At 72.2% G+C, this 57,671-nt stretch carries 47 protein-coding genes and 1 tRNA gene (2 of these 48 only partly in view); 15 read left to right on the top strand and 33 right to left on the bottom strand.

Annotated features, from left to right (window positions below):
• Positions 1–1,387: the 3' portion of a GGDEF domain-containing protein gene (locus tag LJB74_RS09160; protein WP_259308243.1), read on the top strand. Its footprint begins 233 nt before the window's first position; only the last 1,387 of its 1,620 coding nucleotides appear in the window; its start codon lies beyond the left edge, outside the window; its stop codon occupies positions 1,385–1,387.
• Positions 1,388–1,424: 37 nt separating this feature from the next.
• Here LJB74_RS09160 and LJB74_RS09165 read toward each other — a convergent pair whose 3' ends face one another.
• Positions 1,425–1,910 (bottom strand): MarR family winged helix-turn-helix transcriptional regulator, encoded by a 486-nt coding sequence (locus LJB74_RS09165; RefSeq protein WP_259308244.1) that lies wholly within the window; start codon positions 1,908–1,910, stop codon positions 1,425–1,427.
• A gap of 73 nt (positions 1,911–1,983) precedes the next feature.
• On the opposite strand from LJB74_RS09165, the gene LJB74_RS09170 reads away from it, so the two are divergent.
• Entirely contained in the window at positions 1,984–3,813 is a 1,830-nt protein-coding gene (locus LJB74_RS09170) for a chloride channel protein (RefSeq protein WP_259308245.1), read from the top strand.
• A 19-nt stretch (positions 3,814–3,832) separates the two neighbouring features.
• Here LJB74_RS09170 and LJB74_RS09175 read toward each other — a convergent pair whose 3' ends face one another.
• The 13 genes from LJB74_RS09175 to LJB74_RS09240 all read right to left on the bottom strand — a co-directional run bounded on the left by LJB74_RS09175 (position 3,833) and on the right by LJB74_RS09240 (position 24,060).
• Positions 3,833–4,519 (bottom strand): DUF2807 domain-containing protein, encoded by a 687-nt coding sequence (locus tag LJB74_RS09175; protein ID WP_259308246.1) that lies wholly within the window; start codon positions 4,517–4,519, stop codon positions 3,833–3,835.
• 327 nt (positions 4,520–4,846) lie between these two features.
• Positions 4,847–7,120 carry an EAL domain-containing protein gene (locus LJB74_RS20630; RefSeq protein WP_310650835.1) on the bottom strand — a complete coding sequence of 758 codons (2,274 nt, stop codon included), beginning with the start codon at positions 7,118–7,120 and terminating at the stop codon, positions 4,847–4,849.
• 153 nt (positions 7,121–7,273) lie between these two features.
• The gene (locus LJB74_RS09190) at positions 7,274–7,960 is read right to left on the bottom strand and encodes a response regulator (RefSeq protein WP_259308247.1); all 687 of its coding nucleotides are present in this window, start codon (positions 7,958–7,960) and stop codon (positions 7,274–7,276) included.
• Positions 7,957–10,575, bottom strand: a complete 2,619-nt coding sequence (locus LJB74_RS09195) for a sensor histidine kinase KdpD (protein WP_259308248.1) — start codon at positions 10,573–10,575, stop codon at positions 7,957–7,959. The genes LJB74_RS09190 and LJB74_RS09195 overlap by 4 nt, the downstream gene beginning before the upstream one ends.
• Positions 10,572–11,261, bottom strand: coding sequence for a potassium-transporting ATPase subunit KdpC (kdpC, locus tag LJB74_RS09200; protein ID WP_259308249.1), 690 nt, complete (start codon positions 11,259–11,261; stop codon positions 10,572–10,574). Before kdpC ends, LJB74_RS09195 begins: the two co-directional genes overlap by 4 nt.
• 1 nt (position 11,262) lies before the next feature.
• On the bottom strand, positions 11,263–13,440 hold the full coding sequence (kdpB, locus tag LJB74_RS09205) for a potassium-transporting ATPase subunit KdpB (protein ID WP_259308250.1): 2,178 nt from the start codon (positions 13,438–13,440) through the stop codon (positions 11,263–11,265).
• Positions 13,437–15,101: a potassium-transporting ATPase subunit KdpA gene (gene kdpA, locus LJB74_RS09210; protein WP_259308251.1), complete on the bottom strand. Its 1,665-nt coding sequence runs from the start codon at positions 15,099–15,101 to the stop codon at positions 13,437–13,439. The genes kdpB and kdpA overlap by 4 nt, the downstream gene beginning before the upstream one ends.
• A complete protein-coding gene (gene kdpF, locus LJB74_RS09215) occupies positions 15,098–15,190 on the bottom strand; it encodes a K(+)-transporting ATPase subunit F (protein ID WP_259308252.1) in 93 nt (30 codons plus the stop codon). The genes kdpA and kdpF overlap by 4 nt, the downstream gene beginning before the upstream one ends.
• Positions 15,187–15,330: a hypothetical protein gene (locus LJB74_RS09220; protein WP_259308253.1), complete on the bottom strand. Its 144-nt coding sequence runs from the start codon at positions 15,328–15,330 to the stop codon at positions 15,187–15,189. The genes kdpF and LJB74_RS09220 overlap by 4 nt, the downstream gene beginning before the upstream one ends.
• Before the next feature lie 170 nt (positions 15,331–15,500).
• Entirely contained in the window at positions 15,501–20,339 is a 4,839-nt protein-coding gene (locus tag LJB74_RS09225; RefSeq protein ID WP_259308254.1) for a DUF4157 domain-containing protein, read from the bottom strand.
• The gene (locus LJB74_RS09230; RefSeq protein ID WP_259308255.1) at positions 20,336–22,279 is read right to left on the bottom strand and encodes an ATP-binding protein; all 1,944 of its coding nucleotides are present in this window, start codon (positions 22,277–22,279) and stop codon (positions 20,336–20,338) included. Before LJB74_RS09230 ends, LJB74_RS09225 begins: the two co-directional genes overlap by 4 nt.
• 45 nt (positions 22,280–22,324) lie before the next feature.
• On the bottom strand, positions 22,325–23,635 hold the full coding sequence (locus LJB74_RS09235) for a DUF4255 domain-containing protein (RefSeq protein WP_259308256.1): 1,311 nt from the start codon (positions 23,633–23,635) through the stop codon (positions 22,325–22,327).
• A complete protein-coding gene (locus LJB74_RS09240; RefSeq protein ID WP_259308257.1) occupies positions 23,632–24,060 on the bottom strand; it encodes a hypothetical protein in 429 nt (142 codons plus the stop codon). The genes LJB74_RS09235 and LJB74_RS09240 overlap by 4 nt, the downstream gene beginning before the upstream one ends.
• Positions 24,061–24,432: 372 nt before the next feature.
• Here LJB74_RS09240 and LJB74_RS09245 point away from each other — a divergent pair, with 372 nt between their 5' ends.
• Positions 24,433–24,873, top strand: coding sequence for a hypothetical protein (locus LJB74_RS09245; RefSeq protein ID WP_259308258.1), 441 nt, complete (start codon positions 24,433–24,435; stop codon positions 24,871–24,873).
• Positions 24,874–25,016: 143 nt separating this feature from the next.
• Here the strand turns inward: LJB74_RS09245 and LJB74_RS09250 are convergent, their stop codons facing one another.
• From LJB74_RS09250 to LJB74_RS09260, 3 genes are read right to left on the bottom strand one after another with little or no spacing between them, the layout of a single operon-like run.
• Positions 25,017–25,847, bottom strand: a complete 831-nt coding sequence (locus tag LJB74_RS09250) for a hypothetical protein (protein ID WP_259308259.1) — start codon at positions 25,845–25,847, stop codon at positions 25,017–25,019.
• Entirely contained in the window at positions 25,844–26,365 is a 522-nt protein-coding gene (locus tag LJB74_RS09255; RefSeq protein ID WP_259308260.1) for a phage tail protein, read from the bottom strand. Before LJB74_RS09255 ends, LJB74_RS09250 begins: the two co-directional genes overlap by 4 nt.
• 14 nt (positions 26,366–26,379) lie before the next feature.
• Entirely contained in the window at positions 26,380–27,936 is a 1,557-nt protein-coding gene (locus tag LJB74_RS09260; RefSeq protein ID WP_259308261.1) for a phage tail sheath C-terminal domain-containing protein, read from the bottom strand.
• Positions 27,937–28,162: 226 nt separating this feature from the next.
• Here LJB74_RS09260 and LJB74_RS09265 point away from each other — a divergent pair, with 226 nt between their 5' ends.
• Genes LJB74_RS09265 through LJB74_RS09275 form a run of 3 tightly spaced genes read left to right on the top strand, consistent with a single transcriptional unit; the run spans position 28,163 to position 29,591 of the window.
• On the top strand, positions 28,163–28,567 hold the full coding sequence (locus LJB74_RS09265) for a hypothetical protein (protein WP_259308262.1): 405 nt from the start codon (positions 28,163–28,165) through the stop codon (positions 28,565–28,567).
• A 60-nt stretch (positions 28,568–28,627) separates the two neighbouring features.
• Positions 28,628–28,924 carry a type II toxin-antitoxin system VapB family antitoxin gene (locus LJB74_RS09270; protein ID WP_259308263.1) on the top strand — a complete coding sequence of 99 codons (297 nt, stop codon included), beginning with the start codon at positions 28,628–28,630 and terminating at the stop codon, positions 28,922–28,924.
• Between the two features lies 1 nt (position 28,925).
• Entirely contained in the window at positions 28,926–29,591 is a 666-nt protein-coding gene (locus LJB74_RS09275; protein ID WP_259308264.1) for a LytR C-terminal domain-containing protein, read from the top strand.
• A 72-nt stretch (positions 29,592–29,663) separates the two neighbouring features.
• Here the strand turns inward: LJB74_RS09275 and LJB74_RS09280 are convergent, their stop codons facing one another.
• A complete protein-coding gene (locus LJB74_RS09280; RefSeq protein WP_259308265.1) occupies positions 29,664–31,028 on the bottom strand; it encodes a uracil-xanthine permease family protein in 1,365 nt (454 codons plus the stop codon).
• Positions 31,029–31,207: 179 nt separating this feature from the next.
• Here LJB74_RS09280 and LJB74_RS09285 point away from each other — a divergent pair, with 179 nt between their 5' ends.
• Genes LJB74_RS09285 through LJB74_RS09300 form a run of 4 tightly spaced genes read left to right on the top strand, consistent with a single transcriptional unit; the run spans position 31,208 to position 34,169 of the window.
• Entirely contained in the window at positions 31,208–31,549 is a 342-nt protein-coding gene (locus tag LJB74_RS09285) for a DUF4190 domain-containing protein (RefSeq protein ID WP_259308266.1), read from the top strand.
• A 4-nt stretch (positions 31,550–31,553) separates the two neighbouring features.
• Positions 31,554–32,897 carry a glycosyltransferase 87 family protein gene (locus tag LJB74_RS09290; protein ID WP_259308267.1) on the top strand — a complete coding sequence of 448 codons (1,344 nt, stop codon included), beginning with the start codon at positions 31,554–31,556 and terminating at the stop codon, positions 32,895–32,897.
• Positions 32,894–33,730, top strand: coding sequence for a DUF1684 domain-containing protein (locus LJB74_RS09295; RefSeq protein ID WP_259308268.1), 837 nt, complete (start codon positions 32,894–32,896; stop codon positions 33,728–33,730). Before LJB74_RS09290 ends, LJB74_RS09295 begins: the two co-directional genes overlap by 4 nt.
• A gap of 10 nt (positions 33,731–33,740) precedes the next feature.
• Entirely contained in the window at positions 33,741–34,169 is a 429-nt protein-coding gene (locus tag LJB74_RS09300; RefSeq protein ID WP_259308269.1) for a VOC family protein, read from the top strand.
• Here the strand turns inward: LJB74_RS09300 and LJB74_RS09305 are convergent.
• The 8 genes from LJB74_RS09305 to LJB74_RS09340 form a co-directional block, all read right to left on the bottom strand.
• On the bottom strand, positions 34,156–34,992 hold the full coding sequence (locus LJB74_RS09305) for an undecaprenyl-diphosphate phosphatase (RefSeq protein ID WP_259308270.1): 837 nt from the start codon (positions 34,990–34,992) through the stop codon (positions 34,156–34,158). The genes LJB74_RS09300 and LJB74_RS09305 overlap by 14 nt on opposite strands.
• 248 nt (positions 34,993–35,240) lie before the next feature.
• The gene (locus LJB74_RS09310) at positions 35,241–36,143 is read right to left on the bottom strand and encodes a diguanylate cyclase (protein WP_259308271.1); all 903 of its coding nucleotides are present in this window, start codon (positions 36,141–36,143) and stop codon (positions 35,241–35,243) included.
• A gap of 457 nt (positions 36,144–36,600) precedes the next feature.
• The gene (locus tag LJB74_RS09315) at positions 36,601–37,671 is read right to left on the bottom strand and encodes an SIS domain-containing protein (RefSeq protein ID WP_259308272.1); all 1,071 of its coding nucleotides are present in this window, start codon (positions 37,669–37,671) and stop codon (positions 36,601–36,603) included.
• A gap of 47 nt (positions 37,672–37,718) precedes the next feature.
• Positions 37,719–38,567 carry a carbohydrate ABC transporter permease gene (locus tag LJB74_RS09320; protein ID WP_259308273.1) on the bottom strand — a complete coding sequence of 283 codons (849 nt, stop codon included), beginning with the start codon at positions 38,565–38,567 and terminating at the stop codon, positions 37,719–37,721.
• Positions 38,564–39,514, bottom strand: coding sequence for a carbohydrate ABC transporter permease (locus LJB74_RS09325; protein WP_259308274.1), 951 nt, complete (start codon positions 39,512–39,514; stop codon positions 38,564–38,566). Before LJB74_RS09325 ends, LJB74_RS09320 begins: the two co-directional genes overlap by 4 nt.
• 4 nt (positions 39,515–39,518) lie before the next feature.
• Positions 39,519–40,814, bottom strand: a complete 1,296-nt coding sequence (locus LJB74_RS09330) for an extracellular solute-binding protein (RefSeq protein WP_259308275.1) — start codon at positions 40,812–40,814, stop codon at positions 39,519–39,521.
• Between the two features lie 14 nt (positions 40,815–40,828).
• On the bottom strand, positions 40,829–41,728 hold the full coding sequence (locus LJB74_RS09335; RefSeq protein WP_259308276.1) for a BadF/BadG/BcrA/BcrD ATPase family protein: 900 nt from the start codon (positions 41,726–41,728) through the stop codon (positions 40,829–40,831).
• Between the two features lie 148 nt (positions 41,729–41,876).
• Positions 41,877–43,142, bottom strand: a complete 1,266-nt coding sequence (locus LJB74_RS09340; RefSeq protein WP_259308277.1) for an ROK family transcriptional regulator — start codon at positions 43,140–43,142, stop codon at positions 41,877–41,879.
• Positions 43,143–43,362: 220 nt separating this feature from the next.
• Between LJB74_RS09340 and LJB74_RS09345 the strand changes: the two genes are divergently transcribed.
• The gene (locus LJB74_RS09345) at positions 43,363–45,954 is read left to right on the top strand and encodes an EAL domain-containing protein (RefSeq protein WP_259308278.1); all 2,592 of its coding nucleotides are present in this window, start codon (positions 43,363–43,365) and stop codon (positions 45,952–45,954) included.
• A gap of 321 nt (positions 45,955–46,275) precedes the next feature.
• Here LJB74_RS09345 and LJB74_RS09350 read toward each other — a convergent pair whose 3' ends face one another.
• Positions 46,276–48,264 (bottom strand): hypothetical protein, encoded by a 1,989-nt coding sequence (locus tag LJB74_RS09350; RefSeq protein ID WP_259308279.1) that lies wholly within the window; start codon positions 48,262–48,264, stop codon positions 46,276–46,278.
• 378 nt (positions 48,265–48,642) lie between these two features.
• Positions 48,643–49,887, bottom strand: a complete 1,245-nt coding sequence (locus LJB74_RS09355; protein ID WP_259308280.1) for an MFS transporter — start codon at positions 49,885–49,887, stop codon at positions 48,643–48,645.
• Between the two features lie 114 nt (positions 49,888–50,001).
• Between LJB74_RS09355 and LJB74_RS09360 the strand changes: the two genes are divergently transcribed.
• Entirely contained in the window at positions 50,002–50,553 is a 552-nt protein-coding gene (locus LJB74_RS09360; RefSeq protein ID WP_259308281.1) for a TetR/AcrR family transcriptional regulator, read from the top strand.
• A 62-nt stretch (positions 50,554–50,615) separates the two neighbouring features.
• Here the strand turns inward: LJB74_RS09360 and LJB74_RS09365 are convergent, their stop codons facing one another.
• The 4 genes from LJB74_RS09365 to LJB74_RS09380 form a co-directional block, all read right to left on the bottom strand.
• Complete coding sequence (locus LJB74_RS09365; protein ID WP_259308282.1) at positions 50,616–51,503, bottom strand: HNH endonuclease; 888 nt, start codon at positions 51,501–51,503, stop codon at positions 50,616–50,618.
• Between the two features lie 168 nt (positions 51,504–51,671).
• Positions 51,672–52,043, bottom strand: a complete 372-nt coding sequence (locus LJB74_RS09370; protein ID WP_259308283.1) for a VOC family protein — start codon at positions 52,041–52,043, stop codon at positions 51,672–51,674.
• A gap of 478 nt (positions 52,044–52,521) precedes the next feature.
• Positions 52,522–52,752 carry a hypothetical protein gene (locus LJB74_RS09375; RefSeq protein WP_259308284.1) on the bottom strand — a complete coding sequence of 77 codons (231 nt, stop codon included), beginning with the start codon at positions 52,750–52,752 and terminating at the stop codon, positions 52,522–52,524.
• Positions 52,753–52,877: 125 nt separating this feature from the next.
• A tRNA-Ser gene (locus LJB74_RS09380) sits at positions 52,878–52,967 on the bottom strand.
• A gap of 177 nt (positions 52,968–53,144) precedes the next feature.
• Here LJB74_RS09380 and LJB74_RS09385 point away from each other — a divergent pair.
• Positions 53,145–54,017 (top strand): NAD-dependent protein deacetylase, encoded by an 873-nt coding sequence (locus LJB74_RS09385; RefSeq protein WP_396125222.1) that lies wholly within the window; start codon positions 53,145–53,147, stop codon positions 54,015–54,017.
• 124 nt (positions 54,018–54,141) lie between these two features.
• Here LJB74_RS09385 and LJB74_RS09390 read toward each other — a convergent pair whose 3' ends face one another.
• A complete protein-coding gene (locus tag LJB74_RS09390) occupies positions 54,142–54,606 on the bottom strand; it encodes a nucleoside deaminase (RefSeq protein ID WP_259308285.1) in 465 nt (154 codons plus the stop codon).
• Positions 54,607–54,669: 63 nt separating this feature from the next.
• On the opposite strand from LJB74_RS09390, the gene upp reads away from it, so the two are divergent.
• The gene (upp, locus tag LJB74_RS09395; protein WP_259308286.1) at positions 54,670–55,305 is read left to right on the top strand and encodes a uracil phosphoribosyltransferase; all 636 of its coding nucleotides are present in this window, start codon (positions 54,670–54,672) and stop codon (positions 55,303–55,305) included.
• Positions 55,306–55,984: 679 nt separating this feature from the next.
• Positions 55,985–57,671 carry the 5' portion of a ribonucleoside-diphosphate reductase subunit alpha gene (locus tag LJB74_RS09400; protein WP_259308287.1) on the top strand. The gene runs 1,268 nt beyond the window's last position, so 1,687 of the gene's 2,955 nt are visible here — the first part of the coding sequence; the start codon lies at positions 55,985–55,987; its stop codon lies beyond the right edge, outside the window.

Consider the following 57,671-nt stretch of genomic DNA (forward strand, 5'->3'; position numbering starts at 1 on the left):
CGCCACCCGATGGATCTGGTCGGCGATCGCCGTCGCCGGCGGCTCCTACGCGGTCGGGGACACCGCCCAGCTCATGACGATCGCCAGCTCACCGATGAGCCTGCCGGTGGCCCTCGGCGGGACGGTCCAGTCGTTCTCGGTGCTGCTCGGCACGTGCGTCCCGATCCTCGTCGCCCTGCTCGTGACGGCGCCGATCGGGAACGGGTCGCGCCAGGACGCCACGAGCTTCTGGCTGGACGTCGGCATCGTCATGGCGGCGGCGGCGACGTTCGGCGGCTACGTGTACGTCCCGGACGGCTCGAGGGCGACCGAGGTGCTGCTCTCGGTGCTGATCGGTCCCGGGCTGTTCCTCGTCGGGGTGTTCGCGGTCGTCAAGCTGTTCCTCAGCTCGCAACCCCCGTTCTCCCGGCGCGCCGGCCTGGTGCTCGGGGCGGCGGCGACCCTGGAGGGCGCGGCACAGGCGGCGACGTCGCTGCTGGTCGACGCCTCCGGACTGTCGTGGCTGCTCGGGCTCACGGTCGTGGCGAGCGCCGTGCTGATGGCCTCGGCACGGATCCAGTACCTGCAGGTGAGTCTCGACCCCCGCGTTCTCGACCCTCGGCCGCGCCGCCGGTTCAGCACGCTCCCGTACGCGGCGATCGCGGCGACGTACGTCCTGCTCGTCTGGGTCCTCGTGCACGACGGCCTCACCGGGCACACGTGGATCGTCATCACCGGGGCGATCACGAGCACGGCCCTCGTCCTCGGGCGGCAGCTGGCGGCGTTCGCCGACAACTCCCGGCTCCTCGACGAGCTCGACGCGAAGGTCCAGGAGCTGCACCAGCTGCTGCGTGAGCGCGACGACCTGGCGACGCGCCTGCGCCACGAGGCCCTGCACGACCCGTTGACAGGCCTTGCGAACCGGTCGATGTTCAACCGGCGCCTGAGCGACGTGATGCGCGAGGGTGACACCCCGGCGCGCCCGCTGACGCTCATGATCGTGGACCTCGACGACTTCAAGCAGGTGAACGACGAGTACGGGCACGCGTCGGGCGACGAGGTCCTGGTCGCGGTCGCGCGTCGGCTGCGCAGCTGCGTCCGTGACGTCGACCTCGTCGCCCGGCTCGGTGGTGACGAGTTCGCGCTGCTGCTCGAGGACCTGCCCGACGACGCCGACCAGGTCGCCCGGCGGATCGTCGAGGTGATCGGCCGGCCCGTGACGTTCGTCACGGGAGAACCCGGCGCCGAGGAGACCGTCAGCGTGACGGTGAGCGCGAGCGTCGGCGTGGTGATCGCCGACCTCGATCGGCGCACCGCCGAGCAGCTCCTGCACGCGGCCGACGTGACGATGTACAGCGCGAAGCGATCGGGCAAGGGCGCCTACCGCGTGAGCGTGGTCGCCGGCTGACGCCCGGTCCCGGCGCCCTCGTCCGCGCGCTCGGGTCTCACCACCCGATGGTCGCCGCAGACTCCGGTCGGGGCTCGGGCTCGTTCGCCGCCTCGGCGAACGCGCGCAGCGCCAGGACGAGCTCGTTCCGGCGGGCGTCCGGCATGGCGGCGACGATGCGGGTGATCTCGGCGCGGCGGGCCGCGGTGACCCGGCGCACCAGCCGACGGCCGGCGTCGGTGAGGCCGAGGAGCACCTCCCGCCTGTTCTCGGGGTTGTCCCGGCGGGTGACGAGGTCGGCGGCGAGGAGGCGGTTCATCATCCGCATGGCCGTCGACGAGGTCACGGAGAGCAGGTCGGCGAGGGTGTTGAGGTTGATCTCGTCGTGGTTGTCGAGGACGACGAGCGTGCGGAGCTGGGTCAGCGTGACGGTGTCCTCGACCGTGGCGAGGGACCGTGCGGAGACGCCGACGAGCACGCGCGATGCCGTGAGGACCGCGGTGACGAGCTCGTCGACTCCCCCCGTCGCCCGTCGTCCCGCCACCCTGCTCCGACCGGTTGCTCACGTCGCCCCGTCCCTGTACCGATGCTCAGTGCAATTGTTGCATAATACAATCGTGAAACTGCGCCGTACGACGAGTCCGCTCCCCCTCACCCGCCCGGTCGGCCCGAGCCTGGTGCCGACGCAAGGCGGTCTCGCACGGGCGCACACCGCACTGCGATCCTCGCGCATGGGGTTGCTCGCGCTCGCCCTCCTGATCGGTGCGGGTGCCGGCGGCGCGGCGATCGCGTTCCGCTGGCTGATCAAGGTCTTCACCCTGGCCCTGACCGGCCACGCCGACTACGCCGGCCTCGGGCACGTCGCCAACCCGAACGTGCCGGCGCTGGGCATCTGGTTCGTGGTGCTCGCGCCCGTCGTCGCGGGACTTCTCTACGGCCCTCTCGTGCAGTTCTTCGCCCGTGAGGCGCGCGGCCACGGCGTCCCCGAGGTCATGTTCGCCGTCGCACGTCAGGGCGGGCGGATCAAGCCCCAGGTGGCGGCCGTCAAGGCGCTGGCCTCGGCGCTGTGCATCGGCGGCGGCGGCTCCGTCGGGCGCGAGGGCCCGATCGTCCAGATCGGCGCGGCACTCGGCTCGACGTTCGGACGCGTCCTGCGGGTCCCCGAGGCCCGCATGAAGGTCCTTGTGGCCTGCGGTGCGGCCGGCGGGATCGCGGCGACCTTCAACGCCCCGCTCGCCGGGGTCTTCTTCGCGATGGAGCTGATCCTCGGGGACTTCGCCGCCCAGTCCTTCGGCATGGTGGTCGTCGCCTCGGTCACCGCGAGCGTGATCGGCCGCGCCGCATTCGGCAACACCGCGTTCCTCCCGCTGCCCACCTTCAACGTGGACAACCTCACGCAGTACGTCCTGTTCGCGGTCCTCGGCGTCGTCGCCGGGGGCGTCGGCGTCGGGTTCACCCGCATCCTCTACCTGATCGAGGACCTCTGCGACGCCGTGTGGCGCGGGCCCGAGTGGCTCCGCCCGGCGATCGGCGGGTTCGCGCTCGGCGGGCTCCTGCTCCTCCTGCCGGAGATGTACGGCGTCGGCTACCCGGTGCTCGGCAAGGGCATCACGGGGGCTTACACGATCGGGTTCCTGCTCCTGCTGCTCGTCGGGAAGATGGTGGCGACGTCGCTGACGATCGGCATCGGCGGCTCCGGCGGGGTGTTCGCACCGAGCCTGTTCATCGGCGCGATGCTCGGCTCGGCGTACGGCCAGGTGCTCCACATGATCGCCCCGAACGTCGCGGGCTCGCCGAGCGTCTACGCGCTGATCGGGATGGGCGCCGTGTTCGCCGGCTCCGCCAAGGCACCGATCACCGCCGTGATCATCCTGTTCGAGCTCACCGGCGAGTACACGATCATCCTGCCGATGATGGTCGCGATCGTCATGGCCAGCGCCACCAGCCACCTCCTCGCCCGCGACAGCATCTACACGTTCAAGCTCCGCCGGCGTGGCGTCGACATCTCGATCTCCCCCGAGGCGGAACAGCTCGCCGCGATGACCGTCGCGGAGATCATGGAGCCGATCGGGCCGTGCCTGCGCGAGTCCGCGCGCCTGCGCGACGCCGCCGACCTGCTGAGCCGCTCACCGCACGGCCAGATGCCCGTGCTCGACTCGCAGGGCCGCTACCGCGGCATCGCGACGGTCCGCGCCGCCGCCGACACCCTCGCCGACGGCGAGCACAACCTCGCCACGGTGTCCTCCGTTGTCGAGCTGCCCGACGCCGTCAAGGTCTCGGACAACATCACCGACGCCCTCCACGCCCTCGAGCTCAGCCCCGGCGTCGTCCCCGTCCTCGACGCGAGCGGCGCGAACCTCGTGGGCTGGCTGAGCCACCAGCGTGTGCTCACGCTGCTGCACGGCGCCCCGGACGACCTGCTCAGGGCCGCGGCCGCGACGACCTGACCGCTCACGGCGGCGGCACTCACCGGTCGACGACCTTCCCGGACCCGTCGACGTGCGAGGTCACGACCGCCGACCCGGTGTGCGTCACGGACCCGCTGCCCGCGATCGCGACGTCGAGGGCCTCGGAGGCGTCGAGCTCGGCCCGGCCCGATCCCGCGACGTCGACGACGGCCCTCCGGCTCGCCATGCCCTCCGCGTCGTACGAGCCCGACCCGGTGATCACGACGTGCTGGTGGTCCGCGCGCCCCGCGAGGCTGACACCGCCCGAGCCGGCCACCGTCACGGCCACGTCGGACGCCGCCACCTGGGCGACGTCGACGTGGCCGGAGCCCCGCACGGTGATCGCCACCCGGTCTCCCGACGCCGCGTCGGCCGCGACGACGCCCGACCCGTCGACGGTGATCGCGTCGACGGTCGGCAGCACCAGGTGGTAGGCGACGCCGCCGGTGCGCACCCACGCGCTGTCGACGTCGAGCACCAGGACACCGTCGTGCACGGCGCTCGTGACGTGCGGGAGGGCTCGCGCACCGGCGGTGACGGTCAGGCTCGGGGTGTCACCCTGCTCGATCGTCAGCGTGCCGGCCGCCGCGAGCTGCACGGCGCTGACGTCACCGACGGTGCGGACGTCCGTCTCGTGCGGACCTGCGTCGAGGGCGCCGCAACCGGCGAGGCCGACGACCAGCGCACCCACGCCCGCAGCGGTCATGGCGAGCCGAGAGACGGCACGACGGGCAGACGGGACCGCGGGAGCGGTCGGAGCCGGCAGTGCTGAACGTGCCGGCACCGTGGAACCTGCTGACGGTACGGGACGTGCTGGCAGTGCGGGACGTGCTGACGGTGCTGACACGGCGGCCTCGCGGTGGGTGCGGACGCGGACGGTCCGCGTCCCCTCCACTGTCGCGGTGCGACGACCTGCGCACATCGGGCATCCCCCTGAGCCGTCCCTGAGCGCCCCCCGAGGCACCCCTGGGGGTCGCCCACCCGGCTCGGGGCCCACCGGCGGGCCCGGCGCGTACCGGCCGGACACCCCAGCTCAGGCATCCAGGCCGACGCCCGACTTCTCCGCACCTGCCGCCCGGCTGCGGATCCACGGCGCGACCTCCTCCGCCGGCATGGGGCGCGCGACGTGGTACCCCTGGAGCACGTCGACGCCGAGCGGGACGACCGCGCGTGCGATCTCCGCGTCCCCGACACCGTGCGCGACCATCCGGAAGCCGAAGGCGTGCGCCATCCGTGCCGTCGTCCGGACGATCAGACGGCTGCGCTCGTCGGTGACCACCGTCGCGATGAACGAGCGGTCCATCTTGAGCTCCTGCACCGGGATGTCGCGCAGGTACGCGAGAGACGAGTACCCGATGCCGTAGTCGTCGATCGCCACCTGGACGTGGTGCGCGCGCAGCTCGTGGATGGCCCGGAAGGCGAGCTCCGGCTCGGCGACGAACGAGTCCTCGAGCACCTCGAGCACGAGGGTGTCCTCCGGGAGCCCGGCGGCGCCGACCTCCGTGAACAACCGTGGGAGCAACGGTCCCCCGACGAGCTCGGGCGGGCCGCACTTCATCGCGACCCGGAACGCGAACCCGTCGTCGCACCACCGCCGGGCGTCGACGAGCACGTGGTGCAGGACGATCGCGCTCACCTCCGGCATCAGCCCGGACCGTCGCGCGTCGGAGAGGAACGCCCCCGGGGTGAGGAGCCCGAGCTCGGGGTGCTGCCACCGGACGAGCGCCTCGACCCCGACCACCCGTCCGTCGACCGCGCTCACCTGGGGCTGGTACATCACGCCGATCTCCCCCTGGGCGATCGCATGCCGCAGGTCGTCCCCACGTCGCAGCCGTGCGCGCGAGGCGCCGTCGAGCGACGCGTCGAACAGCACCACGCCGGCGGGAGACGCCTTCGCCTCGTACATCGCGATGTCTGCGCGGCGCAGGAGCTCGGTCGACGAGTCGGTCGACCGCGCGAGGGTGATGCCGATCGAGGCCGTGATCGCCAGGGTGATGTCGTCGACCCGCATCGGCTCGCTCAGCGAGTCACGCACGCTCCGGGCGAGCGGGATCAGCCGTGTCGCGTCGTCCGTCCGTGCGAGCAGTGCGAACTCGTCCCCACCGAGCCGGGCCACGAGGACCTCGTCACCGACCGCGAGCCGCATGCGGTACGCGAGCACACGCAGGACCTCGTCGCCCACGGTGTGGCCCATGCTGTCGTTGACGTCCTTGAACGCGTCGATGTCGAGCAGCAGGAACCCTGTCGGGGCGCCCGTGCGGAGCCGCTCGTCCGCCGCGGCAAGGAGAGCACGCCGGTTCGGGAGCCCGGTCATCTCGTCGGTCAGCGACAGCCGCCTCGACTCGGCGGCCTCCTGCGCCTCACGAAGCGCGAGGAGCATCCGGGCGCCCGCTGCGGCGAGGGTGAGGACCGACGCGGCGGTGAGGTACCCGCTGATCGAGCCGCCGGGGTTGAGGACCAGGATCGCGACCGCCAGCGCGGCGGCGGCCGGCAGCGCGACGACGCTGTAGCGCCGCTCCTTCGCGGCCTCCGTCACCACGGGCGGCAGGCAGGCTGCACCGACGATCAGCGCGAGGCCAGCCGCCCAGATCACGTCCAGCGCGATGCTCGACGTGTAGATGCCCCTGTCCAGCGTGAGGACGAAGGCGGTGTCCCCGACGGCGAGGCCCACGAACCCGAGAGCCAGTGCGAAGGAACGGAACGACGGGAGCCGCAGGCCGAGCATCACCTGCGCGATCACGATCACCACGAGCCCCACGTCGATCACCGGGTACAGGACCGACACCAGGAGCGGCAGCGCACCACGCTGGAAGGTGGTCGCGAGCGGCGTCACGACCGCGACCGCGGCCAGGCACACGGCCGCACCGCACACCACCGCCGCCTCGAGCACGATCTCGATCGACGGGACGCCCCGACGCGACACGTCGCGGAACAGGAACGTCGCGATCCCGAGGTAGGACGCGAGGTAGAAGATCTCCCCGCGGGCCGGGAACTCCACGCCGACGACCGCCTGGTTCGAGAACACGATCGCCGCACCCGTCGCCCACAACGCGACCCCGACGGCCAGGGCCAGCAACGCGAACCGGCGACCGCGCTGCTGCACCACGGCGAGGACCAGCCGCGTCAGGAGCAGCACGAAGAAGACACCGAGCGAGGCCGTCATCGCGGTCCGGACCGGGCGCCCGTCCGGGCCACCGGGCAGGAGCTGGGTCAGGACCGCCCCGACGACGATGACGAGCCAGTACACCGGCCCCAGACCGCGGAGCAGCGCATCCACGACGGGCGACGCCCCTCGACGGTCACGCATGCGCGTACCCCCGGTCATCGGCGACCACCGCACGAGCTCAGGAGTCCCCGGGGTGGCGTGCCGCTACCAGTGACATCGGGACCACGCCACCGTGACTTGAGGCAGTGGCTACCGAGCCGGTGGGCGCTCGTGCGCGCAGCCCTCGTCGACCGTTCATGAGGTCTCGAAGAGGTATCCCATCCCGGGCTTCGTGAGGAGGTGCCGGGGGTGGGACGGGTCGACCTCGAGCTTGCGGCGCAGCTGCGCCGCGTAGACCCGCAGGTAGGCGGTCTCGTTCGTGTAGCCGGGCCCCCAGACCTCCTGCAGCAGCTGCTGACGGCTCACGAGCCGACCCCGGTGACGCACCAGGACCTCGATCAGTGCCCATTCCGTCGGGCTCAGCCGCACGTCCTCGCCGCGCCTGAGGACCCGACGCCGCGCGAGGTCGATCGTCAGCTCCCCGGCCTCGACGACGGCCTCGGTCGCATCCGTCGGTGCTCCGCGCCGGGTCGCGGCACGCAGCCGGGCGAGCAGCTCGTCCATCGCGAAGGGCTTCGTGGCGTAGTCGTCGGCACCGGCGTCGAGGGCGTCGACCTTGTCCTCGCCCTGCTGGCGTGCGGAGAGGACGACGATCGGGACCTGGCTCCACCCACGGATGCCGGCGATGACGTCGAGCCCCGGGAGGTCCGGGAGCCCGAGGTCGAGCAGCACGACGCCGGGCCGCCAGCTCGCCGCGAGATCCAGGGCCTGCGCGCCGTCGAGCGCCGTGGCGACGTCCCAGCCGTGCGCGCGGAGGTTGATGGCCAGCGCGTGGACGAGGCCCTGCTCGTCGTCGACCACCAGGACGCGGGGCCGGGTCACGAGGCCACGTCCTGGCCGGCCTGGTCATCGACAGCCGACTCCGGGTCGGTCGGATCCGTGCCGGCACCGTGCTCGGCAGCGACGGCGTCGCCGGTCGGGACGGTGATCACGATCGTCAGCCCGCCGCCTGGGGTGTCCTCGGCCGCCACGGTCGCCCCGACCGCGGTCGCCAGACCCTGCGCCACGGCGAGCCCGAGGCCGAGACCGTCCGGGGACGAGTCGCCGAGGCGCTGGAACGGCTCGAACATGTGGTCCTTGGCGTCGTCGGGTATGCCGCGACCGGTGTCCACGACCCGCACGACGACCTCCGCGCCGACCGCCGCGGCGGACACCCGAACCGGTGAACCGGGTGGCGAGTGACGAACGGCGTTCGAGAGCACGTTGGCCAGCACGCGCTCGAGCAGCCCGGGGTCCGTGGTCACGAGCGGGAGCGTCTCCGGGACGTCGACGGCCACTGCGGCGCCCTCGAACCCCTCGGCGGCGAGCGGCACGATCTCGTCGAGGCTGACGTGCTGCAGCACCGGCCGCACGCTGCCGGTCTGCACGCGGGAGAGGTCGAGCAGGTTGTCGATCAGCCGCTCGAGCCGGGCGGCGGCCGTGCTGATCGTGCTGACGAGGATCTCGCTGTCCTCGGGTGCGAGCTCGACGTCGGCGGAGGACAGCCCGTCGACCGCGGTCCTGATCATCGCGAGCGGCGTGCGCAGGTCGTGCGAGACCGCCGCGAGCAGCGCGTTGCGGGTCGACTCGGCCTGCTGGAGAGCGCGCGCCTGGTCCGCCTGCGCACGCAGCCGGCGCTGCTCGAGCACCACGCCCGCCTGAGATGCGAACGCCTCGAGCACCCGGCGATCGCTCGCCGGGAGCACCCGGCCGCACAGCGCGAGCACGCGCTGCTCGTCGATCGGGACGACCGTCTGCGCGTCCTCCGGGTCCAGCACGGGGTGGTCGCCGGAGGTCGCCAGAGCTCTCCAGGGACCACGGTCGCCGGTGCGTTCCAGCAGGGACACGGCGGTGAGCGTGAAGGTCTCGCCCAACCGGTCGACGATCGCCTGGGCGGTGTCCTGCCCCGAGAGCACCGATCGGGAGACGGCCGCAAGGGCCGAGGCCTCCGCGCGCGCCCGGAACGCCTGCGCCGTGCGCTTGCCTGCGAGGTCGACCACCGAGGCGACCGCGATCGCCACGAGCAGGAAGACCGCGAGGGCCAGCGCGTTCTCCGGGTCGGCGATGGTGAACCGGCCGGTCGGCGGGGTGAAGAAGAAGTTCAGCGTGAGGAAGCCGACCACCGCGGCGACGATCGACGGCCACCGGCCGCCGACCAGGGCGACCGCGACGGTGAGGGCGAGGAACAGCGCGATGTCGCTCGGCAGCCCCAGCGTCTCCCGAAGCGCGTGGAGCACCGCGGTGAGGACGGCGGGACCGACGAGGCCGAGCAGCCAGCCTGAGGTGGTGCGCCGGCCCGAGAGCGGTGCGACCCGGGTGCGCGAGCGGCGACCGCCACGCGCACCCTCGTGCGTCATGAGGTGCACGTCGATGTTCTCCGCGAGCCGGGCGATCTCCACGCCGTAGCTCTCCGAGAGGGCCTCGCGCCACCTGCTGCGCCGGGACACCCCGACGACGATCATCGTGGCGTTGACCGCGCGGGCGACGTCCACGACGGCGGACGCGACGTCCTCGCCGACGACGGTGTCGAAAACGCCGCCGAGGGACTCGACCAGGGCGCGCTGCGCGGCGATCGCGGCCGGCGGCGCGCTGGGCAGACCGTCGGTGGCGAGCACGTGCACCGCGAGGAGCTCCGAGCCGGCCGCCCGCTGGGCGATCCGCGCCCCGCGCCGGATCAGCGTCTCGCCCTCGGGGCCGCCCGTGACCGCCACGACGATGCGCTCCCGGGCGGGCCAGGGCGTCTCGATCCGCTCGTCGCGGCGGTACGTCGTCAGGGCGTCGTCCACCCGGTCCGCGAGCCACAGCAGCGCGAGCTCACGCAGCGCCGTGAGGTTACCGATCCGGAAGTACGAGGACAGCGACGCGTCGATCTGCTCGGCGCGGTACACGTTCCCGTGCGCCAGCCGGCGACGCAACGCCTGCGGCGGCAGGTCGATGAGCTGGATCTGGTCGGCGTCCCGGACCACCCGGTCCGGGACCGTCTCGCGCTGGCGCACGCCCGTGATGCCGTGGACGTCGTCGTTGAGCGACTCGAGATGCTGGACGTTCACGGTGGTCACGATGTCGATCCCGGCGTCGAGCAGCTCCTCGACGTCCTGCCAGCGCTTCTCGTTCCGGGAGCCGGGGACGTTGGTGTGCGCGAGCTCGTCGATCATCGCGACGCGCGGGGCACGTCGGAGCACCGCGTCGACGTCCAGCTCGGTGAAGGGACGGCCCTGGTAGGTGAGCGTGCGGCGCGGCACCTGCTCGAGGCCCTCGAGCTGGGCGGCGGTGCCGGCGCGACCGTGCGTCTCGACGAGCCCGACCACCACGTCGGTGCCACGGTCCTGACGGCGGTGGGCCTCGTCGAGCATCGCGTAGGTCTTCCCGACCCCCGGCGCAGCACCGAAGTAGACGGTCAGCCTCCCGGACCGGGTGGCCGCCGACTCGGTCACCCCGATCCGGCCGTCGCTGCTCATGGGGCCGCCGTCGTCAGAGCCAGGTTGAGCGCGAGCACGTCGACCCGCGGCTCGCCCAGGATCCCGAACGTGCGGCCCTGCACGTGCTGCTCGACGAGGGCGGCGACCCGGGCGACCGGCAGTCCGCGAGCGGCGGCGACCCGCGCGACCTGCTCACGCGCGTACGCCGGCGAGATGTCGGGGTCGAGTCCCGACGCGGAAGCCGTGACGGCGTCCGGCGGGACCGTGCTCGGGTCGACCCCGTCCTCGGCCGCGACCCGCGCCCGGCGCTCCTGAACCGTCGCGAGGAGCGTGCGGCTGGTCGGCCCGAGGTTCGAGCCGCCCGAGGCGAGGGTGTCGTAGCCCTTCCCCGCAGCGGACGGCCGCGGGTGGAACCAGGTGGCCCCGGAGAACTCCTGCCCGATCAGCGCGGAGCCGATCGCCGGGCCGTGGGCGCTGCCGGCGGCCGACGTGACATGGCTCCCGTCGGCCGCGAGCAAGGACCCGTTCGCCTGCCACGGGAACGCGAGCTGTCCCACGCCGGTGACGGCCAACGGGTAGGCGATCCCGAGGAGGACGGTGAGCGCCAGCAGCACGCGCAGCCCGGCCCAGCTCTGGCGCGTGAAGGCGACGACGCCGGACCCGAGGGAGCGCGGCGCGCCACCCCGGACCGGGATCGGCGACGAGGTCAGGTCGGAGGTGGTCATGTCAGCCGATCCCGGGGAAGAGGGAGACGATCAGGTCGATGAGCTTGATGCCGAGGAACGGCGCGATCAAGCCGCCCAGCCCGTACACGAGCAGGTTGTACCGCAACATCACCGAGGCCGCTGCGGGGCGATAGCGCACCCCGCGCAGCGAGAGCGGGATCAACGCGACGATGATGAGGGCGTTGAAGATGACCGCGGAGAGGATCGCCGACTGCGGGCTCGACAGCCGCATGACGTTCAGCACCGAGAGCTGCGGGAACACGAGCACGAACATCGCCGGCAGGATCGCGAAGTACTTCGCGACGTCGTTGGCGATCGAGAACGTCGTCAAGGCACCGCGTGTGATGAGCAGCTGCTTACCGATCTGCACGATCTCGATGAGCTTGGTCGGGTTCGAGTCCAGATCGACCATGTTCCCGGCCTCCTTCGCGGCCGTGGTGCCGGTGTTCATCGCGACGCCGACGTCGGCCTGAGCCAGCGCCGGAGCGTCGTTGGTGCCGTCGCCGGCCATCGCGACCAGACGCCCACCGGCCTGCTCGCGCCGGATCAGGGCGAGCTTGTCCTCCGGTGTCGCCTCGGCGAGGACGTCGTCGACCCCGGCCTCGGCCGCGATCGCCCGCGCCGTGACCGCGTTGTCGCCCGTGACCATGACCGTCCGGATGCCCATCGCGCGCAGCTCCGCGAAGCGCTCGCACAGCCCCTGCTTGACGACGTCCTTGAGGTGGATCACCCCGAGCACCCGCGCCGGAGCCGTGCCGCGACGCTCGGCGACGACGAGCGGAGTGCCGCCCGACGAGCTGATCGCGTCGACGATCCGGGCCGCGTCGGGTCCGGTGTGGCCACCGGTCGAGTGCACCCAGGCGGTGACCGCGGCGGCAGCGCCCTTGCGGATGTGCCGCACGCCCTCGCCGCTCGTGCCGTCGAAGCCCACCGGGTCCGGCAGGTCCAACCCGCTCATCCGGGTGCGTGCCGTGAACTGGACGAGCTCGGCGCCGACGAGGTCGCCGGACTCCCGCGCACGCAGCCCGAACTGCTCCTTGACCAGGACGAGCACGCTGCGTCCCTCCGGTGTCTCGTCCGCCATCGAGGAGAGCTGCGCCGCGTCGGCGAGCTCCGCGTCGGCGACCCCCTCGATCGGGATGAGCTCGGCGGCCTGCCGGTTGCCGAGCGTGATCGTGCCGGTCTTGTCGAGCAGCAGCACGTCGACGTCCCCGGCGGCCTCGACCGCACGGCCGGACATCGCGAGCACGTTGCGCTGCACGAGCCGGTCCATGCCGGCGATCCCGATCGCCGAGAGCAGCGCGCCGATCGTCGTCGGGATCAGGCACACGAGCAGCGCGACGAGCACGATCAGCGACTGGCGCGAACCCGAGTAGATCGCGAACGGCTGCAGCGTCGCGACGGCGAGCAGGAAGATGATCGTCAGGGACGCGAGCAGCACGTTGAGGGCGATCTCGTTGGGGGTCTTCTGCCGCTCGCTGCCCTCGACCAGGGCGATCATCCGGTCGACGAAGGTGTGCCCGGCCGGCGCGGTGATGCGCACGACGATCCGGTCGGAGAGCACCACGGTGCCGCCCGTGACCGCCGACCGGTCGCCGCCGGACTCGCGGATGACCGGGGCGGACTCCCCGGTGATCGCGGACTCGTCGACGCTCGCGATCCCTTCGATCACGTCACCGTCGCCGGGGATCGTCTCCCCCGCCTCGACGACGACCACGTCGCCGACCTGCAACGACGAGGACGCGACCTCGGTCGTGGGAAGGTCGGCGCGCCCAGTCGTGTACTCGAGGGTGTCCTGCTGCGCGACGACCCGACGCGCCGTCGTCTGGGCCTGCGACGCACGCAGCCCGGCTGCCTGGGCCTTGCCGCGGCTCTCCGCGACGGACTCCGCGAGCGTCGCGAAGATCACCGTCGCCCAGAGCCACAGCGTGATCGAGACGGCGAACAGGCTCGGGTGGGCGATCGAGAGCGCCGTGCAGGCGACAGCGCCGACCTCGACGACGAACACGACCGGAGAGCCGACCAGCTCGCGCGGGTCGAGCTTGCGCAGGGCCGCCGGCAGGGCCGCGACCAGCTGACGGGAGCCGAGCGCCTGGCGTCCTGCGGCGCGCGGTCGCGAGTGCGCCGCGGTCTCGGGGTCGACCGACGGACCCGTGGGGTCCAGCAGGGTCGGGTTCATGACAACGCCTCCGCGATCGGGCCGAGAGCAAGGACGGGGATGTAGGTCAGGCCGACGACGACGAGCGCGACGGCGATCAGCAGCCCCGCGAACAGGGGTCGGTGGGTGGGGAGCGTGCCGGCACTGGGCGGGACCGTCCTCTGCGTCGCGAACCGCCCGGCGAGGGCCAGCACGAGCGCCATCGGGACGAACCTGCCGAGGAGCATCGCGAGCCCGAGCGCCGTGTCGTAGAACGGCGTCGAGACCGTGAGCCCGGCGAACGCGCTGCCGTTGTTGTTGCCCGCCGACGTGAAGGCGTACAGGACCTCGGACAGGCCGTGCGCCCCGGGGTTGAGGATCCCGGCCCGCCCGGCGTGCGTGGCGATCGCGACGGCCGTGCCGGTCAGCACGATCGCGGGCGTCGTGAGCACGTACAGCGCGACCAGGGTGATCTCCTGGCGGCCGATCTTCTTGCCCAGGTACTCGGGCGTGCGCCCGACCATGAGCCCGGCGATGAACACCGCCACGATCGCGAGCACGAGCATCCCGTACAGACCGGAGCCGACGCCGCCCGGGGAGATCTCCCCGAGCTGCATGTCGAAGATCGCGACCCCGCCCCCGGCCGCGGTCAGCGAGTCGTGCATCGAGTTGACCGCACCCGTCGACGTCGAGGTGGTCGCGGCGGCGAACAGCGCGCTCGCCGCGGTCCCGAAGCGGGTCTCCTTGCCCTCCATCGCGGCGCCCGCCGCGGCGGGCACGAGTCCCGGACCGGCGAGCTCCGCCCACGTCAGCAGGCCGACGGCGCCGGCCCACAGGGTGCCCATCACACCGGCGATCGCCCAGCCCTGGCGTCGGTCACCGACCATGATCCCGAACGTGCGCGGCAGGGAGAACGGGATCGCGAGCAGCAGGAAGATCTCCAGCAGGTCGCTCAGCGGCGTCGGGTTCTCGAACGGGTGCGCCGAGTTCGCGTTGAAGAAGCCGCCCCCGTTGGTACCGATCTCCTTGATGGCCTCCTGCGAGGCGACCGGGCCGCCGAGGACGTGCTGGCTCCCGCCCGCGAGGGTCGTGATCTCGGTGTGCGCGGACAGGTTCTGGATCACGCCCATGGCGATCAGCACGACGGCGACGACGACCGAGAGCGGCAGCAGGATCCGCACGACCGTCCGCACGAGGTCGGACCAGAAGTTGCCGACCCGCCCGTCGGCCCCCGAGCGCGCCAGGCCGCGGATCAGCGCAACGACGACGGCGATGCCGACGGCGGCGGACAGGAAGTTCTGCACCGCGAAGCCGGCCATCTGGAGCAGGTGACCGGCGGCGGTCTCACCCGAGTACCACTGCCAGTTCGTGTTCGTCACGAACGAGACCGCGGTGTTCCACGCCCCGGCCGGGTCCATCGCGGGAGCGCCGATCGACAACGGCAGGTGGCTCTGCAGGCGCTCCAGCCCGTAGAGGAGCAGCACGGAGACGAGCGAGAAGCCCAGCACCGATATCAGGTACATGCTCCAGCGCTGGTCGGCGCCCGGGTCGACCCGCAGCGCGCGGTACCCGGCGCGCTCCACACGCAGGTGGCGGGTCGACGTGAACACGCGCGCCATGTACCCGCCGAGCGGGACGTGCACCGCGGCCAGGGCGACCACGAGGACGAGGATCTGCGCGACGGCGATCCACGGAGTGCTCATCGCGTCTTGTCCGCTCGGATCAGGGCCCGGAACAGGTACACGAGCAGCGCGGCGGTGATCACGAGACCGGCCCAGTCCTCGCCGGTCATGATCGGTCCAGCTTGCGTGCGACCAGCGCGAGAGCGGCGAAGAACGCCACCGTCAGCGCCAGGAAGGCCAGGTCGGCCATGAGAGGAGCACCTCCGACGTCGGACGACCGCGGAGGACGTCCCACGGCCGGTACGCACACGCGCACCACTCTGTGGTAGCGCCCCGAGAGCGCGCCGAACGGTGGATTGTCGAAGTCCTAGCGGTCCACGACGGCATCTTCACGCGTCTCTGACACGGACCTTCCGTGTGGCCTCCACGCGCGTGGGTCGCCACCCCACGGACCTCGCGACCGGTGAGGCGGCTCCGGCCTCAGCGCACCGCGATCCGGTCGAGCAGCCGCGCGAGCACCTGCAGCTCCGCGGCGCTGAGTCGGTCCGTCCGGGAGCGGATCCGGGTGAGCTCGTTGATCCGGTTCACGACGGCGTTGAGCTGCTCCACCGCGGTCGGGTCGACGACCGACCCGGTCGCGATCCGCTGCTCGGCGCCCGCGAGAGCCTCGTCGAGCTCGACCAGCCGCTCACCGACGTCGCCCTCGGTCCGCGGCGACAGAGCGGCCCGCTCGGACAGGGCACCGAGCCGTGCGCGCGCCGCCTGGGCCGCCTCGAGCGGTGCCGTCAGCGGCGACACCGGGCGCGGGTCACGGGCGTCACCGCCACCGACGGCCTCCCGCAACGAGCGCGGGATGTCCACCGAGACGTCGCCCCCGGGCGGCCGTGACGCCGGCTGGTCCCGCAGCCGCGGCGCGCCATAGCGCTCCAGGCCGTCGGGGTGCACGTGCCACCCGGGCACCTCGACGTCGGCGTCGGTCAGACCGCCCCCGCGCATCCGCACCTCGAAGTCCGCGATCGGCGTCGTCCGGCCGCCCTCGATCGCGGCGACCGAGTACGAGCGTGAGAGGAGGTCGCCGCGCGGGCTCCGCAGCGTGCGCGTGGTGAACACGTAGTCGACGCCCGGTGGTGCGTTGTCCCGGAGGTTGCGCACCCAGGCCTCGATGCCGGCGTTCTCGATCACGAGGTTGAGGCGTGGCGGGCCGCCGGCGATCGAGTACGGCGCGTCGCCGCCCAGCCCAGGCGAGGTCGCTCCGTGCAGGCGCTGCGTGCCGGCGTCCACGTGGGCCTGGGAGCGGTCGCCCGCCGCGAACATCGCCTCCTCGCCGGCCGTGACGGACCGCGAGCCACTGATGCTCGGCCCGACGGGGTTCGAGTCGACGATCGCACCCGTCCGGGGGTCGATCCACACCCGGGAACCGTTCGGCAGGATCAGCACCTCGCCGGGCTGCAGGTCCGGGAACGACCAGTACTGCTCTCCGGCGTTGTCCATGAGCGGCCGGAGCTCCTCGGTCCGCACGACGCGTTGGCGCCAGCGCAGCGGCGTGTCACCGACCGGTGTCCCCGGCCGCGGGGACTCGACCGCGAGCGCGACGGCCCTCGGTCGGGCCCCGGGGTAGACGGCCCGCGCGCCTCGGCGCCACCCGCGCGGGAGCAGCCCGGAGAGTCGGCGTGCCGGTGCACCGCGCGTCTGGCTCAGGGCCCACTCGCGCGGGGTGAGCGGGTCCCGTCCCCCGGTGCGCCGCCGGTCCGCGTAGGCCTCCCACGCCTGCCGGAGGTCGGGGTACTCCGGCCGGAAGTGGCCGTCCGACGTCAGCAGGTCGTCGACGGACGTCGGTCGCGGTGGGGAGGGGGCCTCGGTGGTCGCCGCGGGGTGGGGTGCCGGCGGGACCTGGTCGGCGGTCGGGGTCGTGCCCTCGACCACGGGTGCGGGGGGCGTCCCGTCGGCCGGGTGGGTCTCGGCCGGGTGGGTCTCGAGCGCGCCGGGGGCGGCATCCCTCGGTCTCGGCGGAACCACATCGCTCGGTGGAGCCGTGTGCGCCGGGGGCACATCGGCCGGTGGTGCCGTGCGAGCCCCAGGCACGTCGGTCGGCGGAACGGCATGAGCCGGGGGCACGTCGGCCGGCGGTGCCACATGCGCAGGGGGCACATCGACGGGCGCCGCGGTGTCGGGCGGTGGGGCCCCCGTGCGCCGCGCGTCGTCGGCGCCGGGACCGTGCCCGCCGTACGCGTTCGTGATGAGGAGCGTCCCGGCCTGCATCCCGGCAGCGACGAGAGCGCCTCCGAGCGCCATCATCCGCCGGGACCGCCGCTCACCGTCCGACAGGCCGGGGGTCGCGTCGATCGCCCGGAGCTGCTCCTGCAGGCCGACGCCCAGGATGATGAACCCCGTGACGTTCTGCGCGACGTCGAAGCTGATCGCGGCGATCCGCCCGAGCCGGGTGACCTGCATCCCGGCCTCGGCACCGCGGGCGAGCGAGCTCACGCCGACGACGGCTCCCGCGATGTCCACGAAGTCCTGCAGCGTCTGCATGTCCCAGCGCAGCGTGCTCGCGTCGTAGCGCGTGTACATCCGCTCGGCGGCGCGCACCCCGGCAACGATGCCGACCGGCACGAGGATCGTCAGCGACGCACCGGCGGTGAACGGCGCCGCGGCGAGGGCCGCCACCGTGATGAGCGTCGTGGCGGAGTCGAGCGCCTCGTTGACGAGCGGGCCGAGGCTCGCCTCGATCCGGAACGACACCTGGCGGCCGCTCGGCAGCCGCATCGCGACGACGCCGCGCCCGTACCCGTTGCGGCTCTCGAGCAGGCTCGTCACGGCGTTCTGCACCGCCCTGTCGAGCGTCGGCCCGGCGGCCTCCTCGATGCCGGCGTTGGTCGTCGTGTGGTCGGACAGCACGGCGAACCGCGACCCGGCCGGCGCGGTCGCGGTCACCGTCACGGAGGTCTGCGCGCGGGTCTGCTCGGCGAACTCCATCGCGAGCGGAACGGTCTGGCCGTCGTCGGAGACGAAGCTGAGGCTGAGCTGCTGAGGCGTCGCCAGGGCGGGGTGGTCGGTGACCCGGCCGCGGTGGGTTCTCAGCAGCAGCCGGTTCTGCTCGACCTGCTGCTCGAGGGCGTCGCGCTGCGCCCGCAGGACGGCGGCCTGCGCCTCGGTCGGCACCGGCCCGGCGGAGCCGTCGAGCGTGGCGCGGATCTCGGCGAGCCGCGCCTCCATGTCGCGCTGGGTGGCCGCGAGCGCCGCCCACCGGTCGCTGCCGAGGCGGGGGTCGGCCTCGAGGTCGCGCACCATCGCGACCAGCGTCGGGTCCGCCCCCGGGCCGGTCAGCCCCTGGAGGGCGGCCAGGGCCTCGCGCCGGCTGCGGTCGGCTGTCTCGGAGGCGGCGAGCGACTCGGCGAGCGCGCGGTCGGCGAGCTCCTGCTGGGGCAGGGCGTACACGGGGATGTAGGCGACGCTCGGCGCGCGATGCACCTCGTCGGCGGCCTCGAAGACGGGGACGGCTGCCGCGCGGATGACCCACAGTCCCGGACCGGGGAGCTGGATCATGCGTTCGCGCACCCCTGCACCGTGCTCGAGCGTCACGACGTCCACGAGGGTTCGCACCGCCGTCGAGAGCGAGCGCAGCTCGAACAGGGCGAGCGCCTCGGGGGCCATCGTCACCGCAGCGGGACCGAGGGCGCCGGCGAGGCGTTCGACGTCCGCCCGGGCGTGGGCGAGGTCGCGTCCCAGGCGTGCCGCGAGGACGTCCGAGTGATGGGTCGCGTGCCGGTCCCGCATGGTCGACCCGGCATCGGTCCGCCCGGCCTCGATGTCGTGGATCGCCTCCGCGGTGCGCCCACCCTCGGGCCTCCAGCCCAGGACGTCCCAGCGGTAGGCGTAGCTGCCGAACGCGTCGAAGAGGTCGTGGAAGTCGACGCTGAACCGGTAGCGGTGCTCCGCGTGCGCCGGGACGATCCGCAGGTCGCCGGACGGAGCCGGGACCGCCTCCAGGTGGGCGGGGAACGGGCGGTCGGTGAACCGGCCCGGGTCCCGGATCAGCTCCTGGGTGTAGTCGTGCGCGGCGTCCACCGCGACCGTCGCCCGGCCGAGCCAGTTGTTCATGCGCCGCAGGAAGTCCGCACGTGCGGCGTGGTCCGTGAGCGCGGCGTCGTAGAGCGACGGGGCCGTCCAGTAGAACTGGATCGCGAGGATCCGGCCGTGCTCCTGGGTGCTGCCGCGGTCTCCCCCGAGGTCCCCCCACAGCACGGTCCAGGTGCCGGCGGTCTTCGCGGCGTCCCGGCTCTCGCGCGTCTCCGGGCCGGGCGGGACCCGGGTGAGGCGTCGGTCCCGACGCGTCGCCTCGAGCACGTCGAGCGGGTGCCGGAGCTGGGCGAGCAGCGCGTCGCGTCCACCGGCCGGTCGGGTGCCGGCCGGTGCGGCCTCCTCGGCCGCCACGGCGTCCGCGAGGACCTGGGTGTGCATGTCGAGCTGGGCCCGCCAGATCGCCGCGGTGTACCAGGGGTAGTCCTGGCGCAGGGTCGCGACGCCCTCGGCCTCCCAGGCGTCGGCGGCGACCCCGAGGTGGAGGATGCGGCGCTGGTCGGCCGTCAGGTCGATGCGGACCCCGAGCGCGTCGAGGAAAGCCGCGACATCCGCGAACGCGGCGGGCTTGATCGTGACCGGCGCGAACCGCTCACCCTCGGGGATCACCCGGGAGGCGTCGATCACCCCCTCGGTCGAGAGGCTCGGCGACGTCGCGATGCTGTCCAGCACCGAGTCGAGCTGCGCGTCGGTGGCGGTCGGGGCGATCCGGTGCAGCACGACCCGCAGGTAGGCACGCTGCGAGCTCTCGCCGGCGGGCATCGGACGGCCCGGGCTCGTGGCGGTCAGCCCGTGCAGGCTCACCGAGATCCAGACCGGTTCCTCCGGGGTCTCGGCGGTGGTGGGCGGGTCGTCACCACCGAACTGCGGCCGCACACCCGACGTCCGCTGCTGGACGACGTGGGTGACCTCGTGCGCGAGGAGGCGTCGTCCGGCGGGGACGTCGGGCCGGTAGGCCGAGGGGGTGAGGACGACGTCCTCGCCGACCGTGACCGCGAGCGCTCGTGCCTGGCGCAGACGGGCATCGGGGGCGGGGTCCGCGTGGATGCGCACCGTCGCGAGGTCGACGCCGAGGGACCTCTCGAGCGTGCTGCGGAACGGGCCGGGGAGCGGGGTCCCGGTCGGCGACGCCGCGGTTCTCGCGGCGGCGCCTCGGATCGCGGCCGGGCGCCCTGCCGCGACCCGCTCCGCGGACCCCGACGCCTGACGCTCGGCCCGGTCCGGCACGTGCCCGGTCATCGCCCCGCGACCGTCCGCCCGGACTTCGCGAGCTCCCAGCCGAGCGCCTCGCGCACGTGCGCCGTCGTGACGGCGCTCCCCTGGTCCGCGGCGAGGTACGCCGCCGTGAGCGCGGCCGCCGCGATCGTCCCGCCGGGCACGTCCACCTGCGCGAGTGCGTCGACGTCGACGTCGGACGTCGGGGTCCCGGCAGGGAACGCCGAGCGCCACAGCCGGGCCCGGGCGGCGGCGTCCGGGTACGGGAAGGTCACCACGGCGTGCAGCCGTCGCAGGAACGCCTGGTCGAGCGACCCGCGCGCGTTGGTGGTGAGGATCGCCAGCCCGCGGAACTGCTCCATGCGCTGCAGCAGGTACCCGACCTCGAGGTTCGCGTACCGGTCGTGACTGTCCTTGACCTCGGACCGCTTGCCGAACAGGGTGTCCGCCTCGTCGAACAGGAGCACCGCCGACCCGCTCTCGGCGGCATCGAACACCGCGCCGAGGTTCTTCTCGGTCTCGCCGATGTACTTGCTCATGACCTGGCTGAGGTCCACGTGCAGCAGGTCGAGCCGGAGCTCGTGCGCGATCACCTCCGCGGCGAACGTCTTCCCCGTGCCGGAGGCGCCGGCGAACAGGGACGTCGTCCCGGTGCCGCGCGTCGAGCGCTCGGCGAACCCCCACGTGTCCAGGACGACCGTGCGGTGGCGCACCGCGGAGACGAGTGCGCGCAGCTGGGCGACCTGGACGTCGGGCAGCACGAGGTCCGCCCAGGACGCGCGGGGGACGACGCGGCGCGCGACCCCGCCCGGGTCCACCTGGCTGCGGTCCCGGCACGCGTCCCACAGCTCGCGTCCGCGGGCGACGTCCGTGGCGGCCTCGGTCGCCTGCGCCACCGAGAGGTCGAACACCCCGACGACGTCCGGCACACCTGCGGTGTCGGCCCCGACGGCGCCGAGCGCCTGGGTCAGCAGCTCGGCACGGCCGACCAGGTCGAGGCGCGGCACCGTGACGACACCGCCGTACGGCGCCTCGACCACCTCCGTGGAGAGCACGGCGAGCCGCGCGAGACGCGCATCGACCTCGGCGCACGCCCGGGCGACCCGCGCCGTCGACTCGACGGGGAGACCGTCGAGCACGAGCATCCACGCACCGCCGTCGAGGATGGACTCTCGCGTGAGCAGCCGGACGACGTGCGCGACGTCGACCGGGTCCGTGGGCAGGTCCCCGCCTGCGACCTCGCGCAGCACGGCTCCGCTGCGGTGCGCCGCGGCGGAGACGACGGCGCGGCAGTCGTCGAGCCGGTCGCCCTGGACCGCGACCGTCCCCCGGTCCCAGCCGGCCACGACCAGGTCAGCGGCCCGGTCCAGCACGTGCGGGAGGACGACCGGCCACGGTGCCCGGCGGACCAGGTGCGTGAGCCGGTCGTCGAGGCTCCCTGCGCCGACGAGGTGGTGCAGGATCCGCTCACCCGCCTGCACCGGGCTGTGCGCGGGCGACCGCGGGTCGTCGAGCATGACGAGGTCCCAGTACCGCAGCGGGGCCGACGGGGTGAGGGCGCTCCAGTGCGCGTCCGGCAGCAGGCTGAGGGCGGCGCCGAGGGTCAGCAGCGGCGTCCCGGTGCGGGCCGCGAGCTCGGCGCCGACCTCCGAGACGAGCTCCTGCCCGGCGGCGAGCAGCAGGACCGCCCGCTCGAAGTCCGACAGCGCGAAGTCCGTCGCAACCGTGTCGAGGGTGCTCGGCGCGCCGAGTCGTTCGGCCGCGTCACGCGCGCGGGCCCGCGCCGGCACCGGGTCCTCACCCCGGACCAGGGCCCGTAGGACGGCGAGCTCGGCGAGCAGGGCATCCCGGTTCAGCGTCTCGTCGTCGACGACCGCCCGCGGGGCTCCCCGGTCCTGCGGCCCGACGCTGCTCGTGACGCCGGGTGTCGGCGCTCGCGCCGCGTCGCGCTCCACGATGCTCATCGCAGCCCTGTGCCCATGACGGTCGCGCTCACCCTCGCCCGGCGCTCACGGCAGCACCAGGGCCGGCGCCGCGTACACGTCCCCGACCAGCTCGGGGATGCTCTCGACCCCGTCCACCTGCGCCCGCACGAGCCAGCGGCCATCGGGCACGTCGTCGCGCGGGATCGTCGCGGTGGGCTGCGGGGAGCCGTCACGCGGCACCGGTGCGAGGTCGACCGTCAGGTGCCGGACGACGTCCGGTGCGGGCGGGGGAGGCGGAGGCGGTGCGTCGAGCCGGGCGAGCTCGACCGTCGCACGCTGTCCGGGGAACAGCGGCGGGTCGAGCTGCAGCGTGATCGTGCCGCCCGGACCCGTCGTCACCGCACCGACGGCGACGGTCGGGTGCACCAGCACGGGGACCGCGTTCGACGTCGCGACCACCCGCTCGGGTGAGCCGCCCGGTCCTCCGTCGACGCTGCGGTGCTGGACCTGGACCGCGTGCACCCCTGCCGGGACGTCCGCCGTGAGGACCACGCGGAGCTCGAGCGGGCTGCCGTCGGGCTCCGGATCGAGGAGCGCCGACCCGACGCGGATGCGGGTCACCGGGCCGACACCTGCCTGGCGGAGCCCGCTGCCTGCCAGGACGAGGGTCGTCCCCCCGGTCACGACCGGCGGCCCGAGACCGGGGACGGGGTCGGGTGCGGCGACGACCGACGCGAGCCGTGGCGGACCACCCGCCTGCACCGTGACGGACCTGGCCCGCACCGGCAGCGCGGTCCGCGTCGTGACGTCGGCCTCGAGCAGCACGACGGTCGCGGTGTAGACCACCGAGAGCTGGTACGGCGTCTGCTGGAACACCCCCCACAGCCGGGACAGCTCGTCGAGCGGCAGCGGGGTCGGCGAGAGCTTGACGAGCTCGAGCTGGTCGGCGAGGTCCGACTGCGCGAGGAACGCGGTGTCCGCGTCGGCGTCGTACGCGTCGACCGCGGCGGCGATCACGTCCCGGGTCAGGACCGGCGTCACCGCGAGGGCCGTGATCGCGCGCCCCAGCAGTCGCTGCCCGTCGAGGGACGGGTCCTCGCCGTACCCGGTGAGCAGGTAGTGCAGGTCGAGCGCCGCGACGGGTCGGCGGACGAACGAGCCGTCGTCCCGTCGTGTCGGGAGGTCGGTGAGGTTGCCCGCGTGGTTCGGGGTCACCTGGTACAGGAAGACGTTGATCCCCGGATCGGTCACGACGTCCGCCGAGGACAGGCGATCGGGCCGCCACGTGGTGACCGCCGCGCCGCCGACCGGCCCCGGGTGCGGTGCGGCGAGCGCACGCTCGAGCACGTACCGGATGGTCGAGGTCACGGCCGCGATGGCCAGCGCGTTGCTCATCGGCGGTCCGTCCGTCGGCGCTCGAGGTACGCGTCGAGGCGGCTCGGCTCGCGGGTGCCCGACGCCGGGACGGGGCGCGGCTCCACGACGGGACGCACGACCTCGACCCGGTCGATGTGCAGGTGCACGCCGCCGACATCGGCGCCGGACCCCGGTCGACCGTCCGCGCCCCGACCCGTCGTCGGAGCGCCGCGCGCCTCCCCGTCGACGGTCCAGCCGAGCGTCGTGGCACCCGGTCGCGGGGCACGCCCGCGGGCACGCAGGTCGACGCGCTCCGCGGCTCCGATCACCCCCCGGGCGCGCAGCTCAGGGACGAGCCGGTCACGCAGCAGGTCGGCGACCTCGGGGACGGCACCACGGGCACGCCCCGCCCGGGCTGCGGACGTGCCATCCCCTGCGGCGGCCGGAGGACGATCGGCTGGCACGGATCCGGCCCCGGTGTCCGACGTACCTCCCGGGTCCGACGCGCCTGCCGGTGCGAGCGGCCACCCGTCGCCCGGAGCCCAGGGGTCATCCGTGCCGGGCGGCGCGGCGGCGCGATCACCATGGTCCGGTGCCGCCCACCGGCTGCGTGCGTCGCGATCCTGCCGGTCCGAGCGAGCGGCGTCGGTGCGGTGCCCCGCACCTCGCGACCCCTCGTCGGGCGCTGGTTCCCCACGGCCCGCTCCCGTCCCACGGGAACGGGACCGCCCGACGGTCCCGCGTGGACCGAGCTCGGCGGGCACCCCGCCCCGGGGGCTCCGCGCCCCTGCCGTGCCCGACCGGTCGCCGCCGCGCGTCGCGGACGCGCGGCCACCATGCTGCTCGTCTCCGCCTCCGTGTCGACCGGGCCTGTCCCAGCCGGACGGGCCGCTGCCCGTCAGACCACGACCGGGGCGACCACCGCCGAGCTCGTCGGGTCCGAGCGCATCGTCCCCGAGTCCCTCCCGATCGAACCCGTCCCGGCCTGGCCGATCACCGTCGAACGCGCGGTCGAACCCACCACCGGGCACCTCACCACCGGGCGTCTCACCACCGGGCACCGTGCTGCGTGGCCCCTCCCCGTCGGACCACTCGCCGACGGCCCACCACGACGCGCCTCGCACGGGTCCACCGGCGGCGTCGAGCGGTCCGGCCGCACCGGAGCGCCGGCCGCCGCGCCCGTCGAGCCGGACGTCGTCGGCGCGCGCCCTCCCGCCGTCGCGCCCCTCGCCCCAGGGCGTCGTCAACGACCCCGACGACCCGGGAGCAGCCCATGAGCCTCCGACCCCCGACCCGTCGCCAGGGCCGGGCGCCGCGAACGGACCCGGCCCGGACCGCGGCTCGAACACCGCCCGCGGGCGTGACTGCCACCGCACCTCCGTCCCGGCCGCACGCTGCGTCATCCGCTCGAAGAACCCGCTCATCGGTCCGCCAGCGCCAGGTAGGCCCGACGTCGCACCGGCGGTAGCGCCAGCACCTCGGTCTCGTTCCAGCCGTACGCGCGGGCGAGCGACGCGACGTCGGCCAGGAGCTCGGGGGCGGCGGCCGCCACCCGGTCCCAGAGCATCGCCCCGGCGTCGAACGACACGTCGACGGCCGTCCCGCACTCCGGGCACGTCACGACGCTGACCAGCACCGCCGCACCGGCCAGCTCTTCCGCGGCCGCCTCGATCACCGCGAGCTCGGAGGCCTCGGGTCCCGCCACTCGACGCCCGACAGCGCCGGCCCCGTCACCACCGCTGACCCCACCACCGCGCACCTCACCACCGCGCACCGCCGCCGGCCGCACGCACCGCCGCAGCAGCTCGTCGCGCGCCGCCGCGAGACCGTCGCGCTCGGCGCGCTCGGCGATCAGCACGAGGTCGCGTGCGGTCGGCGCCCGCACGACCCACGCGCCGACCGTCCGCTCCCTCCCGAGCTGTCCCGGACCTCCTGGGCTTCCCGGCCCGCCGGACCCCCCGTCCGTCGGGAGCCCCGCCTCCATCCGCTCACCGCACCCCGGGCACTCGACGACGGCGTCGACGACCTCCCCGAACGTGTCGCGGTACACCTGGAGGGCGAGGCCCGCGCACGTCCCGACGTCCAGGTCGAGGGCCTCGTCGAGCGACCCGGTCAGCCCGGCCCGGTGCACCAGGACGGCTGCCCGGGCCGATGGCGGCGCCTGACCGGCGAGCTCCCATGCGGTCAGCAGCGCCGCGGGGTCCCGCAGGCCGCGCGGAAACCGCGGGTCGCCGTCGGTCGGGCTCGTCACGGCTCGACGAAGGACGGTTCCGTCGGCTCGGTGACGGAGTAGTCCCGCTCCCAGCCCTCGTTCTCCAGCTTGATGGTCTGGATGGCGACGGCGTTGGCGTTGGCGTCGAGGTCGGGCAGGGCCTGGAACTCCGAGACCCAGCACCGGTAGAGCTTGTACGAGATCACGAGCTGCCCGGCCTCGTTGTAGACCTCGAGCACGACGTCCTTGCGGAAGTCCTTGAGGGACGTCTCCATGCCGAGGCCCGAGCCGTAGTTCCACACCTTGTTGGCCCACTGCTCGAAGTCGACATCGTGCGTGACGCCGCGCTCGAGCGTGACGGCCTCGAACTCCGAGCGCCCCGGCGACTTGCGGCTGCTGCTCGGGTCGCCACCGTGACGGTGCTTGACCACCTCGGTGGTGCGCTTGAGCGCACCGACCTTGCTGACGCCCGCGACGTACCGGCCGTCCCAGCGCACCCGGAACTTGAAGTTCTTGTACGGGTCGAACCGGGTCGCGTTGACCGTGAACTCCGCCATGTCCCCCACCCTTCCTATGCGCCGGCCGAGGCTGTCTTCTGCTGGATCCCGATGATCACGAACTCAGCGGGCTTGAGCGGGGCGAAGCCGATCTGGATGTTCACGATCCCGCGGTCGATGTCGTACTGCGTCGTGGTCTCCTCGTCGCACCGCACGAAGTACGCGTCGCGCGGAGACGCCCCCTGGAACGCACCACGCCAGAAGAGGTCCTGCATGAACGCCCCGACGGACGTGCGGATCTGCGACCACAGCGGCCGGTCGTTCGGTTCGAACACGACCCACTGGGTCCCGCGGTACAGGCTCTCCTCGAGGAACAGCGCGAGCCGCCGCACCGGGACGTAGCGGTACTCGTCCGCGAGCCGGTCCGAGCCCCGCAGGGTGCGGGCACCCCACACGACCGGTCCGATGCCGCGGAAGCTGCGCAGCGCGTTGAGTCCGAGCGGGTTGATCTGCCCGTTCTCGTCGTCGGTGAGCGGGACGCTGAGCCCGACGACGCCGCTGAGCCCGGCGTCGGTGCCGGCGGGGGCCTTCCACACCCCGCGCGTCGCGTCGGTGCGCGAGTACACGCCGGCGACGGCGCCGCTCGCGACGAACGCGTCGGTCGCGCCGCCGCGCAACGGGTCGGGGCGCAGGATCCGCGGGAAGTACACCGCGACGTTCCGGGTGTCGGTGCCGGAGAGCCCGGCCGTGGTCTTGGTCCACGTCTCCACGGTGCCGAGCGTCTCGGTGCTGGGCGGGTCGACCAGGAGGAACGCCCGGTGCTTGACGGCGAACGCCGCCGCGTCGGCCCACACCGCCGACGGCACCTCGGACCCGGGCGTCGGCGGCGGGATCACCAGCAGGTTGAACAGGTCGGCCTTGAGCAGCGCGTAGAGGCCGACCTTGTTCGCCTCGGCATCGGCCGCGGAGGTGTACGAGTCCGCGTCCGGGGCATCACCGTCGTCCCCCTCGTCGGCGACCGCGACCGTGTACGGCGTGACGCCGACCTCGTGGCGTCGCTCACCGGGACGGGTGCTCGGCAGCGTCCCGGTGACCCGGACGAGCGCGGACGCGAGCAGGACGTGGTCGAGCCGTCGCGGACCGTCGACGACCGTCACGTTGACGTACGCCTCGGTCTGCCCGCCGGAGGTGAGGATCAGGGTGAACAGGTCTCCCGCGGTGACCCCGGAGCCCTGGGACTCGGCGATCTCCGTCGCGTCGGCGGCGTCGGGGTACTCGACCCACACGGTGAGGTCGTTGGCCCACACGCCCGGTCCGACCGCGGTGAGCGTCGTCGCGTCGACGTCGACCGTCGCGGTCGCGGCGTTCTTCGCGACGCGCACGACGAGCGCCTGGGAGCCCCCGTTGAGGAAGAAGTCCCGCACGGCGTAGCCGAGCCCGCTCAGGCGCCACAGCCCGCCGAACCGCCGCTCGAAGTCCGCGAAGCTGCTGATCGGGACGGGTTCGTCGACCGGGCCGCGGGCTGCGCGCCCGACGAACGCGGTGATCGAGGTGGCCACCCCGGTCAGCGTCCGGCTCCCCGAGGGGATCTCGGTGACGTAGACCCCGGGGTAGGTCGTGGTGATCGACATGGTGACTCCTTCGAGGGTGCTGCTCCCGCTGCGGTGGACCTCAGCCGCACCTTCGCGCGCAGTCGTCACGGGTGCGTCACCGGGGCGTCAACCCGCCGCCCGGTCATGCAGGACGGGCGCGGACCGGTGGCGCGGGGCGGGTGACGTCGCAGTGATGCGGTGGTGACGGTCGCGGCGCAGCCTGGCGACCATCACGGCCGGACGGCCGACACCGAAGGAGGTCCGCATGGTCCAGGTGCAGCTCACCGCCCAGCTCAGGGTCCAGGGCGGTCCGACCCTCGCCGTCGGCTCGACGCTCACCCCCGAGTCGTACACGTTCGCGTCCGTCGTGCTGGACGCCGCCGGTGGCGCGGCGGCCGAGCAGGACGTCCCGCTGCTCCCCGACACGAGCACGGTCGTCCTGCTCGCCGTCAACGCCCACCTGGCGGACGGCACGGCGGCGACCGTCACGCTCACCCCGCAGAACGGCGCCACCTCGGGGACCGCCCTCGAGGTCGCCGGGACCCTTGTCGTGGCCCACGCCGGCGTGCTCGGCGCCATGGTCACCGACGGCCCGCGGAGCGTGACGGTCGCCAACGCCGGGACGTCCCCGGTGACGGTGGACGTCCTCGCGGCCCTCGACCCGGCCTGACCGGGGTCCGTCCGCGCGCCAGGGGCGACCGTCACGGCAGTCGCGCTTAGACTCACGCAGGTGATCTTCAAGTCAGTCGGCGACGGTCGGCCCTACCCGGACCACGGGTACGAGACGACCAAGCAGTGGTCGGAGATCGCACCGCGCCAGGTTCGGCTCGACGAGCTCATCACGACCAAGCGCACCCTGAACCTCGACACGCTGCTCTCCGACGACTCCACGTTCTACGGTGATCTCTTCGCCCACGTCGTGGAGTGGCGCGGTGTCCTGTACCTCGAGGACGGCCTGCATCGCGCCGTCCGCGCCGCCCTCCAGCAGCGTGCCTTCCTGCACGCCCGAGTCCTGGTGATCTCCTGAGATGACGACCCGCGACCCCGCGCGCCAGCGCGTCCTCCGTCACCGTCACAAGCGCGAGCGCCAGGCCGTGATCTTCGGCGGGCTCATCGCCGGGCTCGCCGTGTCGGCGTTCCTCGCGGCAGCGATCTACTCCGGCACGATCACGCCGCCGTTCGCCCGCGGGTTCTCGTCCGACGCACCGAAGGTCGCGATCGACTCCCCGGTGCCGTGCCCGCCCAAGGACACCAAGCCGCTCGCCTACAAGGACGTCCAGGTCAACGTCCTCAACGCGACCAAGACCTCCGGGCTGGCCGGGGCGACCGCCACGAACCTCACCGCGCGCGGTTTCACGGTGCTCGGGACCGGGAACTACCCGACGGCCGTCCCCGACAGCGCACGGATCATGTTCGGCGCCAACGGCCTCGTCGCGGCGTACACGGTCGCGGCCCAGTTCGACAAGCCGTCCCTCGTGCTGGACGCCCGGACCGACGCCACGGTGGACATCGCCGTCGGTGACCTCTTCACGAGCCTCCTCGCGCCGGACAAGGTCGCGGTGTCCCCGGACGCCCCGCTCCAGGCGTACGCCGGCTGCGTGCCGATCGCCTCGATCACCCCCGCGCCGGCCCCCACGGTGAACACCAACGCAGGCGGGGACGGCGCCACCACCCCGGCGACGCCCGCAGGCTGACCCGCCGCCCCCTGCCCGCGGACGACGACGGCCCTGCTCCGGCGCGATCGCGTCGGAGCAGGGCCGTGTGCGTCAGTGCGCGGCTGCGAGCTCGTCCCCGCCGGGGACGGAGGCCGGGCTCGCCGGCTCGTCATGGGTGCCCCGCCACGTGGCGACGCCCCGCATCACGTGGTAGGTCCCGATCGCGGCTGCCGTCCCGAGCGCGATCCCGGCGAACGTCAGGTCGCCGGGCGTCCAGGTGAAGTTCGCGATCCCGACGATCAGCGCGACCGCGGCGGTCGTCAGGTTCACCGGGTTCGAGAAGTCCACCTTGTTCTGCACCCAGATCCGGGCGCCGAGGATGCCGATCATGCCGTAGAGCACCGTGGTCGCACCGCCGAGGACCCCGGCCGGGATGGTCCCGATGACCGCACCGAACTTCGGCGACATGCTCAGCACGAGCGCCGTCGCCGCGGCGACCCAGTACGCGGCCGTCGAGTACACCTTGGTGGCGGCCATGACGCCGATGTTCTCCGCGTACGTCGTCGTGCCGGACCCACCACCGAGACCCGCGAGGGTCGTGGCGATGCCGTCGGCGAGCAGCGCGCGGCCGGTGACCGGGTCGAGGTCCTTGCCGGTCATCGCCGCCACCGACTTCACGTGGCCCACGTTCTCGGCGATCAGCACGAACACCACCGGCACGAACAGCCCGAGCACCGCGAGGTCGAAGGTCGGCGTCGTGAAGGTCGGCAGCCCGAACCAGCCCGCGTCGCGCACCGCGGTGAAGTCCACCTCGCCGCGCAGCACGGCGACGACGTACCCGACGAGGACCCCGACGAGGATCGACAGGCGCCCGAGGATCCCCTTGAACACGACCGTGACCAGGACGATCGCGAGCAGGGTCGCGAGACCGGTGAGCGGCGCGGCCCGGAACCCGTTGGTGCAGGACTCGACGATCTTCCCGTCGACGACGGACTGGTTGCACGTTCCCCACGCGACGGGCGCCAGGTTGAGACCGATCAGCGCGACGATCGTGCCGGTGACCACGGGCGGCATCACGATGTCGATCCAGCGGGAACCGGCCAGGTGGACCACGAGGCCGACGACGGCGAGCAGCAGACCCGTGACCATGACCCCGCCGAGGGCCACGGACTTCCCGCCGGTGGCGGTCGCCGCGAGGATCGGCGCGATGAACGCGAAGCTCGACCCGAGGTAGCTCGGCACCCGGTTCCCCGTGATGAGCAGGAACGTCACGGTGCCGACGGCGGAGAAGAACAACGTGGTCGCGGGCGAGAACCCGGTGAGGATCGGCACCAGGAACGTCGCGCCGAACATCGCGACCACGTGCTGCATGCCGATGCCGATCGTGCGTGGCCAGCTCAGTCGCTCGTCCGGATTGACGACGGCGCCAGGTGCGACGGTGCGGCCGTCGCCGTGAGTGCGCCAACCGATGCTCATGGGGATCCCCTCGTGTGTATCGTGTGGGCTCCCGGCGGCCGGTCCATGCCGACGCGTCCGCTTCGCTGCAGGTGGCCCGGGGGCACCTTAGCGACCCAGCGGACTCACATGTTCCCGTGGGATGATTCCTGCAGCCGTGTCGTCTTCCCGATCGATGCGCCCGACCGAGCGAGGTGAGCGTGACCGAGCCCAGCAACGGCTACCCGCCTCCTGGGAGCTCCGTGACGTACTCCACCCGGCCGACGAACGTCGCCGCGATCGTCAGCCTGGTCGCGGGGATCTGCGGGTTCAACGTCCTTCCCCTCGTCGGGTCGATCGTCGCGGTCACCGCCGGCCACCGGGCCCGCAACCAGATCGCGCGCACCGGGGAGAGCGGCGCCCGGCTGGCGACGGCAGGGCTGTGGCTGGGGTACATCGGGCTCGTGCTCTTCCTCGCCGTCGTCGTCCTGTTCATCGCCTTCGTCACCGTGCTGCACACGAGCAGCTCGGTGCCGGCGCTGTCCTTCCCGAAGGTGGGGTGACCGGTTGGCCCGCCTGATCCGCTCCCGCACCGCGCTCTGGGTGACGTTCGCCGTCGTCCACCTCTGGCTCATCTACGTCGGGGTGTTCCTCATCCGGGTCTCGACCTTCGGGGACGTCGACCTGTACCGGCGCTGGGCCGAGTCCGGCCTCCTGTTCGGCATCTGGCCCGGCCTCGACGCCTCCTGGGTGTACCCCGTCGGTGCGTGGCTGCCGATCCTCATCCCGGCGGCCGTCTCGATCACCTCGCCGATCGCGTACGCGCTCGGGTGGTCGGCGCTCGTCGTCGTGCTCGACGTCGTCACGGTACGGGCGCTCAGCAACGCCTCCCCGCGCGACCGCGCGACCGGGCAGGACGCCGTTCCCGCCGACACCTCCGAGCTCGACGGTCGGCCCGAGTGGTACGCCAACCTCCCGGCGGGTCTCGACGGTCAGCTCGGGGCCTGGGGCTGGCTCGCGTTCGTCGCCGCGCTCGGCCCCGTCGCGCTCGGTCGCCTCGACAGCATCATCGCGCCGCTCATGGTGCTCGCCCTGCTGGCCGCGTTCCGCCACCCGCGCGTCGCGAGCGCGCTGCTGACCGCCGGCGCGTGGATCAAGGTCGCACCGGGGGCCCTGTTGATCTCTCTCGCCGCAGCGACGAAGCGCCCGCTGCGTGACGTCGTCGTCCCCGCCGCGGCCGTCACCGCCGTGGTGGTCGCCGTGACCGCCGCCGTGGGTGGGCTCCCGTACCTGGCGAGCTTCCTGGGCGACCAGGGGTCCCGTGGCCTGCAGGTGGAGGCGGTCGCCGCGACGCCCTGGCTCGTCGCCGGGCTGTTCACCCGCGCGGTCACGATCGCGTACAACCCGCAGATCATCACGTTCGAGATCACCGGGCCGGGGACGGCCGCGATCGCCTCGGTCCTGAACCCGGTGCTCGTGCTGGTCGTCGCCGCCGTCGCGGTGCTGCTCCTGGTCGCCCGTCGCCGCGGGGTGGACGTGCTGCTCCCGGGTGCGCTGGCCCTCGCGGTGACGCTGATCGTGACGGACAAGGTCGGGTCGCCCCAGTACATGACGTGGATCGCCCCGGCCATCGCCGTCGCGATCGCCACCCGGGCGCCGGGTCCGTGGTTCCGCCTCGGCTGGCTGACGCTCGCCATCGGCGTCGCGACCCAGATCGTGTACCCGTGGCAGTACTCCCACATGCTGAACGGCAACCCGGTCATCACGACGATCCTCGTGTGGCGCAACCTCTCTCTCGTCGTGCTGCTCGCCATGACCCTGACGATGCTCGTCCAGGCGGTCCGGCGGACCCGCACCGTGGTCGAGACCGACGCCGACGTGCATCGGATGGCCCCGGCCGCGAGGCCGTGACGGTCGAGCTGCTCGACGTCGTCGACTGGCGGCGTCGCGTCTTCGCGCTGTACCAGCAGGTGCGCGAGCTCGCCGGCGCCGACCCGGCGGCCGCGCACGCGCACTGGTGTGCCGTGCGGGACGACCTCGTCGGCGGTCACCCGGCCAGCCCGCTGCCCGTCGCGGCGCGCCGCACGTTCACCGGGCTCCCCGTCGCGCCCTACGACCCGGCCTACCGCTTCGAGGTCGAGATCGGACCGGCACCCGTCGGGGGGACGACGGGTGGACGACGCCGGGGTCGACCTGTCGCGCCCCACCCTGTCCGCGTGGTGACGGTCGACGGGGCGGGCGAGCTCGCGTCGGTGATCGGGGCCGTCGGCACCGCGGGGCCTGACGGGGCCGCGGGGCCTGATGGAACCGCGGGGCGTGCCGGGGCCGCGGTTGCGACGCCCGCGGACGCAGGGCCGGCGGCCGACGGCGGTCCGCTCGTCGACCCGGCCGGGCCCGATGGCGCGATCCCGTTCGCGCGGGTCGGCCGGGTCACGTTGGAAGGTCTCGGCACCCTCGACGTGTGGTCGCTCCGCTCGTACGGTGGCGGGGTGTTCCTGCCCGTCAAGGACGCGCTCGCCGGCACGCGCACCTACGGCGGTGGCCGGTACGTCCTCGACACCGTGAAGGGCGCCGACCTGGGCACGACGCGTGGGCGGACGCTCGTCGTGGACCTCAACTTCGCGTACAACCCGTCGTGCGCGTACGACCCGGCGTGGACGTGCCCGCTGCCTGCCGCCGGCAACGTGATCGACGCTCCTGTGCCCGTCGGCGAGCTCGCGCCGCATGTCGGGGGCGCCCGCTAGCGTCGGCGTCATGAAGCCACGGATCCAGGAGATCGTCGTCGACTGCGCCGACCCCGAGGCGCTCGCCGAGTTCTGGGGGACGCTCCTTGAGGCGCCGTGGGCCGTGCGCGACCCCGACTGGGCCATGGTGGGCGCCGACCCGGTCCTGCTCGCGTTCCAGCGCGTGCCGGAGCCGAAGTCCTCCCCGAAGAACCGCCTGCACCTCGACGTCGCGGTGCCGGATGCCGCGTCGGCGATCGCGAAGGCCGTCGGCCTCGGCGCGCGCGAGCTCGGTTCCGGTGAGCTCGACGCCGACGGCGACGGCTACGTCGTGATGGCCGACCCCGAGGACAACGAGTTCTGCTTCGTGGTGGACACCGGCGGCGCGTGGGAGGGCGCGGCCCGGCAGGCGCTCGCCGAGGCGTCGGCCCGCCGTGGCACGGGTGCTACACCGCGCTGATGACCTTCGTCAGCAGCAGCACGGCGACCACGGCGGCGAGACCGACGCGGTAGCTGATGAAGACGACGAGGCTGTGGTGCGCGACGAGCCGCAGCAGCCACGCGATCGACGCGTAGGCGACGACGAGGCTGACGAGCGTGGCCAGGATCGTCGGCGCCCAGCCGACCGAGGCGCTGATGGCGCTCGCCTGCGTGAGACCCTCGTAGGCCCCGGCGGCGACCAGCGCGGGGATCGACAGGAAGAACGACAGCCGGGTCGCGGCGACGCGGTCGAGGTTGCGGAACAGGCCCGCGCTGATCGTCGTGCCCGAGCGCGAGACGCCGGGGATCAGCGCGATGCACTGCATGAAGCCGATCACCAGGACGTCCTTGAGGTTGGTCGCGGACTCCGGCCGGTTCTGCCGGCCGACCTTCTCGGCCGCCCACATCACGACGCTCCAGCCGACCAGCGAGACGACCACGACCCACAGGTTCCGCAGGCCCCCCGTGACGAGGTCCTTGCCGAGGTACCCGACGATCCCGATCGGGATCGAGCCGATGATCACGTACCAGGCCATCCGGTAGTCCGGGTGGCTTCGCTCGGACGGCGTCCTCAGACCGCGGACCCACGCGACGACCAGCCGCCCGATGTCACCGCGGAAGAAGATGATCACGGCGATGATCGCCCCGACCTGGATGATCGCCGTGAAGGCCGTGACGCCGGCGTCCGCCACATCCAGGCCGAGGAGCTTCTCGACGATCGTCAGATGCCCCGTGCTCGACACCGGCAGGAACTCGGTGACCCCTTCGACGATGCCCAGCAGCAGTGCATGGAAGAAGTTCATCCCAGGAGTCCTCGTCACAGGTCGTCGCTGATGGCGCGCCGGGCCGAGCCCAGGCACACGGGACCCCGCCCCGCGACGGTGACAGTACCAACAGTTGCTCGGAGCACGGGCGGCCGCCCGACGAGCGGGTCATGACAACGAGCAGGTCATGACGTCGAGCGGGTCATGACGTCGAGCGGGTCAGGACATCGAGCGGGTCAGGACATCGAGCAGGTCAGGACATCGAGCAGGTCAGGACATCGAGCAGGTCAGGACATCGACGGGTCCCAGACCTGAGTCTGGTTGCGGCCCGCGCCCTTGGCCCGGTACAGGGCCTGGTCCGCGCGGTTGATCGACTCCTCGACCGGGACGTCCGCGTCGAGCAGCGTCATCCCGAACGATGCCGTCACCTGCACCGTGTGGCCCCCGCCCACGTCGATCACCAGCGTCGACAGCCCCTCCCGGATCCGCTCGATCGCCTCGAGCCCTGCCTGTGCGTTCATCCCTGGGACGCACACTAGGAACTCCTCGCCGCCGTAGCGGAAGAACTCGTCGTACGGACGCAGGTGCGTGAGGACGTAGCGGACGGTCTCGACCAGGACGATGTCGCCGGCCTGGTGGCCGTAGGTGTCGTTGACGGTCTTGAACAGGTCGAGGTCCATCATCGCGATCGTGCAGGCCTGGAGCTCGCGCTTGACCATCTGCTGCTGCAGGCGCAGCTTCGTCAGCATCCCGATGCGGCTGGCCGCGCCCGTCAGGGGGTCACGGTTGGTGACGCCGTCCTCGAGCTCGTGCCGGAGGCCGGCCACCTCCGCACGCAGGCGGGTCATCGAGTTGACGAAGCTGTCGTAGTCGCGCACGGAGATCGACTCACCGGCGTGCGACATCGCGAGCAGGTGGGCGCCGATGCGGTGAAGCTGCTCGTGCTCGGTCGCCACCGCGACGAACCCCGGGTGCTGGCCGAGCGGGGTGTCCTGCTGTGCGTAGTACCACTGCCCGAACGGGCACCGCCGGTGCGGCACGTCGGCGAGGTCGCGCTCGTCGGGCGGCAGCCGGCAGATGAGCGAGCAGTAGACCCCGTTGCACCACTGCTCGTGCATGTACAAGGCCTGGTCCAGGGCGGAGATCGCCGCGGTCATGACCTCTTTGGACATGTAGGCACCGACCGGCATGGCCGTTCCTCCCGGTGTCGTGGCGAACCCGTGACGGTCCGCCGATAGGGCCACGGGGCGCTGACGCCCCGCAGCGAGGTCGAGGGCGGAGACTCCCACGACCGCGCGGAACGCCGCTCCGAGCCGAGCCTATGTCCAGGCACGACACCCGGCCATCCGCCTCCCGGGCGACACCGCGCCCTCCCGCACCCGCCTCCACCCAACCCCGGGGCGCCCATCCCGCACCCGAGCGCCCGCGCCACGCGCCGCAGGCGTGACTGGAGTGGCTCGTGCGACACCAGAGCCGCCACTCCCGCGCTCCGCGCCGCACGAGTGACTCACGTGACTGGTGTGACACCTGAGCCGCCACTCCCGCCCCGGCAGTCACACCCATCACTCGTGCGGCGCGGGGCGCGTTGGCGGCCTGCGTGCGGAGCGCGTCGAGCGCCAGCGCGCGGCGGTCACCACCGGCGGGCGGTCAGGCCTGCGGGGTCGCGGGCTCGAGGACCTCGGTCGGCTGCTCGTCGAGCTTCGTGTCGGTCTGCGTGAACAGGAATTCCTCGAGCGTGAAGTCCCGGGTCTCGCTCGCGTGGGCCATGACCAGCTGCATGATCACGATCTCGACGATCGGCCGCACGAGTCCGCCGAGTCCGGGCGCGAGCGGCACGATCGTCAGGCGCGGGTGACCGGCCGACGGGATCGCCGCCTCGGGTGCGGTCGTCACCAGGACGACGTGCGCGCCCGACGTCAGCGCCGAGTCGGGCACGGTGAGCTCCCGCCCGTCGCCGAAGACGATCAGCACGGCGTGGTCGTCGAGGGGCTCCATCGGCCCGTGCAGGTACTGGAACGTCTCGAACCCCGCCGCGGGCACCCGCAACCCCTCGCGGAACATCAGCGCAGCCTCGGTGGCGGACGCGTAGGACGTGCCCCGCCCGACGACGTCGATCGACGTGGCGCCGGCCACGTCCGCGGCGATCCGACGTGCCACGTCGTCGTACTCCGCGAGCGCCGCCGCGACGGTGTCCGGGACTGCTGCGACCTCGGGGCCGGCAGGGACGACGCCGAGCCGGTCGAGCAGCAGCGCGTAGGCGAGCAGGGTCGCGGTGTAGCCCGACGTGTAGACCGGCGAGTCGTCGAAGCCGCCCAGGTCGAGGGCGACGTCCACGACCTCGGCCAGCGGCGCCGCCGGGAAGTTGCTGATCCCGATCCGCCGACCGACGGTGAGGCCCCGGCCGGCCGCGATCGGCTCGGGGCTCCGGCCCGACTCCGACACGATCACGTAGTGGTCGGCAGGCTGGAACCCCGGTGCGCCGGCGGACAGGTCGGATGCCACGAGGTTGACGGCACGCACCCCCGCGCCCGCGAGCACGGCGACGAGTGCGTGCCCCGAGTGGCTCGACGCACCCATCGCGACGACCCCGACGGTCTCCCCCGGCTCCCAGGGTGCGAGCACCGCGGTGTCGAGGCTCCGTCCCACGGTCGTGCGGGCGAGCGCCAGGTTGTCCGGCTGCGCGCGCATCGCGTCGACGAACGGGGTCTTCAGGGACATCTTTCCTCCGTGGATCGGTGTGGACGTGCTCTCGGCGAGGGTCGGGGTCAGCCCTTGACCCCACCGGCGGCCATGCCGCTGACGACGTACCGCTGGAATGCGACGGCCACGATGATCGGCGGCAGCGCGGCGAGGATCCCTCCGGCGGCGACGAGCCCGAAGTCGGTCGTGTACCGGCCGGCGAACTCGGAGATCACGACGGGCAACGTCTTCGCGGCACTCGACGACGTGAAGATCAGCGCGTACATGAACTCGTCCCAGGCCAGCAGGAACGCGAACATGATCGCGGCAAAGATCCCGGGACGGGCCGCCGGCAGGATCACCCAGAACAGCGCACCGAGCCGGCTCGTGCCGTCGATCCGCGCCGCCTCCTCGAGCTCCACGGGGATCGTCAGGAAGTAGTTGCTGAGGATCCAGAGCACGAACGGGATGACCAGGGCGCAGTCGACGAGGATCAGCCCGACCTTGGTGTCGAGCAGCCCGAGGGAGTTGAGGATCAGGTAGAGCGGGATCAGCAGCGCGACCTGCGGCAGCATGTACGTCACGAGGAACAGCCCGAGGACGGAGCGTCGGAACCGGAAGCGCAGCCGCGCGAACGCGTACGCGCCGAGGATCCCGACGACCATCGAGATCGCGACGGTCCCGACCGCGACCACCGTCGAGTTCACCAGGGCGGCACGGAAGCTCTCGCCGACGCTTCCCGGCTCGCTGCTGAAGATCTGCGCGTACCGGTCGAGGTAGAGGTGGTCCGGGATCCACCGGAGCGGGGTGCTGATGAGCATCCGCTGCGGCGAGACGCTCGCGATGACCATCCAGGCGAACGGCGCGAGGATCAGGATCGAGACGATCGCCGCGCCGACGTGCACGAGGACCGCGTAACGGGTCTGTCTCTTCACAGCAGGCTCATCTCCGATCGGCGCAGCAGTCTGAGGTAGACGGTCGTGAGCACGAGGATGACCAGCACGATGAGGAACGAGAGCGCCGAGCCGAGCCCGAAGTTCTGGTCCGAGAACGCCGTCACGTACGCGTAGTAGGCGATCGTCTGGGTGCCGTTGACGGGCCCGCCCCGGGTCATCGCGTAGATGATGTCGAACACCTTGAACGCCTCGATCGTGCGCAGCACGAGGACGATCGAGATCGACGGCACGAGCATCGGCAGCACGATCGAACGGAAGATCCGCGGCCAGCCCGCACGGTCGATCTTCGCCGCGTCGTACAGCTCGGCCGGGATCGAGTTGAGGCCCGCGAGGAGGAAGAACGCGACGAGGGGCGTCGTCTTCCACACGTCCGCGAGGATCACCATGTTGAGCGCGGTCATCGGGTCGCCGAGCCAGGCCTGGTACTCGTGGATCACGCCGAGCTGGGTGAGCAGGGCGTTGAGCGCGCCGTACTGCGCGCTGAGGATGCCCTTCCACATGGCTGCGTTGACGATCGTCGGGATGGCCCAGGGGATGACCACGACCGCCCGGAACAGCCAGCGGGCCCTGAGCTTCGCGTTGAGGAGACCGGCGACGATCAGCCCGAACCCGAGCTCGAGGGCGGTCGAGACGATCGTGAAGTACAGCGTCCGGCCCATCGGCGACCAGAACGCGGGGTTCGTCAGGGTGCGCGTGTAGTTCTGCAGCCCGACGAACGGGGTGACGGTTGCCAGCGCGGAGTTGACGTCGAAGAACGAGATGATCAGCGTCCGGATGACCGGGTAGATGATCACGCCGAAGACGGCGACGGCTGCGGGGAGCAGCAGCCAGAAGGCGAGCCGTTCCTGGCTCTCCCGCTTCCTCTTCGGCGCACGCGCTCCTGGTGGTGGAGCGGTCGTCGACGACTTCGCGCTGGCAACCGTCATGGGGTCAGCCCTGACCGTTCGCGGCCTTGACCGCGTCGTCCATCGCCTGCTGCGGCGTCTTCTTGCCGAGCAGGGCGTTCTGGATCTCGACCTGGAGGATCTGCGACACGGAGTTGTAGTTCGCTACCGGCGGCCGCAGGATCATCGAGTCGTAGGCGGGACCGGCTGCGGCGAAGACCTCCGGGTTGTTCTTGGTGAGGTCCGGCTTGGTGTAGCTGGCCCTCCAGTCCGGCATGTTGCTCGTGACGAACTGCTCCTGCACGGCCTCGCTCGTGACGTACTCGATGAACTTCCACGCGGCGGCCTGGTGCGTCGACTTGGCACCGATCGCGAGCGCCATCGAGCCGTTGACACCGGGGTGGTCACCGTTCGGTCCGGCCGGGGTGGGCAGGACCGCTGCCTGGCCGACGATCTTCGAGATCGACGGGTCGCTCAGGTCGCGGAACGTCGACTCCCAGTTGATCTCCATCGCAGTCTTCCCGGCGGCCATCGACTTGTCGGTGTCGTCCTCGAGGAACGTGAGGGACGCCGGGTCGGTCAGTCCGTCGTCGATCGTCTTCTTCATCCAGGTGAGCGCCTCGACGCCCGCCCCGCTGTTGACCGCGAGCTTGCCGCTGGAGTCGGTGAAGGAGCCGCCGAAGGCACCGAGCAGCTGGGCGTAGTCGCAGATCAGGGCCTCGGCCTGCGACCAGGACCACGCGAGCGGGTACTGCACGAGCCCGGCGTCCTTGATCTTCTTGGCGACGGCGAGGACGCCGTCCCAGGTCTTGAGGTCGTCGGCGGTCGCCCCGACCTTCGCGACCATGTCCTTGTTGTAGAAGAACAGCTTCGTCGACGGGCCCCACGGCACGCCGTAGTACTTGCCCTGGTACTCGGCGGAGCTCAGGGCGCCGCCGAGCATCTCCGTCTTCCAGCTGCTCGGGAAACGGCTCGTGACGTCGGTGATCAGGCCCTTCGACGCGAACTCCGCCGGCCAGATGACGTCGAGGTGGACGACGTCGTACGTGCCCGCCGGTGCCGAGGTCACGATCTTGTCGTGGAGGGCCTCGTAGGAGACGAAGGTCGGCTTGACCGTGATCTTGGGGTTCGCCGCCTCGAACTGCTTGATCATCGTGGCGACGTCGCTCTCGGTGTACCCCGCCTGCTTCATCAGCAGGACGTTGATCGTCCCGGTGCCGTCGCCCTCGTTGTTGGTGCTCGAGGTCGTCGCTCCGGTGACGCTGCAGCCCGTGAGCGCCAACGCGGTCGCGGCGACGAGCCCGAGCCCCGCTCGCTGGGCCCGCCTGGAGGTCTTGTTCATCCGATGCTCCTTGATCACTTGGTTGACGCGTGGGCAGGAAGACGCTGGGCGAGGGCGACGGCACCGAGGACCGGTGCGACGTCGATGAGGTGCACCGCGAGCCCGAGGCCGAGCTCGTCGATGTGGCGGACGAGCGCCTCGAACAGACGCGGCTGGTTGACGATCACGCCGCCGGCGCAGACCACGTCCGTGCCGACGGCACCGCGCGCGTGGACCTGGCCGACCCCCGTGGCGAGCTCCGTCGCGGCGGCCTCGACGACGCCGACCGCGAGGGCGCTGCCACGGTCGGCGGCGGTGAAGACGAGGGGCGCGAGGGCGGCCCAGGCCGTGAGGGTGGCGTCGGCGGTGAACGCGTAGCAGAGGGCGACCTCGTCGGTGGCCCCGAAGTGCGCCATGAGCAGCCGGCCGAGCTCGTCGGGTCGCGCGCCGGTGTCCCGGGCGTCGACGACGGCGCGAACCGCGTCGCGGGCGAGCGCTGCGGCGCTTCCGGGGTCGCTGAGCAGGAACCCGTAGCCGCCGGCGGAGAGCGGCTCGCCGAGGGCGGTGTGCGCGACGACCTTCGAGCCGGTCCCGACGACGACGGCGATCGCGTCGCCGAACCCGGCAGCGGGTGCCAGGAGCTCGACGTCGTTGACCGCCTGGGTCGGTCCGTGGTGACGCTCGGCGAGCAGCCGGCGGAACTGGTCCGCCTGCCGCTCGCTGTCGAGGCCGTGCGCGCCGACGACCAGCGGCGCCTCGTCCGCGCCGTCGATCCCGTCGAGCAGGGCGAGGAGCCGGGTGGTGTTCTCGTCGTCGTCCAGCAGGCCGCCGTGCTGCCAGGTGCTGGTGGGGACCGAGGTGTCGAGCACCACGGCCCCGGCCTCCTCGACCCGCACGTGGGTCTTGGTGCCGCCCACGTCGATTCCTGCGATCACCGGTGATCCCTCCGTGCTGCGACGGGTCGAGGTGACCCGTTCCACTTCTTTCGTGTCGAAGTGAGAAGAAGTGATCGGGACATTAGTCCTGGCACGACGAGGGTGTCAAGGGTTCGGCTCGCCGCAGCTGACGCGGGAGCTGCGGCCGTCAGGCCGTTGCCTGCGCCGGAGCTCCGGTGCCGCTGTTCGACGCGAAGTACGCGAAGCCGTTCACCTCGGCGGCGGCCAGCTCCGCCGCACCGATCAGGACGGCGTCCTTGCGGTGGACCGCGGCGACCACCGGGGGCACACCGGTGATCCGCCCCGACAGGCGCTCCTGGATCGCCGGGATGACGGTCTCGGCGCTCCCGACGAAGCTGCTGCCGACGACCACCAGCTCCGGGTCGAGGATCACGACCATCGCCCCGACGGCGATCGCGACCATGTCGAGGATCTCCTCGGCGATCCCCGCCGCCGTGGCGTTGCCGTCGTTCGCCAGCGTGAAGACGTACTCCGCGGTGACTCCACGCTCCGGGACGGGCAGACCGCACTCGCGCGCACGCCGGGTCAGGGCGATCGAGCCGACGCGGTCCTCGAGGTCGCCGAAGTCCGAGTACGAGCGCGACAACGAGAACCGGTCCATCAGCAGGTAGCCGATCTCGCCGGCCTCCGCACGGGCGCCACGGTGCAGCTGACCGTTGGTGATGATGCCGGCACCGAGCCCGTTCTCGAGCACCAGCGCGACCAGGCTGTCGACCCCCCGGCCCGCGCCGCGATGGAACTCGCCGAACGCGAGCGCGTTCGCGTCGTTCTCGACGACGATCGGGATGGTCGTGCGCTCCCGCAGGAGCTGCCCGAGGGGCAGGTCGGACCAGTCGAGCTCCGGCATCCTGCTCACCCGACCGTCCGGGTGCTGCACCACACCGGGCACCGCCACACCAGCGGCCAGGCACGGCGTCCCCATCGTGACCGCGGTCGCGAGCAGCTCGTCGAGCAGCTCGAGGGTCTTCTCCAGCCGCGCGTTCCGGTCCCGGTCACGCTCCGCGGCATCCGCTCCCCCGGCGTCCTGGCGGGACAGTCGCGGACCGAAGTCGACCTCCCGACGCACGACGATCGTGCCGTCGAAGTCGACGAGGATCCCGCTGGCCCGGTCCGCACGCACCTGGATCGCGGCCACGACGCGCGAGCCGCCCGCGTAGCGGAGCAGGACTGCGGGCCGCCCGCCCGTGGACGGCACCTGGCCCGCCTGCACCACCGCACCCTCGTCGATCAACGCAGCCGTCAGACGGTTGATCGTGGCCGGGCTCAGACCGGTCAGCTCCCCGAGCTGCTGCCGCGAGAGGGCCCCCTGGCTGCGCAACGCCTCGATGATCGCCGTCTGGTTGACCCGCGCCAGCGTGCTGGTGGTCGCAGTGCTGCGCTCACGCTTCGGCACGACGCCCCCTCTCGTGGCGACCTCGGGTCAGGTACGCGACCTTTAGTATCACACCGCGAACAAATGTCGGGGCGGCACGCCCCCGTCGGCCGCAGTGACCGGGCGCCGGGCGGGGGCGCTGACGGGCTGCTCGTTCTCGGGGTCGGGGTGTCCGAGCTTGTCACCTGGTGTTCATCTCGGTCTCCCTCACGACGCGGCCCGGCGCGCCGACGGGGACGGCGTGACACTCGACATCGCGCGACGGAACCGGCCATGGGTCGCGAACGACCCCGCGGACACGGCGACGTGGGACGGTGCGCCACCCGGCGACTCGACCGTCGGTGCCCTGGGTGACCTCGCGGTCCCGGCCGTCCTCGTCCCCGGCGACAGCCGCACGACCGAGGTCGACGAGCTGTTCCGCCACGACGGGTCGTTGCGCTGCGTGGTGCTGACGACCGCGGACGGCCCGGTGCTCGTCGACCGGTCGGCGTTCGAGGCCGCGCTCACCGGGCGCCTGGGCTACGGGCGGTTGCTGCACTCGCGTCGCGCGGTCGTGGAGATGGTCACCGAGGACACCCTCGTGATGCCCCACGACGCCCCCATCGCCGCCGCAGGCGCCGCGGTGCTCGCGCGCCGCAGCCCGGGAACCGTCGCGAACGCGGTGGTCGTGCGCCAGCCCGACGGAGGGCTCGGCGTCGCGCACGTCTCGACCATCTTCGAGCGCCTCGCGCACGACTACGCCTACCAGTCCCTGCACGACCCGTTGACGCACCTCCCGAACCGGCTCTACCTGATGGAGCAGTTCCACCAGTCCGCCGACGGCGACTGGTCGGCGGTGCTGTTCATCGACCTCGACCGGTTCAAGGACGTCAACGACGAGCTGGGGCACGGGGCCGGCGACCAGGTCCTCGCGCAGTTCGCCGATCGTCTCCGCTCGTCCTGCCGCAGCCACGACGTCGTGGCCCGGCTGGGCGGGGACGAGTTCGCCGTCCTGACCGCGGCTCCGCTGAGCCCTGCGCAGACCCTCGCCCTCGCGGAGCGCCTGGTCCTCGAGGCGGCGGCCCCGTTCACGGTGACCGTGACCGACGCGTCGGGCGTCGTCGCCGAGCACCTCGTGACGATCGGGGCGAGCGTCGGGGTCGCGCACGCCGACCGCTCGCACCCCACGGGCCGGGTGTCGTCGCTGGACGTGCTGCTCAAGCATGCCGACCTCGCGATGTACCGCGCGAAGGAGCACGGGCGCGGACGGACGTCGAACTACGACCCGACGATGGGCGCCGGGCGCGACACCGCCCCGGCGACGCAGGTCCGACGGCAGCTCGAGCGCCGGCTCCGCGAGGCCATCGCGAACCGCACCCTGTCCCTGCACTACCAGCCGCTCGTCCAGCTCCCGTCCGGCCAGGTGTTCGGGGTCGAGGCGCTGGCCCGCTGGCACGACCCGGAGCTGGGCAACGTGCCCCCGGACCGGTTCATCCCGCTCGCCGAGGAGACCGGCCTGATCATCGACCTCGGCGCGTGGGTGCTGTCCACCGCGTGCCTGCAGGGCGCACGGTGGGCCGCCGGTGCGGCGCAGGACCTGAGCGTCGCGGTGAACGTGTCCCCCGTGCAGATCGCCCAGCCGGGGTTCTTCGACGTCGTCGTGGCCGCACTGACCGGCGCAGGTCTGCCTGCCCACCGGTTGTGCCTCGAGATCACCGAGACCGCGGAGATCACCGACGTCGCGGACACCGTGCGGGTGCTCGACCAGCTCCGGCAGCTCGGTGTGCAGGTCGCGCTGGACGACTTCGGCACCGGTCACTCGTCCCTGACGATGCTGCGCTCGCTCCCCCTGGACGTCGTGAAGATCGACCGGTCCTTCGTCGAGCGGGTCGCCCGCAGCTCGCAGGACGCCGTCCTGGTGCGCCTCGTCATCGACACCGCGCACACGTTGGGGCTCGAGGTCTGCGCCGAGGGTGTCGAGTCCGCCGACCAGGCCAGCCAGCTGCTCTCCATGGGCTGCGACTCCGCGCAGGGCTGGTACTTCGGCATGCCGGAGCCGGCGTCCGAGCGCCTCACCCGGTCGCTCGCGCTGCCGCCTGCAGTTCCCCTCGTGGACCCGACGCTCCCACCGCCCGTCCCGCTCGGTGCCGCCGACGAGCTCGTCGTCGTCACGTCGGGTGACCGGACCATCACCTACACCTCGTCGACCTGCGCGGCCATCCTCGGCTGGCGCCCGCAGGACCTCCTCGGGACCTCCGTGGTCGACTACCTCCACCCGGACACCCTCGCGAGGATCGACCGCGGGGAGACGATCCCGGCCCTGCACACCGATGGGCGGTCCACGCACCAGGTCCGCCACCGCGACGGCAGCTACCGCTGGCTGGACACCCGCGCCCAGTCGCTGCGGGACGACGCCGGCGCCGTCATCGAGGTGCTGTTCTTCAGCCGCGACATCACCCTGACCATCCAGACCCAGGACGCGTTGACCGACGCGGAGACGAAGTTCCGGCACGCCTTCGACGACTCCCCCACCGGGATGGCCCTCACCGGTCTCGACGGGAGGCTCCTGCGCGTCAACGACGCCTTCGCCACCATGCTCGGCCGCCGCCCGCGCGACCTGGTCGCCGTCGCAGCCGCCGACCTCACGCACCCCGACGACCGACCCGCGCAGGAGGCCGACCTCGACCTGCTGCGCACCGGCCGCGCGTCCGCGCACGACGTCGTCAGGCGCTACCTCCACCTGGACGGCAGTGTCGTGCCCGCACACGTCACCATCGCCGTCATCAACGACCGCCGCGCCGAACCCGCCTATCTGATCAGCCACATCGTGCCGGCCGCTGGGCTTCCCGCATGACCCGCACTCCGCACTCCGCACTCCGCGCTCCGCGCTCCGCGCCGCGTCTGTGGTGAGAGTGACTCGAGTGACCTCTGAGGTGTCACTCAGGCACCGTCCGTCACACAGGCAACAGGCGCGGCGCGTGGTGCGACCGTCAGGCGCCCTGGCGGGACTCAGGCTCAGAGGAGGCCTCGAGTGTAGGAGGGGCCCGATCGCGGCGTCCCAGCGGAGGTGACGCGCGGCTTCGGCGATCACCAGATTCTTCACGCACCCCGAACGCACCGCTGCCCCCTGCCGCCGGTGAAGGCAGCAGGGGGCAGCGGTCAGATCACCTCTGGGTCAGTGGCGGGCGAAGATCGCCTTCCGGACCCGGGGCTGGAGCAGCGCGCCAGCACCCAGCAGGACCATCGCGACGATCGCCAGGGGCAGCGGGGTCGCGCCGGTGAAGGCGAGGACCCCGGACGAGGCGGTCGGGACCGACGCGTTCGGCGGTGCCGCCAGGACCTCGCTGAAGGTGCACGCGCTGCCCGTCAGCTTCGGAGCCACCGTGAACGTCACCTGAGCCGTGGTGCCGTGGTCGAACGCGTACCCGTCGGTCACGGTCGCCGTCGCGGTCCACGTACCCGGACCGAACGACGTCTTGTCCCACGTGTACCCCACACCGTCGGCCAACGTCGCCGACCCGTCCGCCGTGCACGTCGGGGGAACGATCGTCACCACCGTGTTCGGCGGCGCCGCCAGCACCTGCGAGACGGGGCACACGGTCTGCTCGCTGGCCAGCAGGTCACGCGTCTGCGCCTCGGTCACCGTCGACGCGCTCGTGGCGTCGAGGACCCACCCGCCATTGCTCCACACGTACGGCGTCGTGGTGACCTCACGCGTCTGCTTCACCGTCGTGTCGCCACAGGCCCACGTCCCGTCGACCCACGCGGTCGACGTCACCTTCGGGTCCGGCTGCACGATGGCGCAGTCCGATGCCGCAACGACAGTCACCGTGGTGGTCGCCGTCGCCTCACCGAGTACCCAGTCGCTCTTCTCACCGGTCGTCAGGATCTCGCCCTGAGCAGGCGTCGCAGTCACGACGTAGTCACCCGGGGCAAGACCCGTGGCCGTGCCGCCAGTGACCGTCACGGGCTTCCCGCCGGCGGTCGTGATCGCGTAGGTGACCCCGGCGGTCGTCGGAAGCGTGATCGACCCACCAGTGAAGTCAGCCACACCGCCGTCGCCCACCTGACATGTCTGAGGAGCCACCGTCACGGGGGCCGGCGTGACGTAGCAGTCACCCGTCGCGGCACCCGGCTTGCTGTAGGTCCGCGACGTCGCACCCGTCAGGACGTAGCCCTTGTCGGCCGTCGCCACCATCGTCAACGGGTTGCTCGCGTCCCAGCTGAACGTGATGCCGGCCTGGTTCGTCGGCAGGCCCGGGAGCGACCCGTCGCTCGTGCACGTCGGAGGAACCGGCTCCGGGAACACGGCCGTCACCGCGACGGCGCACGTGGCGTCAGTGACGACACTCGTCTTGGTGACGGTCCAGCTCCCGTACACCTTGTTTCCCAGCACATAGCTGTGTGATCCGGCGTCCCAGGTGTACGCCTGGGTCCAGGACCGCGACTCGGTGGCGACCATGCCGGTGCCGTCAAGCGGGCTGGCGCACACCACAGCGTCGGTTCGGGTCTCCGTGCCGGTCTTGGGCGCGGGCTTGCTGGGCATGCACGACTCGAGATCGACCGTCGTGGTGCTGGTCACGACCTTCGCGCCGTACACCTTCTCGCCGAGCACCCACGTGGTCTTGCTTGCGTCCCAGACATATGCCTGCGTCCAGGCCTGCTTCCACGAAACCTCGGTGGCCGTGCCGTTCGGTGGCGTGGCGCAGACCGGAGTGTCAGTGCCCGTCACGGTGCCGCTGAGCGCCTTCGGCTGGGTTCCGCAGTTGCCGGCAAGGACGACGCGCGCCTCGCTCGTTCGCGAGTACCCGTCCGACCACTTGCCCTTGACCTTCAGGTACGCAGAGGTCGCCGTGCCGGGAACACCCGACTGCGTGACGGTCGCGGACTCGTACGTGCTCGGGTAGTGCGAGCTCGCTCCGATGGTTGTCGGCAGGCCGGCGAGCGTGCCTCCACCCGCGCTGGTGACCTTGCTGACCGTCTCGGTCCTGTTGTAGTCGTTCTTGACCGTCCAGGTCACGGTGTACGTGCCGTCCTGCTGGCATGTGCCGACGCCGGAAACGACGTTGTCGTGCGCCGATGCCGTCGACGTGGCCATGGCGACCATGCCGAACGACAAGAGCAGCGCACTCACCAAGGAGGCGATGGGCTTCTTGAGCTTCATGGTCTGTCCTTCGCTGTCTGCGTGTGTCCCCACGCTCGTGTGAGCTGCGGGCCCGTCTGAGGTCTCCACGTCGCGCTACCCCTCCGCGCGACCGCACACCACCGCGAGGTGCCGGAACTCCGGTGCGGGCTCGGTGCGGCAAGCAACGTATATTCGGACAAAACCGGACACAAGAAAATCGGGCGTATTCGGACACATTTCACCCGCTTGGCTGCATGGGGCAACGACCTGGCCGGCAGCGTTCAGCGCCGACCGTCTCGGCGTGAACGGGAACTCCGAAGGCAGCGACGGGCGGGGCCAGACCGGGGGGCACGCCGACGAGGGAGCCGGTCGGGCTGCGTGAGCGGGTGGTGTGGTGGGTCCGGGCAGCCGGACAGGCTAGCGAAGGTCGGCCGTCGCCCGCGCACGCCCGGTCGACCGGACGCGTTGTGCGACGAGTGCCGTCAGTCCGAGCGCGACGACGGCGAGGCCGTAGGCGAGTGCGGTCGAGCGGAGTCCGATCGAGGCACTGGCGAACCCGGCGAACACGGCCGGCAGGCTGAAGGCCAGGTACGCGATCGTGTAGGCGACCGCGAAGAGCTCGCCGCGCTGCTCCGGGGCCGCGAGCTGTGCCAGCGTCCCGAAGACCGCGCGGGCCGACGCGCCGAACCCGACGCCGGCGACGACGGTCCCCAGCCCGGCGAGCACGATCGAGTGCGCCAGCACGCCGCCCAGCGTCACCGCGGTGCCGGCGGCGAGCAGGACCGCGCTGAAGGTCAGCACTCTCTCGGTCGGCCACCCGCGCACGAGGTACGTCGTCACGGCCCCGGTCCCGCACAGCAGCGTCACGACGAGCCCACCGACGAGGTGGCTGCCCAGGCCGAACAGGCTCACGGCGACCGACGGGCCGAGGGACATGTACAGCCCGCCGAGGGCCCAGCTTGCGACGAGGATCGGGATGATCGTGTAGACGTCGGCGCGCAGGTCCACCGGCACGCCCACCCGCGGGATGAGCGAGGCGCGACCGCCGGGTCGCTTCGCGGAGGTCTCGGGCAGACGGGCCACGACGACACCCGCGAGGAGGGTCCCGACGAGCAGCAGCACGAACACGAGGTGCGTCGGGGCGGGTGCGAACTGGACCAGAGCACCGCAGCCGAGCGCACCGAGGGCCAGGCCGCCGACGGGGGCCACCCCGTTGACCAGGCCCGCTCGCCCAGGGGTGTGGGCCGGGTTCAGGTCGACGAGCGTCGCGCCGAGGGTCGTCGTCGCGGCACCGGTCGCGATGCCCTGGACGACGCGGGCCACGAGCAGGACCGTCACGTCACCGGCGGTCAGGAACAGCACGAGTGCCACCGCTTCGAGGGCAGTCGCGGCGGCGAGCACCGGGCGACGCCCGACGTGGTCGGACAGCGCGCCGATGACGAGCAGCGAGGCGATCAGGCCCAGGACGTAGGCGGCGAAGACGATCGTGAGGGTCGCGGCCGAGAAGCCCCATTCGCGCTGGTAGACGACGTACAGCGGCGAGGGCGCGCTCGAGGCAGCCATGAACAGCACGAGGATCGCGGCGATCGCGACGAAGGCCGCCGGGTGGGACAGGCGTCCCGCGGGGACGGCGATCGTGCGGGCGGGTGACGTCGCAGGCATGTGGCTCCTTACAGATGCAACGATCAATGCGTTAGTGAACGCTACACCAGATGCAACGATCGATGCGTTAGTGGCTGCCACACCAGAAGCAACGATCGATGCGATTATGGAGGCGTGGCGACAACCCCCAGCTCCACACGACCAGGTGGCAGATCCGCGCGGATCCGCGCCGCGGTGCACCGCGCGGTCGAGGAGCTCGTTGCCGAGGGTCCCGCCGAGAACCTGACGATGCCCCTCATCGCCGCCCGCGCCGGCGTCCACCCCACTACCGTCTATCGCCGCTGGGCGTCGCTCGCCGACCTGCTCGGCGAGGTCGCGACCAGCCGATTCTCGGGGGACATCGTCGTGCCTGACACGGGGACCCTCCGTGGCGACCTCGAACGGTGGGTGACCGGCGTCGCCACCGACTTCGGCGACCCGGACGTGCTCGCCCTCATGCGCGCGACGGTCGGCACGAACCCGGCCGGCGGATGCGTCTGCACCGCGGATCGGCACGCGCAGCTCGACGCGATCCTGCAGCGGGAGCGTTCCCGCGGCGGAAACCCGCCCGACCTCGACCGCGCGGTCAACTCCCTGCTCGCCCCGATGTACTACCGGGTCATGTTCACCGCCGACCCCACCGAATCCGCCTGGGCCCTTCGGCTCGTCGACGACCTCCTGCGCTGATCGACACCTCGGTCACCGAGGTTCGCCGGCATCCCGCACCGCAGCCGCCGCCGCCGACAGCGTCACCTCGCAGCGAACCGCTCCCACCGCCACGCCAGGCCGTCCCGGTCCGGGCGGTCGGCCCGCCGCCTCGGCAGCACGATCTCCCGTCCGTGCATCTCCTGGATCCCGTGCCGCAGCATCGGACCGTCGACCTCGTCGAGCAGCGCGCGGTTGACGGCTACCCGGTAGTCCGGGCTGACGCCGAGCATGTTCTGGTCGTACGCGGCGTGGTGGATCTTGCAGAGCGCCAACCCGTTCGACGTCGTGGGGACGCCGTGCTCCTCCGAGTCGGGCACGATGTGCGCCGCGTCGAGCAGCGAGCCGTGCTTCAGCTCGCAGATCGCGCACCGGGTGTCGTAGGCGAGGAGCACGCGGGTCCGGAACGCCGGCTGGTGCAGCCGCTGCCTGGCGAGCCGACGGGCATACTCCCGTTGCGGCTCCGCCAGGTCACGGATCTCGCCCATGAACCGGAACGCCTCGTCCAGCGCGATGACGAACCGGCGGTTCTCGGGTTCGTCGTCGACGACGTACACCGGCACCACGGGCGTCAGGTAGTTCGGCTGCTCCTTGCGGAACAGGATCAGCGGCTGGCCCGTCTCCATCGCGGTGCGGAGCTTGCGGTTGTCACCCGAGAACGGGTCGCCCTTCCGGTACGCGTAGTGGAGCAGCCCGTCCTCGGCCTCCACGTCGTCGTACGGGCCGGTCGCCGACGTGACGATCGACAGCGTCGACGCGAAGTCCTGCGGGTTCCGGATGCCACGCGAGAAGTCGATGATCGGCAGGTCCCGCCCGTCGATGCGGAAGCTCAAGAGCTCCTGCCGGTGCAGGAACCCGCCGTTGGCCTCCGCGCGCTGACGGACCCAGTCGATGACACGCAGGCGGACAGCGGTCTCGACGGTGGTGTCCACGCGGCGAGCTCACCACGTCGGGCCCGGCCGGGCAAGACGGTGCGACCGCGCGGAGGTACGACGTCGTCCGTTTCGCCGATGACGGTCAGCTCCCGACGACGGCGCGGCTGGACGTCCTCACCAGGGCGCTCCACGCACCCTGCGACCGGAGGCCTTGCGTGGCGCGACTCAGGTGAGTCGGTGGCGCAGCAGGCAGAACTCGTTGCCCTCGGGGTCGGCCAGCACGTGCCACGACGCCTCGGGCGGCTGACCGACGTCGACCGGGCGCGCACCGAGGGCGAGCAGCCGCTCGAGCTCGGCGGCCTGGTCGCGATCCGTGGGATTGATGTCGATGTGCAGCCGCAGCTTGGTGGACTTCGGCTCGGTCGTCGGGCTGAAGATCAGGGTCGGCTGCAGACCGCCGAACCCTTCCTCCGGTCCGATCTCGATGTAGCCGTCCTCCTCGTCGAGCACCCGGAAGCCGAGCACCTCGCACCAGAAGTCGGCGAGGCGCTGCGGGTCGAGGCAGTCGATGACCAGTTCGGAGATGCGAGACGCCATGCCCGGCACCTTACGACGACGACGGCAGGACGGCCATCGCATTCGCCGTCGAGCCTGCGCTCCCGCCGATCCCGACGACGGCCCCCGGGATCGCACGGTCGCCGCCGCCCCCACAACCGCACACCGCGGCCGCTTCCTGCGTGACAAGGATCTGCGTCGTCCCCGGGTGATGCGCGCGAGCCAGACCCTCGACCCGTGCGCGTGGACGGGCCGCTCGGCTCCGCGCTCCGCGCCGCGCGTGTGACCTGAGTGACTCCCGTGCCGCCTGGGGCGCCACTCGCGCCCCACGGTGCACACGCGCCCCAGGTGCGGCGCGGAGCGTGTCCGTCGGCTGGGATGGCCGGACAGTCGGCATGGATGGCCGGACGTGCGGCGGCCCCTCGCGGGAGCAGCGGAGCTCTCGACACGGCGGGTTCGCACGGTCGGCGGCAGCCGGCGATCCCGCCGTCAGCGGCCTCGCGCTCACCGTCATGATCGCTCAGAGGAACCCCTGCCGAGCGGAGCGGCCGCGATCGATGCCCTGCGTGACCTGGCGCGCGGCCTCGGCACGTTCCGGGGCGGCCTCTCCTGCCCCCCGGTCGAGCCTCCGACGCAGGCTCGCCCTGCTGCCGAGCACGGCAAGGGCCACGAGGACGACGGCGATCGTGATGTTCCAGACCTTGGGTCCACTCTGCCTCGCGCCCGCAGCAACGACACGCGGATCGGGCACGGCGTGAACCTGCCCGACACGTCCGCTGTCACCCCCAGCAACGACAGAACCCCTCACCAGAACGCTCTCCAGCGCCCGGCAAGGGGTTGTGTCACTTCCAGGTCCTGAGCTGCCTCAGGACCCCGTGGCGGTAGCGGTGAGATTCGAACTCACGGTGGACTTTCACCCACACACGCTTTCGAGGCGTGCTCCTTAGGCCGCTCGGACACGCTACCTCGCGGGGAAGCGTACCCGGTTCGGCCCCGCCGACCGAATCCAGGGTGCCGACGTACCGTGGAGCCGTGCTCGACGCGCCTCTGCTCCCCGGCAACCCCTCTCCTGACCGGGCCGTCTCCCACGGCACCGGCGGCGATGCACCCTCAGCCGGCGGCGATGTCGACCGGCCCCCTGCCGTGAGCAGCACAGGCGTTGCCCACGGCACCACGGACACGGTGAGGGCCGCCACCGCCCTGCTGAGCGGCGCCCGCCTGACGGTCCTGACGGGGGCCGGCGTCTCGACCGATTCCGGCATCCCGGACTACCGCGGCCCCGACTCGCCGCCGCGCACACCGATGACGTACCAGCAGTTCGTGGGCGACGAGGCGTTCCGGCGCCACTACTGGGCGCGGAACCACGTCGGCTGGCGGCACGTCCACCGGACGCACCCGAACGCCGGTCACCGCGCGCTCGCCGAGCTCGAGGCACGCGGCGTCGTCGGCGGACTGATCACCCAGAACGTGGACCTGCTCCACGAGCAGGCGGGGTCCCGGAACGTGATCGACCTGCACGGCCGGTACGACCGGGTGATCTGCCTGGGCTGCCGGACGGTCATCTCGCGCGCAGAGCTCTCGACACGTCTGGAGGAGCTGAACCCGGGCTTCGTCGAGCAGGTCGGTGCGGTCGCGGACGTCGAGATCGCCCCGGACGCCGACGCGGTGATCGAGTCGACGGCGCACTTCGTCGTGGCGGCGTGCGACCGCTGCGGCGGGATCCTCAAGCCCGACATCGTGTACTTCGGCGAGAACGTGCCGCGCGAGCGCGTTGACCGGGCGTACGCGATGGTCGACGCCGCGGACGCGCTGCTCGTCGCCGGGTCGTCGCTCACGGTGATGTCGGGTCTGCGGTTCGTGCGGCACGCTGCCACGACCGGGAAGCCCGTCGTGATCGTCAACAGAGGCGCCACCCGGGGAGACCCGCTCGCGACCGTGCGCGTGGACGCCGGGACCTCCGAGGTGCTCTCGACGCTCGCGCTGGTGCTGCCCGCGGTCCGCACGCCGATCGCATAGCGCCCGCGCTCGGCCGCGGCTGGACCGCACCGTCTCACCACCGAACCGTCTCACCACCGCACCGCGTCGCCGCCGCGCGCCGCCACCCGACCTCACCGCCACCCGATCTCGCCACCATCCGACCTCACCGTTGCGTCGCGAAGAACTCCCGGATCAGCTCGCCGCACTCGTCCTCGAGGACCCCGCCGACCACCTCGACGCGGTGGTTCAACCGCCGATCCCGCACGAGGTCCCACTGGGAGCCGCACGCCCCGGCCTTCGGGTCCCACGCGCCGAGCACGAGCCGGGGCACGCGCGCGAGCACCGTCGCTCCGGCGCACATGGCGCACGGTTCGAGGGTCACCACGAGGGTGCAGTCGTCGAGCCGCCACCGTCCGAGCACCCGTGCGGCCTCCTGCAGGGCCCTCACCTCGGCATGGGCGGTCGGGTCCGCGTCGGCCTCGCGCGCGTTGTGCCCTCGGCCGACGACGGCACCGTCGGGGCCGAGCACGACGGCGCCGACCGGCACGTCCCCGGTCGCGAGGGCGAGCCTGGCCTCGGCGAGCGCCGAGCGCATCGCTGCGGCGTCGTCCTCGCGCACGGTTCCCATGGCGCACATCCTCCCGCGCCCGGACCGGACCGGCGCGCACCTCGCGGGCGGTAGGTTGTCCGCATGCGCCTGCACGTCGCGGACCACCCGCTCGTCGCCCACAAGCTCACCGTCCTGCGGAACCAGGACACGACGTCGCCCACCTTCCGCCTCCTGGTCGACGAGCTCGTCACGCTCCTCGCCTACGAGGCGACACGGGACGTGCGGGTGCAGCCGTTCCCGATCGTGACGCCGGTCGCGCCGACCGTCGGCACCAAGCTCGCCGACCCGCGGCCGATCGTCGTGCCGATCCTGCGCGCGGGGCTCGGGATGCTCGACGGGATGACGCGGCTGCTGCCGACGGCCGAGGTCGGGTTCCTCGGCATGCGGCGTGACGAGGAGACCCTCGAGGCGATCACGTACGCCAACCGCCTCCCGGACGACCTCTCCGGGCGCCAGTGCTTCCTGCTGGACCCGATGCTCGCGACCGGGGGCACGCTGGTCGCGGCGATCGAGTACCTGTTCGACCGAGGCGCGCGCGACGTGACCGCGGTCTGCATCATCGCGGCACCGGAGGGGCTCAAGGTCGTCGAGGACGCGGTGGGCGACCGGGGCGACGTCACCGTCGTCGTCGCGGCGGTCGACGAGCGCCTCAACGAGAAGGCGTACATCGTCCCGGGTCTCGGCGACGCGGGCGACCGGCTCTACGGCATCGTCTGACCCCGTTCGCGCTCGTCCGAGCTCATCCGAGCTCGTCCGAGCTCGGGCAAACCGGACACATCGGTCGACCTGCGAGACCGATAGGTGCATCGGTGCGAAATCCGCGCGAAGATCGTCCCGAGCACCACTCATCCACATGACCGGAAGGCCTCCGCCACGGCGGCAGCCGACCAGAGAGCGTTCTCACCGACTCGGGGGATGTCCGGTGAGAACTCGCGCTGCTGCACCTGCGAGCTTGGGGGAGCACGTAGCGGGCGCGGCGCGGCAGGAGGCGAGGGGCGGATCCCGGCGGGGTCCGCCCCTCGTTTCGTCCAGGGTGCGTGGTCGATGCGTGCGAGGTGCCTGGGTGGCACGGAGTCGGGTATGGACCCGCCGTCCACAACCGTTGTGGATGAATCGGGTGCTTTTCCACAGTCCTCCACAGCGTCATGCACAGGGATACCCACATCTGGGGGTGACCTGCGACTCACACCACAACATCTAGCCCATGGACGTTGCTCATGTCGGTGATCGGGGATAGCGTCGAACCCTGCTCGAACCAGCTCGTGAGCACCCGCCCGACGTCGTGCCGGTGCCGAGTGCCCGTCCGCACCGCCCGCCAGCACCGTCCATCCATCAGCACAGTCCGTCCATCAGCACAGTCCGCCAGCCGCTCCATCAAGTCGCGAGGTATTGCGCCGTGACCCTCACCGACCCCGCCCAGCACCTCGGGAACACCAGCACCGGAGAGCCCGGAGCGCCGACCGCGCCCGCTCCCCTCACCCCCGCGAAGTCGGGCCAGATCCACGTCACCAAGCGCGACGGCACCCGCGAGCTCTACAACGCGGACAAGATCAACCAGGCCATCGTCAAGGCCGCCGCCGGTCTCGAGGACCACATCGGCAAGGCCATGCAGGTCGCGGCCGAGCTCGCGATCACGCTGTTCGACGGCATCACGACCGAGCAGCTCGACGAGGCCGCGATCGGCGTCGCGGTGCAGAACGTCAAGGACGACCCGGACTTCGACACGATCGCCGCCCGGCTGCTCCGCAAGGTCATCAACAAGCGCGTGCTCGGCAACTACGAGTCCGACCTCGAGATGACGCTGCTGCACCAGGCGAGGTTCCCCGGGTACATCCGCGAGGCCGTCGAGCAGGGGCTCCTCGACGAGAGGCTCGCGACGCTGTTCGACCTCGACGCGCTCGCCGCGGCGATCGACCCGAGCCGCGACGACCTGCTCCGGTACATCGGCACGGTCACGATGCGCAACCGCTACATGATCAACGACCGCAACGGTCGCGCGCTCGAGGTGCCGCAGTACTTCTGGATGCGGGTATCGATGGGCCTGGCGCTCAACGAGGCCGACCCGACGGCCTGGGCGATCCGGTTCTACGACAAGATCTCCCGGCTCGACTACCTGCCCGCGGGCTCGACGCTCGTCAACGCCGGGACGTCCTACCCGCAGCTCTCCAACTGCTTCGTCATGCAGATGGAGGACGACATCGAGCACATCGCGACGTCCGTCCGCAACGTCATGTGGCTGACCAAGGGCACCGGCGGCATCGGGCTGTCGGTGACCAAGCTGCGTGCCGAGGGCTCACCGATCCGGTCCAACAACACGACCTCGACCGGCCCGATCCCGTTCATGCACACGATCGACTCGACGCTGCGCGCGATCTCCCGCGGCGGCAAGAAGTTCGGTGCGCTGGCGTTCTACATGGAGAACTGGCACCTCGACTTCGCCCAGTTCCTCGACCTCAAGCAGAACTCGGGCGACCCGTACCGCCGGGTGCGGACCGCCAACACCGCGGTGTGGATCTCCGACGAGTTCATGAAGCGCGTCGCCGCCGACGACGACTGGTACCTGTTCGACCCCGCCGAGACGCCGGACCTCGTCGAGCTGTACGGTCGCGAGTTCTCCGAGCGTTACGCGTACTACGTCGCGCAGGCGCAGGCCGGGAAGATCCGCTCGTTCAAGCGACTCAAGGCGCGCGAGCAGTACAACGCGATCCTGGTGACCCTGCAGACGACGTCGCACCCGTGGCTGACCTGGAAGGACACCATCAACCTCCGGGCCCTGAACAACAACACGGGCACGATCCACCTGTCGAACCTCTGCACCGAGATCACGCTGCCGCAGGACCGGGACAACATCTCGGTCTGCAACCTCGCGTCGATCAACCTGTCCGAGCACCTCGTGCCGCAGGCCGACGGCTCGCTCGGCTTCGACTGGGAGCGGATGCGGACGTCGGTGTCGTACGCGGTCCGTCAGCTCGACAACCTCGTCGACATCACGCTGTCCTCGGTGTCGGAGTCCGAGCGGGCGAACCAGCAGAACCGCGCGATCGGCCTCGGCGTGATGGGCTTCACCGACGTCACCGAGCGAC

The organism is Cellulomonas sp. P24 (assembly GCF_024704385.1).
Classification (GTDB): Bacteria; Actinomycetota; Actinomycetes; order Actinomycetales; family Cellulomonadaceae; genus JAJDFX01.

Excerpts from the sequence above, each read along its gene's own strand:
- LJB74_RS09260 (WP_259308261.1), bottom strand. The coding sequence starts at position 27,936 with ATGTCGATCACCACGACCTACCCCGGGGTCTACGTCACCGAGATCCCC.
- LJB74_RS09305 (WP_259308270.1), bottom strand. The coding sequence starts at position 34,992 with ATGAACTTCTTCCATGCACTGCTGCTGGGCATCGTCGAAGGGGTCACC.
- LJB74_RS09175 (WP_259308246.1), bottom strand. The coding sequence starts at position 4,519 with ATGACCGCTGCGGGCGTGGGTGCGCTGGTCGTCGGCCTCGCCGGTTGC.
- LJB74_RS09225 (WP_259308254.1), bottom strand. The coding sequence starts at position 20,339 with ATGACCGGGCACGTGCCGGACCGGGCCGAGCGTCAGGCGTCGGGGTCC.
- kdpA (WP_259308251.1), bottom strand. The coding sequence starts at position 15,101 with ATGAGCACTCCGTGGATCGCCGTCGCGCAGATCCTCGTCCTCGTGGTC.
- LJB74_RS09195 (WP_259308248.1), bottom strand. The coding sequence starts at position 10,575 with ATGAGCAGCGACGGCCGGATCGGGGTGACCGAGTCGGCGGCCACCCGG.
- kdpB (WP_259308250.1), bottom strand. The coding sequence starts at position 13,440 with ATGAACCCGACCCTGCTGGACCCCACGGGTCCGTCGGTCGACCCCGAG.
- LJB74_RS09245 (WP_259308258.1), top strand. The coding sequence starts at position 24,433 with ATGCTGCTCGTCTCCGCCTCCGTGTCGACCGGGCCTGTCCCAGCCGGA.
- LJB74_RS09235 (WP_259308256.1), bottom strand. The coding sequence starts at position 23,635 with ATGAGCAACGCGCTGGCCATCGCGGCCGTGACCTCGACCATCCGGTAC.
- LJB74_RS09310 (WP_259308271.1), bottom strand. The coding sequence starts at position 36,143 with ATGCCGGTCGGTGCCTACATGTCCAAAGAGGTCATGACCGCGGCGATC.
- LJB74_RS09275 (WP_259308264.1), top strand. The coding sequence starts at position 28,926 with ATGACGACCCGCGACCCCGCGCGCCAGCGCGTCCTCCGTCACCGTCAC.
- LJB74_RS09300 (WP_259308269.1), top strand. The coding sequence starts at position 33,741 with ATGAAGCCACGGATCCAGGAGATCGTCGTCGACTGCGCCGACCCCGAG.
- LJB74_RS09230 (WP_259308255.1), bottom strand. The coding sequence starts at position 22,279 with ATGAGCATCGTGGAGCGCGACGCGGCGCGAGCGCCGACACCCGGCGTC.
- LJB74_RS20630 (WP_310650835.1), bottom strand. The coding sequence starts at position 7,120 with ATGCGTGACCGTCGAGGGGCGTCGCCCGTCGTGGATGCGCTGCTCCGC.
- LJB74_RS09280 (WP_259308265.1), bottom strand. The coding sequence starts at position 31,028 with ATGAGCATCGGTTGGCGCACTCACGGCGACGGCCGCACCGTCGCACCT.
- kdpC (WP_259308249.1), bottom strand. The coding sequence starts at position 11,261 with ATGACCACCTCCGACCTGACCTCGTCGCCGATCCCGGTCCGGGGTGGC.
- LJB74_RS09350 (WP_259308279.1), bottom strand. The coding sequence starts at position 48,264 with ATGAAGCTCAAGAAGCCCATCGCCTCCTTGGTGAGTGCGCTGCTCTTG.
- LJB74_RS09355 (WP_259308280.1), bottom strand. The coding sequence starts at position 49,887 with ATGCCTGCGACGTCACCCGCCCGCACGATCGCCGTCCCCGCGGGACGC.
- LJB74_RS09370 (WP_259308283.1), bottom strand. The coding sequence starts at position 52,043 with ATGGCGTCTCGCATCTCCGAACTGGTCATCGACTGCCTCGACCCGCAG.
- LJB74_RS09325 (WP_259308274.1), bottom strand. The coding sequence starts at position 39,514 with ATGACGGTTGCCAGCGCGAAGTCGTCGACGACCGCTCCACCACCAGGA.
- upp (WP_259308286.1), top strand. The coding sequence starts at position 54,670 with ATGCGCCTGCACGTCGCGGACCACCCGCTCGTCGCCCACAAGCTCACC.
- LJB74_RS09265 (WP_259308262.1), top strand. The coding sequence starts at position 28,163 with ATGGTCCAGGTGCAGCTCACCGCCCAGCTCAGGGTCCAGGGCGGTCCG.
- LJB74_RS09255 (WP_259308260.1), bottom strand. The coding sequence starts at position 26,365 with ATGGCGGAGTTCACGGTCAACGCGACCCGGTTCGACCCGTACAAGAAC.
- kdpF (WP_259308252.1), bottom strand. The coding sequence starts at position 15,190 with ATGACCGGCGAGGACTGGGCCGGTCTCGTGATCACCGCCGCGCTGCTC.
- LJB74_RS09390 (WP_259308285.1), bottom strand. The coding sequence starts at position 54,606 with ATGGGAACCGTGCGCGAGGACGACGCCGCAGCGATGCGCTCGGCGCTC.
- LJB74_RS09315 (WP_259308272.1), bottom strand. The coding sequence starts at position 37,671 with ATGTCCCTGAAGACCCCGTTCGTCGACGCGATGCGCGCGCAGCCGGAC.
- LJB74_RS09330 (WP_259308275.1), bottom strand. The coding sequence starts at position 40,814 with ATGAACAAGACCTCCAGGCGGGCCCAGCGAGCGGGGCTCGGGCTCGTC.